Source organism: Burkholderia sp. WSM2232, from assembly GCF_000472545.1.
In the GTDB taxonomy this organism is placed as follows: Bacteria; Pseudomonadota; Gammaproteobacteria; order Burkholderiales; family Burkholderiaceae; genus Paraburkholderia.
In genome coordinates, this window is record NZ_AWZV01000007.1 from 173015 (window position 1) to 230685 (window position 57671).

Genomic DNA, 57671 nt, shown 5'->3' on the forward strand with positions numbered 1-57671 from the left:
AGCTGTTGCAGGTGTACTTTTCGGTGATTCACGACCCGACCCAACTGGACCGTCAAGGGCCAGACAGCGGTCCGCAATATCGGTCGGCGGTGTTCCCCCTGAACGACACACAGCGGCGCGTCGCGCAGAGCTATATCGCACAGCTCGACAAAGCGCGTGCCTATCCGGCGCCTATCGTGACGAAGGTGGAAGCGTTCAAGGGCTTTTATCCGGCCGAGTTTTATCACCAGAATTACCTGACGCAGCATCCCAACTCCGCCTACATTGCGCTCAATGACCTGCCCAAGGTCGCCAACCTGAAGCGGCTCTTCCCCAATCTGTACCGCGACAAGCCGGTGCTCGTTCCGCTCGCGCAGTGAATTCGCCCGGTTGTTACCGCTATCGCCTTTGAGCCTCGCCCGTACCGCACGGCGAGGGACGCTTCGCTGCCCTATGAGGCTACACAGGACCATGGAGGCAAGCCTCAGCGCGCCAGGCCCATATCTTGCACTAGCAGCTCCGTCGGCGAAATCTGCTTTTCTTATATTCCGACGAATACCGCTGTGCATGGCCTGGTGCATTGCCGCAAGCCAACGGGGAGCAGCTAGCGCTTTGCCGTGCAACGCATGTCGTTGCTGAAAAACTTACATGCTGCGCGTAGTAACGCGGCGCTCGCCCGACTCTTACGCGAGGCGCCGGAAGCACGCGAAAAACGTAACCCTCATCGCGATACGCGAGATCGGAGGCATTGGTGTTGAACAGCCGTAGAAAGTGGATCGGGAAGATCCGCAATAAACAAACAGGCATCGCGGCGACTTCCTTGACGGCGCTCGCTGTTGGCGGCATCGCCGCTCTACCGGGGACGGCGCTCGCGCAAACCCCTTCGCCGTTGGGCGAATGGCAGTACTCGGTCGGCATCCCGCTGCAGAAGATCTGGCAGCCGTCCATTCCCGACTGGCAGTTGCGCATTGGCGCTGCCACATCGTTCCAACCGCGCTATGAGGGCTCCGACCGCTATCACCTGATGGCGGGACCGAGCATCGACGTGCGCTATAAAGATCTGTTCTTCTTCTCGAGCGGCGAAGGTCTAGGGGTCAACTTCGCACAAGGGCAGAACTGGCGCGCGAGCCTCGCAGCGGTCTACGACCTGGGTCGGCGCGGCCACGACGATCCGCAGGAACTGAACGGGCTTGGCAACATCAATCCTGCGCCGGGCCTCAAGCTTTCAGGCGAATACGTGATATCGAAAGACTTCCCGCTGGTATTGCGCGCGGACGTACGACGCTATTTCGGCGGCTCCAACGGATGGATCGGCGATTTTGGCGCGTATATGCCCATGCCCGGCAGCTCGAAGAAGTTCTTCTGGTTCGCGGGCCCCAACGTAACGCTCGCCGACTCCACTTATATGAACAGCTGGTTCGGCGTCAACCAGAACCAGGCGGCGCGTTCCGGATATCGGCAATATCACGCAAGCGCAGGCGTCAAGTCGGTAGGCTTTGGCATCAGCGCCGTGTGGCTGTTCGACAAGCACTGGTTTGCCACTGCCGACGGCGCGTTCCAGCAGCTCGTCGGCAGTGCGGGGAATAGTCCGATCACACACCGCAAGGCCAACGGCGTGGCAGACATATCGATCAACTACCGGTTCTGAGGCGGGCATCACGCGAGGCGCAATCGCGTCGGTTACGCAAAGAGTGCGCAGCGCTTGCGTAAGCGCCGCGATTACGGATTCACACGCATGCCTTGCAGCCGGTGCGTGTTTTTCGGGGCGGCTACGGCAGCCGCTGCAGCCGCCGAGACGCCCGCTGGGCCTGCGGGAATATCGCTCGGGCGCGAACTGCTGACGGCTTGCGGATAAAGCGCGAGCAACGTGCGCAATACGCCGTTGGTCCAGCCGAATCCGTCCTGCAACGGATATTCCCCGCCGCCCGCGGACACTCCGGGCAACGCGGCATCCACATCGTATTTCTCGACAAGCTTTCCGGTGTGCTGGTAGTAGGAAACGTTGGTTCTGATCCAGCGGGTCGCGATGGTTTGCGCGAGCGCGGGTTCGCTGTAACGGCGCAAGCCGATCACCGCGAGATATTGCAGCGGCGCCCAGCCGTTCGGCGCGTCCCATTGCTGGCCGCTTGCGACCCGCGTGGTTACGAGGCCGCCGGGGCGCAGCAGTTCGCGCTGCAAGGTCGCTGCTACGGCCTTCGCTTGCTGCCGGCTGGCCACACCCGTATACAGCGGATAAACCGTTGCGGCAGTCAGCTTGTGCGTGAGCGTGCGGTGCACGAAGTCGTAGTCGCCAAAGGCCTGCAATTGCGGGTCCCACAGCACGCGGCGGATGGTGTCTGCGCGCGTCGCGGCACGCTGCGCCATGTTCTCTGCATGCGTGACGTCGCCGCGCATGCGGTACGCCCTGGCGAGCGCGCGCTCCAGATCCACCAGCAGGCAATTCAGATCCACGGGCGCGAGCGATGTCACGTCGACGCTGGCGAGCGTCTTGCCGTCTGCGAACCAGCGCGAGCTGAAATCCCAGCCCGTTTCGCCGCCCGCGCGCAGATTGCGCCACAGGTCTTCGGGGTTGCGTTGCGGCGTTTGCTGCGAGCTGGCGACGTCTTCACGGTACGACTCGTCCCGTGGCGTCGCTCGCTCGTCCCAGTAGCGGTTGAGTAGCGTGCCGTCCGCGAGGCGCACGACATGGCGGCTCGCGTGGCCGGCGGCAAGGCCTTCGCTGCCGTTCATCCAGTATGCGTATTCGCGCCGCAACTGGGGCAGGTATTGGGCATACACGGCGTCGCCGTCCTTCTCGGCCACGAGCCGCACCATCTGCGCAAAGAACGGCGGCTGTGAGCGGCTCAGGTAGTAGGTGCGGTTGCCGTTGGGGATATGGCCATAACGATCGATCAGGGCTGCGAAGTTCTTCAGGGCGTCGACCACCATGGCGTGGCGCCCGCTCGCTTCGAGTCCGAGCATGATGAAGTACGAGTCCCAGTAGTAAATTTCGTCGAAGCGGTCGCCCGGCACGATGTACGGATCGGGCAGCGGCAGCAGCGACGACCAGCGGCTGGCAGTGGAGTCGGGCTCGCGCCGCAGCACGGTCCACAGCGTGTCGATATGGCTCGCTACGTCCTGGTCGGGATCGGACACATAGCTCTTCGATGCCCTTGCAGGCAGCGCAAAGTTGCGCTTGACGAATTCGCCGAGATCGAAGCCCGGCTGCTGCTTCGCGCCCGTGTAACTCGCGGCGATCTGCGATGGCGGCGCGAGCGGCAACATATCGGCGAAAGTCTTGCTGTCAGGAAAAAGGTGGGCGAGCTCCACGTCGCGATAGAGCTCGGGGTATTGCTCGGAGGGCGGCACGGGTACAACCGGGGACGCCAGCTCAGGCGGTTCCACATGCAGCGCGACATGGGTGACGACGCTGCTAGTGCTGGTTGCAATGCCATTCTGCGGCTGAGTGTCAGGGGCATGGGCCGTGGAAGCGGCGCTCGCGAAAGACGCATGCAGCACGACCGCGGCAACGAGCGCATTGCAAAGCCGCAGAGGGCGCAGAGGGCGCAGGGGGCGCAGATGGGTGACAGCGTAGGCGTGATCGTTCATCGGTTGAACAGGTCGAGAAGGGCTGAATGGCATGCGTTGTCCGGATGATTGACCGCAGCCGGTCCGCCAAAGTTGCGTGTGTGCTTCGCGCCTTGTGCAGTGAGGCAAAACGGCGCTCGTATGCGCCATAACCAGGACCCGTCAGGTATGATTAAGCGCTTGCCTAAAGCACGCGAGAACCCACGCGGGATCCTCGAAAAATATTCCGGATCGCAACGACCCGTCTTGCTGAATATAGAAAAAATGACCGCATCCCAGGTTGTCGACGAACGCTACTTTCGCGGCATCATCCGCCGCAACATTGCATTGCCGTTATTGGTCGGCCTCATCACGATAGCCGTATTCGTGGGGCTGATTGCCTACCTCGTTTCCACGACGAATCTCGCCGAGCACTCGGAGCGGGTAATCGGCAAGGCCAATCAGATGCTGCGTCTGGCGGTGGAGCGCGAATCGTCAATGCGCGGTTTTCTCATTACGGGTGACGAAAGCTTTCTCGGCCAATACGAAAACGGCGGCCCGCTGTTCAAAACGCAAATGGAGGAACTGCAGGCTCTCGTCTCCGACAACCCGATGCAGGTCGAAAAACTCAAGCAGATCGCTACGATTCAGGAGCGCTGGAACCGCTTTGCCGAAAACATGATCGACTCGCGCCGCAGAATGCAGGACGTGGCGAGTATCGTGTCGAGCGGCCGCGGAAAGATGGAATTCGACGCCATACGAAAGGAGTTCGACGACTTCCTCGACGTGGAATTAAGCCTGCGCCAGGAACGCAGCGAGGCGTCGCGGCGCCTCACAGGCGTGCTGGTGACGGTGTTTCTACTCTTTAGCATCGTCATAAACAGCCTGCTTGCATGGATGGGCCGGCGGGAATTGCTGAATCTGGCCGGTGCGTACGACAAGGCGCTGCGTCAGCAGGCGGAACAGACGCAGGCTCTGGAGCGGCAGGTGTGGCTGCGCTCGGGGCAGCGCATGCTCGCCGAGCGCGTGGTCGGGCAGGCCACGCCGCAACTGGTCGGCAGTGCAATGCTGGATTGCCTCGCGCAGTACCTGGACGCGGTGGTTGCCGCTCTGTACGTGCGCGACAAGCGGCACGGCACGCTGCGCCGCATCGCGACCTACGGGTTTAGCCGCGAGGGCGAGCAGGCCGCCGCGCGCGACCTTGGCCAGGCGGACACGCTGGTCGGCCAGGCGGCCGCCTCGCGCCGCATGGTCGTGATGCGCGACGTACCCGACAATTACATCCAGGTTGTTTCCGCAACGGGCAAAAGCGCGCCGAAGAACCTGATCATCATGCCCGTTGCAAGCGAAGGCGAAATCAATGGCGTGGTGGAACTCGGCTTCATGCGTCCACTCGCGCCGCGTGACGAAGAGTTCATCGAGCTCGTCAGCAACAGCATGGGCGACTTTATCGAAGCGGCGATTTATCGCGAGCGCTTGCAGGACGCGCTGATCGAAACCCAGCAGTTGAACGAAGAGTTGCAGGTGCAGCAGGAAGAACTGCGCGTTTCCAACGAAGGTCTGGAGGAACGCGGCCGCGCGCTGCTCGACACGCAAACGCGGCTACAGGCGCAGCAGGCGGAGCTCGAGCAGACCAACGTGCAGCTCGAAGAGTATGCGCACCGGCTGGAGCGGCAGAAAGCAGACCTGCTGCGCGCGCAGGACGACCTTGCCGCGAATGCCGAGCGTCTTGAGCAATCGAGCCGCTACAAGTCCGAGTTTCTCGCGAACATGTCGCATGAACTGCGCACGCCGCTCAACAGTTCGCTGATTCTCGCCAAGCTTCTGCAACAGAACCGCACTGGCAATCTCACCGAAGAGCAGGTGCGTTACGCGGAAACCATTCACGCATCGAATAGCGATCTGCTGGTGTTGATCAACGACATCCTCGATCTTTCCAAGGTCGAGGCGGGGCAGGTGAGCGTCGAACTTGAAACCGTTTCGATCGACGCTACGTTGCAGTCGCTCGAGGAGCTGTTCAAGCCGATGGCGGGCGCCAAGCATCTGAGCCTGGTATTCGACCGTTCACCCGGTGCGCCCGAGACTATTGTTAGCGACGGGCAGCGTGTCACGCAGATTCTGCGCAATCTGCTGTCGAACGCGTTGAAATTTACGGAGCGCGGCGAGGTTGCGCTCTCGGTCGCCCCGGCGGACGACGGCATGCTGCGCATCGACGTGCGCGATTCCGGCATCGGCATTGCGGCCGACAAGCTGGAAATGATTTTCGAAGCGTTCCAGCAGGCGGACGGGTCGACGAGTCGCCAGTACGGCGGCAGCGGCCTTGGCTTGTCCATTTCGCGCGAATTCGCCCGCTTGCTGGGCGGTCGTATCACCGTTGCGAGCGAACCCGGCAAGGGCAGTGTATTCACGCTATGGCTGCCGCTCGACGCGCGCGCGGCGCTGGCCGCGGGCGGCGAAAGCGCAATTGCGGCCTCGCAGCAGCCCACGCCCGCGAGTCCAACCGCCACGAACGGCAGTGCGGATCAGGCACTGGTCGCGCCTGTGTCGTGGAGCGATGCGTCACCGGCGGTCATCACTCCGGCCAACGGTTTGCTGACGGCGAGGCCCGCTTCTGCCGAGGGGGCGCGCAGTGCCGTGCAGGCTGGCGGCGCGCAGGAGGGCGGCCCGGCGGCCATTGCGGATGACCGCGAGCACCGCACCCGCGCCGGCCGTCTTATCGTGGCGGTCGAAGACGACCTCGCGTTTGCCGAGATCCTGCGAGACCTGGTGCATGAGCTCGACTTCGACTTTGTGCATGCGAGCAACGCGGCCAGCGGGCTCGCGCTCGTGCGCGACATGCGTCCGGCTGCCGTGCTTCTCGACGTGGGCTTGCCGGACCGCTCGGGCCTCACCGTGCTCGAGTGGCTGAAGAACGACCCGCTCACGCGCCACATTCCGATTCATATCGTGTCGGCCACGGACCACGCCGACAAGGCGCTGCATCTCGGCGCCATTGGCTATACGCTCAAGCCAACCGCGCGCTCCACGATGGAAGCCGCGATCCGCCGTCTTGAAGCGCGCCTGCAACAGCGTCTGAAGCGCGTGCTGGTGATCGAAGACGACACGCCGATGCGCGAAAGTATTCGCGCGCTGCTGCAAAGCGAAAACACCGAGATCGTTGCGGTCGCAACGTTATCGGAGGCGCTCGAGCACCTTGAGAAGCTGTCCTTCGATTGCGTCGTGACCGACCTCGCGCTGCCGGACGGCACAGGCTACGGCCTGCTCGAGCGCCTCGCGGGCAACCCGGAACATGCCGCGTTGCCGGTGATCGTCTACACCGGCCGCATGCTGTCCGACGAAGAAGAGCACCGTCTGCGCCGCTATTCGAAGTCGATCATCATCAAGGGTGCGAAGTCTCCGGAGCGCCTGCTCGACGAAGTAACGCTCTTTCTGCACAGCGTGGAGTCGTCGCTTGCGCCCGAGCAGCAGCGCATGCTGCGCACCGTACGGCAGCGCGACAATGCATTCGAGGGCCGCACGATCCTGCTCGCCGAAGACGACGTGCGCAACATCTTCGCGCTTTCGCATGTGATCGAGCCGCTCGGCGCAAAGCTGCAGATCGCGCGCAATGGCCGCGAAGCGCTGGAGGCGCTGGAAAACGGCCCCGAAGTCGATCTGATCCTGATGGACATCATGATGCCGGAAATGGACGGTCTGACTGCAATGGGCGAGATCCGGCGCAATCCGCGTTTCGCGCATTTGCCGATCATTGCGTTGACGGCGAAGGCCATGGCGAACGACCGTCTGCGTTGCCTCGAAGCGGGCGCGGACGATTACGTGTCCAAGCCCATCGACGTGGACAAACTGGTTGCGCTGTGCCGTGTCTGGCTGCGCCAGCGATAACGACGAACACAACGCAGGTGACGCAGTGGTGCAAGCTGGCGATACGGGCAACGCAATGAGCCAATCCGAACTGGATGCACGGCAACGCATGAGCGATTTCGACATCGAGTTGAAATTGCTGCTGGAGGCTATCTACCTCAAGTACCAGCACGATTTTCGTCACTACGCGATGTCGTCGCTGCGCCGCCGCCTGTCGCAGGCGCTTGAAGAATTCGGCCTCGGTACGTTGTCGCAATTGCAGGACCGCATCATGCGCAATGGCGACGAATTCTCGCGGCTGTTTCAGTATCTCACCGTGCAGGTCAGCGACATGTTTCGCGATCCTGCCTATTTCCTCGCGCTGCGCGAACATGTGTTGCCGCGCCTTCGCACGTATCCGTCCATCAAGGTGTGGGTGGCCGGTTGCAGTACCGGCGAAGAACTGTGGTCGCTGAAAATACTGTTCGACGAAGAAGGCTTGACCGAACGCACGCTGTTTTACGCCACCGACATCAATCCCGACGCACTGGCGCGCGCCGAGGCCGGCATTTATGCGCTGGACCGGATTCAGGGCTTCACGCAAAACTACCTCGCGGCGGGCGGCACGCGCTCGCTCTCCGATTATTATCACGCGGCATATAACGGCGCGCGTTTCGCGGGCTCCCTCAAGGGCCGCGTGGTGTTCGCCGACCACAGTCTTTCTACCGACGAGGTCTTTCTCGAAGCGCACCTCGTGTCGTGCCGCAATGTGCTGATCTATTTCGACCGCGGCTTGCAGGATCGCGCGCTGGGGCTGTTCGAAAACGCGCTGGTGCGGCGCGGCTTTCTCGGCCTCGGCAGCAAGGAAACGCTGCGTTTTTCGCGTCATTACGAAGCCTTCGACGAATTCCGTCCGGGCGAACGCATCTACCAGAAGCGTTGATACCAACGTGACCACGCGCTCAATCACTCAGCCCGACGCCCGTGCAACGCGCAGCGCGCAGGATGCGCGCGCCTGCGAGCTTGTGGTGATCGGCGGTTCGGCGGGCGGCATGGAGGTCATCAATCTGCTGCTCGACGCGTTACCCGCCACCTTCGCCCCAGCCGTGATGATCGTAATGCATCTGCCGCCCGATCCGCCGAGCTATCTCGTGCACGCGTTGGCGCACCGTTGCGTCCTGCCTGTAGTCGAACCGGACGCCGGCGAGCAGATCACGCCTGGGCGCGTGCATGTCGCCCCGCCTGGCTATCACATGCTGGTCGAGGTGGACCGCACCGTTGCGCTTTCAACCGATGCGGCCGTGCGCTTTTCGCGGCCCTCTATCGACGTGCTGTTCGAGTCCGCGGCCACGGTGTATCGCGAGCATCTGCTGGCGTTGCTGCTGTCCGGCGCGAACGACGACGGCGCGCAAGGCCTGCAGCGCGTGCGTGCATTGGGCGGCGTGACATGGGTGCAGGACCCGGGCACCGCCTCTTCGCCCGACATGCCGCGTACCGCAATAGAACGCGGTGCGGCCGATTTCATCTATTCTCCCGAAACCATGGCCCGGCGGCTCGCAGCATGGCCGGCCTCTCTTTGACCCGATGCCATGTCGAACCCACCCGTAAACATTCTTATCGTCGACGACATCGCTCACAACATCACCGCGCTCAAGGCATTGCTGACGCGTCCCGATGTTGCCGTGCTGGTGGCCGATTCGGGCACGGCCGCGCTCGATCTGCTGCTCAAGCACGAAGTGGCTCTCGCCATTCTCGACGTCAACATGCCCGGCATGAACGGTTTCGAGCTGGCAGCTCTGATGAGAGGCAGTCCGCGCACGTCGCATGTCCCCATCATTTTTCTGACCGCTACCGCTCAGGATGCGTCGCGCACATTTCGCGGCTACGAAGCGGGCGCGGTTGATTTCCTCTACAAGCCGTTCGATCCGCGCATTCTGCAATCGAAAGTGGACGTGTTCGTTCAGCTCGAGCAGCAGAAGCGCCAGCTCGCCGCGCAACTCGTCACCACCCAGCAGATGCTGGAAGCGAACGAGATGCTGATGGCCGTGCTTAGCCACGACCTGCGCACGCCGCTCGGCGCGGTGCTTGCGTCCGCCGAATATCTGATGCGCACCGCCGCCGACCAGCAGTCCGCGACAGTGGCCGCACGCGTGAAAAACAGCTCGCTGCGCATGGCGCGCATGGTCGACCAGCTGCTCAATCTCGCGCGCCTGCAAGGTGGACGTCTGCCGTTGCAGCCGCGCTCAATCGAACTGGCGTCGCTGTGCCGCTCGGTGATCGACGAATTCACTTCGCGCGAGAACGGCAAGCGCATTGTGTTCACGAGCCACGGCAATACTGCGGGAGCATGGGATACGGATCTGGTGTGGCAGGCAGTGTCCAACCTTGTCAGCAATGCGCTGCACCACGGCGCAGAGGGCGGCGACGTCAGTGTGGAAGTAGATGGCACAGCGGACGATTACGTGCGGCTGAAGGTGGCCAACCGCGGCGTGATTCCGCCGGAAGTGTTCCCGCATCTCTTCAAGGCATTTGGGCCCAATAACGGCGGCTCGCGCTCGCGCCAGGGGCTTGGCCTCGGCCTGCACATCGTGCACGAAATCGCGCGCATGCACGCAGGCAGTGTCAGCGTGAAATCCGACGAATCCACCGGCACTGTCTTCACTATCGAACTGCCGCGAATGGTCACTCTGCAACGCGGCTCGTTTTCCGGCAAGTGAGCGCGGCAATCCGTGTAGCGGCCCGGCCGTATTCTAGCCGCGTGTTGCTCGCGTATGCGCCTGCATGTCTCGATCCCAGCGCTTGAGCCACGGCAGCAGGAAGTCTGCGAAGCCGGCAGCGGGCGGTGACAACGCGCGCTCAGTGGAGCGATAAAGACACACCTCGCGGATCGTCTCCGGCTCGACGATCCGTTTCATCACCAGCCCGAAAGTGCGCGCGAGCGGCGCCACGTAAGCCGGGGCGAGCGTCACTGCAAGACCGCGTGAGGCGATACCGAAAGCGGTGGTGACGTTGTCCACGACATCGACGGGAACGATGCGCGCCTCGACGGGTAGAACCGCGAGCATCTGATCGACCGCGCGTTCGTGGTCGCGCCCTGTCGCGACGATAGGGATATTGCGCAACTGCTGCCACTGCACGCGCCTGCGCTCGCCGAGCGGATGCGAAGGCGCACACCACATGACCCACGGACTCGCGAACGCCGTGTCCCGCTGCACGCGCGTACCACTTGGGCGGTCGGGTCCAATGGCGAGATCGAGGTCCGCGCTTTCCACGCGCTCCACCAGTTGCTCCACCACGGTATCGCAAATGCGCACGACTACCTTGGGCTTGTCGCGCGCATAGTCGGCAATCGCAGCGGGCAGCGCGGTGGACGCGAGCACCAGCGGCGCGCCGATGCGAACGATGCCGGCGGCGCGGTTGCGAATATCGTCGGCGGATTGAGCCGCAGCGCGCACATGGCGCAGCACCGATTCGGCCGAGGCGAGGAAGTCCTGCCCCGCGCTCGACAGATTCACGCGCCGTGTGGTCCTGTCGAACAGGCGAAAGCCAAGTTCCGCTTCGAGTTCGGCGAGCAGTTGACTGACCGCGGACGAAGTGAGCCCGAGCCGCGCGGCCGCTGCGCCGATGCTCTGAAGATCGACAATGGCGAGAAACGCCTCGAACTGACGAATGGTGACGCGGGTAAGAGCCATCCGGCGATTATAAAGAGCAACTTACGAATCGTGAAAAATCGGTTGATTGTGAATTGTCACCTGCTGATCGACACTTGTCCCAATCGACGCGAGTCCGCAAAGGCGCTTAGACTTTCCGTCTCGCCCCGCGGTGTGACGCAATGCAGAGCTCGGCGGGCTCCAATCAAGGAAATGCCATGTTTGAACATATCCCCGCCTATCCAGGCGACCCCATTCTCAGCCTGAACGAAGACTTCCAGCTCGATCCGCGCCCGAACAAAGTCAATCTGAGCATTGGCATCTATTTCGACGACGCAGGCAAGCTGCCCGTCATGGACGCCGTGCGCCGCGCGGAAACGGCCTTGCTCGATGCAATCGGTCCGCGTTCCTATCTGCCTATGGCGGGCCTGCCGCTCTACCGCGAAACGGCGCAGACGCTCGTCTTCGGCGCGCACAGCGAAGCCCGCGCAGAGGGCCGCATTGCGACATTGCAGACCATCGGTGGCTCGGGCGCGCTGAAGGTCGGGGCGGATTTTCTGCGGCGCTATTTTCCCGCTTCGCAAATCTGGATCAGCGACCCGAGCTGGGAGAATCACCGCGTCGTGTTCGAAGGCGCGGGTCTGACCGTCAATACCTATCCTTACTACGACGAGGCGACAGGCGGGCTGCGTTTCGCCGATATGATCGACGCGATCGACCGGCTGCCCGAGCGCAGCGTCGTGCTGTTGCACGCCTGCTGCCACAACCCGACGGGCGTCGATCTGAGCGCCGCGCAATGGGCTGAGCTCGTGCCGGTACTGCAGCGTCGCAAGCTGATCGCGTTCGTCGATATGGCTTATCAAGGTTTCGGCGCGGGCCTCGAGGAAGACGCCGCTTGCGTGCGCATGCTGGCAGAGGCCGGCATTGCGCTCATGGCAGCCAATTCGTTTTCGAAGAATTTCTCGCTGTACGGCGAGCGTTGCGGTGCGCTCAGCGTCGTGTGCAACAACGCGGACGAAGCGGGCCGTGTGCTCGGCCAGTTGATGTCCACGGTGCGCGCGAACTACAGCAATCCGCCCACGCATGGCGCGCGGCTCGTTGCAAACGTGTTGTCGGATGCGTCGTTGCGCGCTTCGTGGGAGGCGGAGCTGGCCACCATGCGCGAGCGCATTCTCGCGATGCGCGGCACGATTCACGCGGGACTCGCCGGGCGTGTCGACGAAGTCATGCGCGCGCGTTACGTCGCGCAACGCGGCATGTTCACCTATACGGGCCTGAGCGAAAGCCAGGTCGAGCGGCTGCGCAATGAACACGCGGTGTATGTGCTGCGCTCGGGCCGCATGTGCGTGGCGGGCCTGAATGCGCGCAACGCGGACTATGTGGCGTCGTCGATTGCAGCAGTGGTGGCAAACGCATAGCGGCGTTGCGACGCGAGCCGCTCCCGCCCACGTGCATAGCGGCAGGCCGGGCGTAGCGCACAGCCACGAGATAACCCTGGAGACGTCGATGACGACACTTGATATCGCACCGGCGAGTGCGCCGAAAAACGCCCATATGCATCCCGACGAACGGCGGGCGCGCGTGCAACTGGCTGCCTGTTACCGCATTTTCGACATGCTCGGCTGGACCGAGATGATCTACAACCACATCACGTTGCGCGTGCCTGACAGCGTGAGCGGCGGTGAGCGGCAGTTCCTCATCAACCCATTCGGCTTGCACTACAGCGAGGTGACGGCAAGCAATCTGGTGAAAATCGACGCACAGGGGCGCGTGCTCGACGGCTCGCACTATCCGGTGAATCCCGCTGGTTTTGTCGTGCACGCGGCGATCCATCAGGGCGTGCCGGGCGCGCATTGCGTGATGCACACGCACACCACGGCGGGCGTGGCGGTGGCCTGTCTGGAAGAGGGCTTGCAGCAAACCAACTTCTACAGCGCGCAGTTGCACGACCGCATTGCGTATCACGACTTCGAGGGCATCACCGTGCATGCGGAAGAAGGGCCGCGGCTCGTCGAACATATCGGCGACAGACAAGCGGTGATTCTGCGCAATCACGGCCTGCTTGCATGGGGCGCCACCTTACCGCAGACTTTCGCGATTCTATGGACGTTGAACCGCGCGTGCGAGATCCAGATGGCGACATTCTCGATGGGCCGGGCCCGACCGGTGCCGGAAGATGTGGCGATCCGCTGCTCGCGCGACGCGCTCCAGTTCGATCCCCGTCACGGTGCGGGGCAGGACGTGTTCGATGCACTCGTGCGGCGTGTCGAGCGTATCGACGCCAGTTACAAGGACTGAATTCATGAAGGCAGCAATTTACGGCGCAGGCGCCATTGGCGGTTGGATGGGCGTGAAGCTCGCGCGAGCGGGTCACGAGGTTGGCGTGGTTGCGCGCGGCGCGACCCTTGCCGCTGTGCGTGAACACGGCTTGCGCCTGATCGAAGGCGGCAACGCGCATGCAGTAAATGTGCGAGCCGAGGAACAGCCAGCCGCGCTCGGTGTGCAGGATCTGGTGGTGATCGCGGTCAAGGGGCCTGCCATGGCATCGGTAGCCGCGCAGATCGCGCCGCTGCTCGGCCCGCAAACCATCGTGCTGACCGCCATGAACGGCGTGCCGTGGTGGTTTTGCGAGGGACTCGGCGGCGCTTTCGCGGGCAAGCGGCTCAAAACCATCGACCCCGACGGCGCCATCGCCGCCGCGATTCCCGCTCAGCAGACAGTAGGCTGCGTGGTGCATGCCAGTTGCCTCGTCGAGGCGCCTGGCGTGATCCGGCATCATCAGGGCAATGGGCTGATTATCGGCGAGGCGGCGGGGCGTTCCGGCGAACGGGTGAAGGCGCTAACAGGCATGCTGGCCGCGGCGGGTTTCAGTGCGTCGATGTCGGAGCAGATTCAGCGCGAGGTCTGGTACAAGCTGTGGGGCAACATGACGATGAACCCGATCAGCGCGATCACCGGCGCCACCACGGACCGCATTCTCAGCGACGAACTGGCGCGCGGCTTTGTCACGAGCATCATGCTGGAGGCCAAGGAGATCGGCGCGCGTTTTGGCATTCCGATCGATCAGCATCCCGAAGACCGTCATGCGGTCACGCTCAAGCTCGGCGCGATGAAAACGTCGATGCTTCAGGATGTGCAGGCCGGCAAGGCGGTGGAACTCGACGCATTGGTGAGCGCGGTCCGCGAGCTCGGGCAACTGACCGGCGTCAACACCCCATACACCGATGCGCTGCTGGGTCTCGCGCGTCTGCATGCACGCACGCTGGGTCTGTATTGAGGGCGGTGTGCCGGCCAGCAGTGAGCCATCCCGCTACTCCGCAGCGCCGGCGACATGTGAATGCTCGCGCGTGTGCAATACGGACGCCGCCACTTGGCATTCCTCGATCATCACGCGAAACGTCGGCGCGCAATGCGCAGCGGCGGTCGCGCCCATTGCCGCGTCGTGCCCGTTTTCCGCGGTGCCGCCCACGCCGACCACGAGCGTCGCCCGCGGCCGCCATTCGCGCGTACGCCGCAGCATGTTGCGCAGATAGGGCGGCGACTCCGGAGCGTCCAGCGTCACGATGCAGATGATCGGCGCATTCCTGAAGCCCGGTTCGTCGGCGCGCGCGCTGCGGTAGCCGGAGTGCGTCGCCATAATCGGTGCGAAGCCGAGGCGGCCGAGCAGTTGCACCGCGATGGCGGTCGTCACTTCGTCGAACGCGCCGCGTCCGGGCACGCACAACACCGCGGTTCTCTCGCCGTCATTGGGTGAGGACGGATGAGCGCGCGCATGAGTGGCGTTTCGCTCCGACAGATCCGCCGACGTAGCCGCGTGCAGCGCCAGCGCGTCGTGCGGTTCCGGGCGCGCGAGGCGGTCCGGCAAACCCTCCGCAATCTCGAGGTTTTCGACGATGTCCACCAGTGCTTCGTTCACGCGCGCCAACTGGTCGGGCATCAGCACCCCGCGCATTGCATCGTTGCGTGCGAGTTTGAGCCCTTCGAGCGCGACCTTGTCGTAGTAGTCGATCAGCGACATCTCGCGCAACAGGCGCTCGGCCTGCACGATCGCTTCGTGCGGATCGTCGGCCAGCAACCGTTGATAGAAAGTTTGCGCGGGTGTGAGCGCCGGCTGGTCGCCGAGCAGCACCGTTAGAAAGTTCAGGCGGTCGGCGTAACGCCCGAGCGTTACCAGGCACAGAGTGAGCGGCGTGGAAAGCACGAGGCCAATCGGCCCCCACAGCCAGCTCCAGAAAATGGCGGCCACCACTACCGCAAGCGGCGAGAGTCCCGAGCGGTGTCCATACAGCAGCGGCTCCGCAATCTGCCCGGCCACCACATCCACGACGATAAACAGGATCAGCGTGTACACCGCCATCGTCCATTGCGGCTGGATCGCGGCGGCGAGGAATACCGCGAGAATCGCCGCGATCCAGATGCCGATATATGGCACGAAGCGCAGCAGTGCCGCGATCACGCCGAACAGCAGCGCACCCGGCACGCCGATAATCGCGAGACCAATCGCGATCACGCCGCCCGCGCTCAGATTCACGCCCAGTTGCGCGACGAAGTAGCGGCTCAAACGCACGGCCGCGTCGTTGATCGCGGTAGTCGTGCGATGCAAGTCGCGCGAGCCGAACAGGCTGATCAGGCGGTCGCGCAAGTCCTCGCGTTGCAGCAGGATGAAGATCGTGACCACCAGCACGATGAACGTGGTTTCAATCGGGGCAATGGCCGGCGACAGTGCGCGCTGCGCGAGCTGCAGCGGCGTGGGCGACGGCTCGTGCACTTCGACGGGCGTGGGCACGGCCGGCGCATTGCGCGCCGCGCGGCCGGTAGGCCGTGGCGGCGGCGGCTTCGAGGGCGCGACGCGTTGCAGCGTGGCGGCCGCTCGGGTCATCAACGAATCGGCGCGGCCGATCGTCTTCTCCTGCACGGTCTCGATCTTCTGCTCGATGGCCACTTGATACTGCGGCAAGTCGCTCGCGAGTTGCACAAGCTGCGCGCCGATCAGCGCGCCGACCGCAAGCAGCGCGGCAAGGGCGAACAGCACGGCGATGAAAATAGACGGCAATTGCCCCATATGCAGGCGCCTTAGCATCTGCACGAGCGGCGCGAGCAGAAAGCTCAGCAACACCGAGAGTGTGATGGGAATCAGCACCGCACGGCCGAAGTAGAGCGCGCAAACCACCACGACGCCGGTGATAACCGAGGCAAGGCCATGCAAGCCGGGCGCGCCGGGAGGATAAACGCGACTTGGGCGCCCGTGCGGCGGTAGGGATATTTTCATGAGCACATTGTCCGATTGAGCGGCGCGGTCGCTTTGAGGTCCTGCACGCGAAGAACACGGCGGGGGATCGGGCCATGGGGCCTCGGGGCCATAGGGCCACTGCGACGGAGCAAACCTTATGCCCGGATTGTAGGCGTTCTGGGCTGCGATGCGATACAGGCGCGCTAGCCGAACTGCAGGCGCAGCAACTCGAATAGTTGCGAACTCACATAAAGCAGCAAGCCGATAAAGCCGCCCACCACCGTACCGTTGATGCGGATATATTGCAGATCGCGGCCGATGTTCAGCTCGATTTGCCGCGACATGTCCTCTGCGTTCCAGTTCTTCACGGTATCGCTGATATGTCGTGTGAGGAAACGCGCAAACTCCGGTGCCATTGCGCGTGCGGCTTCTTCCAGGTGGTCGTTGAGCGACTGGCGCAGCGCCGCGTCGTTCGCGAGCTCGCGGCCAACCCATTGTCCGGCCGCGACGACTCGCGCGTGCAATGCCGAGTCGCTGCTCAGCAGATCGCGTTTGAGCCACGCGCGCAATTCGCCCCACATGTCCTTCACATAGGAGGCAAGTGCTTCGCCCTCCACCAGATAACGCTTCAGTTCCTCGCCTTTTTGCAGGAACGCGGGATCGCTTTTGAGCTTGACGATCAGCTTGTGGGCGGCGTCATCGAATTTCTGGCGCAACTGGTGTGTGGGGTTTTCGCTGATCTGTTCGAGCATCCGGTTCACGGCGCTGGCGATGGCCTCGGCACCTTTCTCGCCGAGCCACGCGGACGGCAGAATCTTCTCCATCTTCGGATACTCGCTCTTCACCCAATCGACGATACGTTCCGCGATAAACTCGCGCGCCTCGGCCTGGCGCAGCAGCGCAAGAACCTGTTCGATACCGGCGTCGAGCAGTTCCTGATGGCGGCCGTCCTTCGTGAGCGTGTCGAGAATCGAGCCCATCGACTGCGAAAGGTCGACTTTGCCGAGCACGTCGCGCAGCGCGTCCTTGATGAACGCCTGAATGCGCACGTCGTCAGTGAGATCGAGCATGCCGCCCGTCACCTTCACCACGTAGTCGGCAATACGTGCGCTGTTGGCAGGCGCCGAGAGCCAGCGCGTAATGCTCTGCGCCGGGTCGTGCTTCTTGATCAGACCGACGAGCGACGGCACGTCGAGAAACTTGTCCTGCACGAAGACGGCCAGGTTGTCGGCAATCTTGTGCTTGTTGCGCGGAATGATCGCCGTGTGCGCGGAGACAATCGGAATCGGCACGCGCCTGAAGAGCGCGGCGACGGCGAACCAGTCGGCGAGCGCGCCCACCATAGCCGCCTCGGCCACTGCCTTGATACCGTCGATCCACACGCCGCGCGGGAGCAACGCCGTCGCGACAAAGACGCAGGCCGCGGCGGCGAGCAGCAGCAAGGGCGTGCGTTTGGCTTTCTTCAGTTCGAGTGCTTTGTTCATCGGCGCGAGAGCCCAGGTCTGGAACCGCGAGTTTAGCGCCGTGCGCGGCACCGGGTGAACGCATCCGCCCGGAAGCGGGCGACGCACGGCTCGCTTTGCCGCTTTTTGCCGCTTGCGCGCGGTAACATGTACGGTTGAACTGCCGCGACGGTGGCTGCCCGGCCAGCCAGACCAGGTGGCGCACGTCGCAAGGCAACGCAAATTGAATGCGGGCAAATGCAATGCAATGGAGGCACAGTGATCAGGTTTCTGCACACGGCGGACTGGCAGATCGGCACGCAGTTCGGCCAGTTCGAGCCGGACGAGGCGGCGCATCTCGGTGAGGCGCGTTTCGACACGGTGCGCCGCATCGCCGAAGAAGCCGCCGCGCGCAAGGTCGACGCGGTGCTCGTGGCCGGCGACGTCTTCGATCTGCAAACGGTGTCCGACACGGTGATCCGGCGTCTCTTTGCCGCGCTGCAAGCGTTTACGGGTCCGTGGATCATGCTGCCGGGCAATCACGATGCGGCGCTTGTCGAAAGCGTATGGACGCGCGCGCAGCGCTTGAATTGCGTGCCGCCGAACGTGCGCGTCGTGCTCGAGCCGGGCGTCGTATTGCTCGACGCATGCCGCTTGGCGCTGCTGTGCGCGCCGCTCACGCAACGCATCACTTATGACGACACCACCGGCTTCTTCGACACCGCCGAAACGCCGCTCGGCTACTACCGTGTCGGCCTCGCACATGGCAGCGTGAGCGGCATCCTGCAGGAAGGCATCGACTCGTCCAATCCGATTGCGCCGACGCGCGCAGCAAGCGCGCGTCTGGACTATCTCGCGCTCGGCGACTGGCATGGCCACCTGCGCGTCGACGACCGCACGTGGTACGCCGGCACGCACGAGCAGGACCGTTTCCGCGCGAACGATCCGGGCTTCGTGCTCGAAGTGAGCCTGAGCGAGCCCGGCGCGGTGCCGGTGGTGCAGCCGCTGCGCGTCGGTCAATACCAATGGCACCGCTGGGATGAAACGATTGCTGTGCCGACCGACGTGGACACACTGAGAACACGCCTTGCCGCCTTGAGCCGCAACGACGTGCTGCGCCTCACGGTGAGCGGCGCCGCAGCGCTGGCCGAGGCCGAAGCGCTGCGCGTCGCGGTCGAGGAAGCGCGCGCCCGCATGCGCGCCTTGCGCGTCGACCTGAGCGCGCTTCACGTGCTGCCCACCACCGAAGACCTGGCCGAACTCGGCGCGCAAAGCGGCTATCTGGCGAAAGTCGTCGCGCGTCTGCGCGCGATGCAGGAGGACCCGCAGTCCGATCCGCAACAGGTCAAACGCGCCGCCGAAGCATTGCTGCTGCTGGCGCGTTTTCAACGTGAACTGCCGCGTGAGGCGAGGTCCGCATGAAGCTTCAGAGCATTGCGATACAGGAATTCAAGCAGTTCACCGGGCGGCTGTTCATTGACGGCCTGCAGCCCGGACTTAACCTTTTCGTCGGGCCGAACGAAGCCGGCAAGAGCACGATCGCCGAGGCGGTGCGCGCGGTGTTCCTCGAACGCTACAAGGCTTCGCATCTGAAAGATCTGCTCCCGTGGGGCAAGGCAAGCGGGCAGCCCTCGGTGGAAGTGAGCTTCGATCTCGACGGCGTGGCCTGCCGCCTGTCGAAGCAGTTCGTCACGCGTCAGCGCTGCGAATTGAAGATTGGCCAGAACGTGTTCGGCGAGGACGAAGCGGAAGACCGGCTCGCCNCCTTGCTCGGTTTCTCGCGCCCCGCGCGCGGACCGCTGAAGGCGGAGAACGCGGGGGTGCCCGGCCTGCTGTGGGTGCAGCAGGGCGGCACCCAGGACATGCGCGATTCCACGGGCCATGCGGCGCAGTATCTGCGCGATGCGTTGTCGCAACTGTCGGGCAGCCGTGAGTCGGCGGGAGAGGACGCGTTGATCGCCGTTGTGCAGCGTGAGCTGCGGCAACTGCTGACCGCGCGCACGCAGAAATCCACGGGAGCGCTTGCGGAAGCGGAAGCGGCGCTGACCGCGTTAAGCGCCGAGCGCGAGGACCTCGTGCGGCAGCGCGAGCAGTTCGACGAGAACATCGCGCGACTCGCCTCGCAGCAGGAAGCATTCGACGACGCCGAACGCAAGCGCCCCTGGTCGCTGCACGAAGAGAAGGCCGCGCTCGCACAACAGCGCGCGGAGGCGGCCGCCGACCTCGAGCGCAACGTCGAGGGGCTCGTGCAGGCGCTGAAAGTCAGCGAAGCGGAACTCGCGCTGTCGTTGCAGCGAGAACATGCCGCAGTGGAACTGGAAACGGCCGTCGCTCGCGAGCGCCAGCAGTTCGAGGCGGCGCGCGCCAATGTGTCGGCAGCCGAAACCGACCATGCGCAAGCCGCAAGCCGCGTCGCGCAACTGGAGCAGGCCGCCGCCGACGCCAATCGCGCGCTCGAACTCGCCAACGCAGCGGTGAGCGCAGCGGATTTGCGCAGCCAGATAGGCATGCATCGCGCGGAACTCGAACGGCTGCAAGCGGCGATTGGCGCCGCGAGCGAAGCGCATGACGCGCTCGTCGAGGCCACGCGCGCTGCGGCCTCGCTCGAAATCGACGAGGCGAAGCTGAAGCAGCTCGCGGCGCTGGACGCGTCGTTGACCGTGCTGCGCGCGCGCACCGAAGCGGCGATGACGCGCGTCGAATATCGGCTGAACGGCGCTATCACGGTGGATGACCTGCCGGTCAGCGGCGCGGGCGTGCTGCGTGTGGACGAAGAAAAGCGCATCGGGCTTGGCGAGCTTGGCGAACTGCGCGTGGTGCCGGGCGTTTCCGATTTGCCCGCGCGTCTGTCCGAACTCGCCGCGCTCAAAGCGCAGCACGCGCAGTTGTTGCAGGCGCTCGGCGTGGCCTCGGTCGCCGAAGCCGAATTCAGGCGCGAGCAATGGAGAGCGCTGCTCGCGCAACAGAAGAGCCACGCGAACCTGCTGCAAGCGCATGCGCCGCAAGGCATCGACGCGCTGCGCGCCGCGTCCGCTTCGGCCAGTGCCCGTTTGCAGGCTGCCAGCGAACGGCTGACCGGCTTACCCGACGTGTCCGCCGCGCTGCCGCTCGACGAAGCGCGACGCCGCGCCGACCTCGCGCACGCCGCGCTGGAAAGCGCGCGCAAGCTGTTGAGCGACGCAGCGGAGAAACGCTCGACCGGCATCGCCACAGCCGAATCGCTCGCGCTCCAGTTGCAGCGCAAGGAAGCGCAGTTAAGCGACGCGGCGTTCTGCCGCGAGCGCGCGCAGTGGCAGGCAAAGATCGTCGAACAGCGGGTGCAGGTCGAGGCGCTCGCCAGGCAGCGCGAAGGCCGCGAGCGCGAACTGCGAGCCGTGCGTCTGGACGATCCGGCGGCCGAGGCCAGGCGCTACCGGGCGTCGGCGGAACTGGCGCGTCAGGAGCAGCATGAACGGCAGGTCCGCATTGCGCATTTGCGCAGCCAACTGGAGACGGTGGGCGCGTCGGGGCTGGGCGAGCGGCTCGCCACGCTCGAAGCGAAGATCGAGCAGGCGACGCGCCGCAAGGAAGAACTGAGTTTGCGCGCGGGTGCTTTGAGCCTGCTGGACGAAGTGCTCGTCGCTGAGCGCGATGCGGCCGTGGCGCAATTGCGCGCGCCGCTGACCGAGCGCCTCGGCCACTATCTGAAACGGATTTTCCCGCAATCCACGCTTGCGCTCGGCGACGACCTGAGCCCCGCGACGCTCGACCGCTATGGCCGCGCCGACACGCTGGAGGCGCTCAGCTTCGGCACGCGCGAGCAGCTTGGCATTCTCACGCGGCTCGCCTACGCGGATCTGCTGAAGGCGTCGGGCCGGCCCACCTTGCTGATGCTCGACGATGCCGCGGTGCATACCGACGCGACACGGCGCGACGCGATCAAGCGGGCGCTGCTCGACGCCGCCACCCGGCATCAGATACTCGTGTTCACCTGCCACCCGGAACTGTGGGACGACCTGGGCGTGAGGCAGCGCGCCATCGACGATATCAAGGCAGCGGCCTGAGCGTTCGCGCTCTACGCGCCGCGCTTCATGTGTACCAGCGCGGCGTGTAGACCCATTGCGCGCCTTTGGTGAACTGCCGCGTGGTCGACGAACCCACGATCACCATCGTGCGCATGTCCACGTCGGTTGAACGCAGTTCGGCGAGCGTCACTGTGCGCAGCGTGGCGCCCGGCCTGCCGATGTCGCGCCCGAGCACCACCTGAGTGGTGGGCGCGCGGTACTCGCGCACGATGTCGAGCGCCTTGTCGAGTTGCCACGGACGCGCGCGCGAGATCGGGTTGTAAAACGCCATGACGAGGTCCGCTTGCGCCGCATGCCGCAGGCGTTGTTCGATGATGCTCCACGGCTTCAGATTGTCCGACAGCGAGAGCATGCAGAAGTCGTGGCCGAGCGGCGCGCCGGCTTGCGCGGCGGTGGCCATCGCCGCGGAGACGCCGGGCAGGATGCGCAGGTCCACGGCGGCCCACGCGCTGTCGCCGGAAGTGTCGAGCGCTTCGAGCACGGCCGAAGCCATCGCGAACACGCCGGGGTCGCCGGACGACACCATGACCACCGAGCGTCCTTCGCTCGCGAGTTCGAACGCGTGGCGTGCGCGCTGCATCTCCTCGCGGTTGTCCGTGCCGTGCACACGCTGATCGGCGCGCAGCGGCCCGGCCATTTTCACGTAGGTCTCGTAGCCGAGAATGTCGGTGGCTTCGTCGAGCGCGCGGCGCGCGGCGGGCACCATCAGGTCGGCGCTGCCGGGGCCGAGGCCGATCACGGTCAGCCGGCCCCGTGCGCGGCCTATCGTGTTGGCGTCGATCGCAAGAGGCGAAAGGGCGAGCGCGACGCCCTTGTCGTGCTCGTCATCCCCGCCGGCCAGCGTTTCGTAAGGGATGCGCAGCGCGGCTTGCAGCAGGCTTGTTGGTGAACTGCTGTGTTCCGTATGAGCCTGAGCGGCCCTGCTTTCGGCCTTGCTTTCGGCTTCGCTTTGGGCCTCGCTTTCGGCCCGTGCTTCGGCCTCGCTTTCCTCCCGGCCGTCGGCAAACCGTCCGGCGAAGCGCAGCGGCACGCCCAGACTTTCAGCCGCGTCGGCGAGCGCAGCGTTCGCCATTTCTTCCGGCGCTGCCAGCAACGCGGCGAGCGACTGCGTGGCAAGGCCGTGTGCGTCCAGTGATGCGCGCACGCGGCCCGCGATTGCAGAAGCGCTGCCCGCCTCTCCGGTTTGCAGGACCACCGCTGCAACCACGCTGCGCGGGTGAATCACGAGCTCGTCCTCGCGCCCGTCCCACACGCGCGGCGTCACGCGAATCGCGAGCCGTGCGCCGGCCGAGCGGGGCAGTTGCGCGTCGTCGAGCCAGGGCGCGTCGCCTTCTATACGCGTGCTCGCGCCCGCCAGCAGGTCCGAAACGAAGCGCTTGCCCTGGCCGATGTCCGCCAGCGCGTAGCCCGGCGGCGGATTGAGCACACAGGTGCCGAACCTGAGCTCACCGCTCGTCGTAATGGCCGGTGCGACAGCCAGCGCGGCCGCAATGTCGCGTGCCATCACGTTCACGCCAGCGAGGCCGCCGAGCAGCGGTACCACGGCACTGCCGTCTTCGGCGACGGCCAGCACAGGCGGTTCCGCGCCCTTGTTCGACAGCAGCGGCGCGACGCAGCGGATCACGATACCGGCCGCGCACAACGCGACGATCGGCGTGCCGCGCGCATACAGCTCGCGCAACTGCGCGCCCAGTTCGCTATAGGCGACGTCGACCATGTCGGCCTGCACGCGCCCGCGCAATGCGTGGACCTGCGAGCCTGGATACAGAGCCTGAATACGCCGCGCGGTAGCGAGCGCGCCCGCGCCCAGAATCACGACGGCGGGCGCCATCATCCTTGCCATTTTTCCCCCGGCACCACGAGCAGCGAGAAATACGGCGATGCCATCGGGTCGACTTCGGCAAGCGGCACGATGCGTTGATTGCCCATCGTCGCGCGCTCTACATACAGCGCGCGGTGTGCGAGGCCAAGCTCGACGAGCACGCGCCGCACCTTGTCGAAATTGCGGCCGAGCTTCATGACGACGGCGGCGTCGGCATCGGCGAGACGGCGTCGCAGTTCGTCTTCGGGCAGCACGCCTGACAACACCGAGAGGCTCTGGTTGCGATACACGAGAGGCGCGCCCAGCACGGCCGCGCCGCCGAGCATCGAGCACACGCCCGGCACCACTTCGCTGTCGTAACGCGCGGCGAGCCGGTCGTGCAGATACATATACGAGCCGTAGAAGAACGGGTCGCCCTCGCAGATCACAGCCACGTCGCGGCCCGCGTTCAGATGTCCGCCGACGATCTGCGCCGCGGTGTCGTAGAAGTCCGCGATGATCGCTTCGTACGAGAGTGGCGGCTCGAGCGCCTCGGTCGTCACGGGGTAGACGAGCGGCAGGCGCTCCTGGCCGTCGTGCAAATGCGCCTCGATAATGCTGAACGCGTTGCCCTTCTTGCCTTTCGCGACGAAGTACGCGACCACCGGCGCAGCCTTCAGCAGACGCAGCGCCTTGAGGGTGATGAGTTCCGGATCGCCGGGACCAACGCCGAGTCCGAAGAGACGCCCGCCGGGTTGCCGTGCGCCTGTCATTCGACCTCCGTCGCGAGTGCGTTGACCGCTGCCGCAGCCATCGCGCTGCCGCCGCGCCGGCCGTGCACGACGACATACGGCACGCCGCGGCTGTCGGCTGCGAGCATCGCTTTCGATTCCGCCGCGCCGACGAATCCCACCGGAAAGCCGAGAATCAGCGCGGGCTTCGGCGCGCCCGCATCGAGCATGTCGAGCAGATGAAACAGCGCCGTTGGCGCATTGCCTATTACGACGACGCTGCCCGCAAGGCGCGGGCGCCACAATTCGAGCGCGGCAGCCGAGCGCGTATTGCCGAGCTTGCGAGCCAGTTCAGGAACCCGCTCGTCGGTGAGCGTGCAGATCACGTCGTTGTTCGCCGGTAGCCGCGCGCGCGTGATGCCTTGCGCGACCATGCCGGCGTCGCAGAAAATCGGCGCGCCGTGGACAAGCGCCAGGCGGCCCGCTGTGCCGGCCTGCGTCGAGAACGCGAGATCGTCGATCACGTCGACCATTCCGCATGCGTGGATCACACGCACGGCGAGCTTTTCGAGGTCGGCGGGGATGCGCGACAGGTCTGCTTCGGCGCGGATCGTCGCGAAAGACTGGCGGTAGATCTCCTCGCCGTCGCGAATGTAGTCAAGCATTGGTGTTACTCATCTGGGTCATGCCTCGGTTCACTGCTGGCGAGCGGCGCGAGCGCGTCGGCGGCCTGCTCGATAGTCAGTTGGCGCGCGACGCATTCGCCGAAGCCCGGCTGTGCGTCGCGTCGATATAGGTCGTAGATGCCTCGCGCCACCGCCAGCAGCGTGAAGGGCGCCCGATGCGCGGCAGCGCAGGAGCGCGGGCAGCCGCTCAGGTGCACCTGAGCGCCGGCGGGCAGGCGCCTCGCAAGCGCGAGCGCATCGGTCTTGGTGTCGGCGAGGCTTCTCGCGCAACCGCTCGAACCGGCACACGCGATAAGCCGTGTGGCCGGGTCGCGGGCATCGCAAGCGAAGCCCAGTGTTGTCAGTGCGGCAAGCACGGCAGGCACTGCGTGAGTGCCGATGTCGGGCAGCAGCACGCTTTGCCAAGGCGTGACGTGCAGCGTCGCGTTGCCGTATTGCCGCGCGAGCGCAGCGAGGCGCCGCAGCGTGCTTGCGTGGATGCGGCCGAGAAACGGCTGGCCGCCCACATGCCAGGTGCCCGCGTCGCGTTGTGCATGGGCGCCGACGCGCAACGCGGGCTCGGCGGTTGTGCTGCGTTGCCAGTGTGCGAGGGCGGCGTCACGCTGCAAAGGGAAGTCGACGTAGCTTTGCGCATGCTGCAAGACGGCGTCGACGCAATGCGTGGCGAGAAGATGCCGCATGCGTGTGGTGTCGGCGGCAGCAAGGTCGAGGAACGTGTGCAGCAGCGCGCGCACGAGCGCCGGAACCTGCGCAGGCCGCACCGAAGACAACGCGGCTGCCGGGCGGGTTGCGCTGACGGGCGGGCAACCCGCGAGGCCGAACACGAAGCGGATCTCGCCGCAAGCATCCTGCGATGCCGCGAGCCACACATCATGCGGATGATCGAGCCGCGCAAGACGTTCACCGCCGTCCACGAGCAGCGCGAATTTCGGCGACAGCGCCGCGAACCGCGCGTCGCTTTGCAGCAGCGCGAGCAACGCCGCGCAAAGCGGTCTGGTGTCGAAAAGGGCGAACGGGTCGCGGCCCGCCGTGGGGCTGATCATCACGTTGCGGATGTCGTCGGCGGCGCTGGCGCTGAGAGCGGTGGGGGCGGTTGGGGAGCTCGGGGTGCTCGCAACACCCGCAGCACCCGCAGCACTCACGGCGCCCGAATCGGGCAACCAGGCGGCCTCAGCATCGGCGCGCCCGTCGAAACCGGCAGTGGCCATCGGCCCGAGACCCGCCTCGACCAACGCCGCAGTCAGCGCCGCTTCCTCGCCGCCGCGAACGCCGCGCAGTTGCAGATTCGCCCGATTTGTCAGCTCGATCACACCCGCCGCATGCCGCTCGCTCGCGTGCGCAATCGCCTCTGCCTGCGCCGCGCCCAGTTCGCCGCCCGGCAGCTTGATCCGGCAGATGCCGCCGTCGCGCGCGGCGACGATCCGCACGAGCCCCGGGCATGCCGAGGGCCGCAGCGCAAGGGCCGCGTCGGGCGGAACAGCAGAGGAGCAGGCTGGATTCAAGACGGACACCGCGGTTAGCGTCGCGCGACGGCCCGAGCAAGCCATGAAGCGGCCTGGCTGCGGCATCGGTACACCCCGCCCGATGTTGGCTGGCACGAACAGTCTCGCCGGCAGGTCTCCTGGCTCGCAGGTCTTCGTCCGTCGCGGCCTTCCCGGTTAAACCAGTGGCGTGGAGCGCAGGCGGACTCGCTGCATACAGTTGCGGGGGCAGCCACAGCGCAATCTGTTCCGCGCTGTGTTCCCTGTTAGGCCCCGAAGGGCACCGGCGGCTGTATTATGCCTTTTTTCGGATGGCACAACGAGGCTGGGCGCTTTGACCGGCGTGGCGCAGCGCATTGTTTGAGATACCACATGAGGAAGGATGCATGCCGGCGTGGCTGACGGTAGTGGGCATAGGCGACGACGGCTTCGCCGGTTTGGGGCGGCCCGCGCGGCGTGCGTTGCTCGAAGCGTCGGTGATTTACGGCGGCGAGCGTCATCTGTCGATGCTGCCGGCGCGGCTTGCCGCACGCCGCGCCGCGTGGCCGCGGCCGTTCGATCTCGCTCCGCTGCTTGCACAGCGGGGCCGCCCGGTGTGCGTGCTCGCAAGCGGCGATCCGATGCTGTTCGGCGTCGGCGCAACGCTCACGCGGCAGTTGCCGGCTGACGAACTGCGCGTGCTGCCGGCGCCTTCGTCGCTGTCGCTCGCCGCTGCGCGCCTCGGCTGGCCGTTACAGGAGGTGGCCACGGTGTCGCTCGTCGGCCGGCCTTTATCGGCTGTGAATGCTCAGTTGCACCACGGCGCCCGCATGTTCGTATTGAGCGCGGACGGCGGCACGCCGGCGGCCCTTGCGGCCTTGCTGAGCGCGCGCGGCTTCGGCGCGACGCGCATGACCGTGCTGGAGCATCTGGGCGGCGACGCCGAGCGGCGCATCGACGGCCGCGCGGATCAATGGTCCGCAGGCCAGATCGCCACGCTGAATCTGATCGCGCTCGAATGCCGCGCCACCGAAGGCGCGCCGCGTCTGCCGCTCACCTGCGGCTTACCCGACGACGCCTTTCGCCACGACGGCCAGTTGACCAAACGGGACGTGCGCGCCATCACGCTCGCGCGTCTCGCCCCGGCGCCCGGCGAATTGCTGTGGGACGTGGGCGCGGGCAGCGGCTCCATCGGCATCGAATGGATGCGCGCGCATCCGGCCTGCCGCGCGATTGCCGTGGAAGCACATGCGGAGCGGCAGCGCTTCATCGAACACAACCGCGACGCGTTGGGCGTGCCCGGTCTGCAACTCGTCGCGGGCCGCGCGCCGCAAGCACTGGCAGGGCTGCCCGCGCCGGACGCGATTTTCATCGGCGGCGGCGCGACGGCGCCCGGTGTGCTCGACGCATGCTGGGCGAGTCTGCGCGACGGCGGCCGGCTGGTGGCGAATGCGGTCACGTTGCAGGGCGAGGCCGCGCTCGCCGCCTGGCGCGAGCGCCACGGCGGCACGCTCACGCGCATCGCGCTGGCCGACGCGCAACCGCTTGGCGGATTCGATACGTGGCGGCAGGCGTTGCCGATCACCTTGCTGGAGGTGGTGAAGCGTCGCGACGCTGCCGGTGCGGCGAGCGACCTATCGAGCAATCCATCAAGCAACCCCTGCGCGTAACTGCGATGCGCGACGAGACTCCCGAACAACCCGCGCCGCTGCGCAGCGGCTACACGACCGGCAGTTGCGCCACCGCGACGTCGCTGGCGGCGGCGCGTCTGCTGCTCGCGGGCGTCGCGAGCGAGGTCGCCGAAATCGTGCTGCCGAAGGGGCAGCACGTACCCATGCCGCTCGTGTTCTGCCGCCTGACAGACGACGGCGCGGAAGCCGGCACGATCAAGGACGCTGGCGACGACCCCGACGTCACGCACGGCGCGGTGGTGTTTGCGCGCGTTCGGCTCGTTGCCGGGCCGGGCGTGGTGTTTCGCGCGGGGCCGGGCGTCGGCACGGTGACGCGCGCGGGCCTCACGCTCGCGGTCGGCGAGCCGGCCATCAACCCGGTGCCGCGCAAGATGATGACCGAGCACCTCGCGGAACTTGCAGCCGAGCACGGGTATAGCGGCGGTTTCGAAGTGACGATCGGCGTGGACGGCGGCGAAGCGCTCGCGCAGAAAACCATGAACCCGCGGCTCGGCATTCTCGGCGGGCTCTCGATACTGGGCACGACGGGTATCGTGCGGCCGTTTTCGTGCTCGGCCTATATCGCGTCGATTCATCAGGGTATCGACGTCGCGCGCGCCAACGGCTATATGCATGTCGCCGCCTGCACCGGCAACGCGAGCGAAGACGCAATGCGCGCGCACTACGGCTTGCCTGACATAGCGCTGATCGAAATGGGCGATTTTGTCGGCGCGGTGTTAAAGCACATGAAACGCGCGCCGGTCGAGCGCCTCAGTATTTGCGGCGGCTTCGGCAAGCTCAGCAAGCTCGCGGCCGGGCATCTGGACCTGCATAGCCGCAGTTCGAGCATCGACCTCGCGTGCCTCGCGAGCTGGGCCGCCGAACACGGCGCCGACGCGACGTTGCAAGCCGCCATCCGCGCGGCCAATACCAGTCAGCAGGCCGTAGCGCTCGCACATGCGCAGCAGGTGCCGCTCGCCGACATCGTCTGTGAGCATGCGCTGCGGGTGGCGCGCGAAATCGTGCCGCCGCAGGTGCATGTCGAAACGTTCGCCATCGACCGGCAAGGCAATCTGATCGGAGCCGCGCGATGACGCGGGTTCTGCTGCTGGGCGGCACCGGCGACGCATTGCGGATCGCACGGCACTTATCTGCCCGCGACGTGTACAGTCTCGCCGGGCTCGGCAAGGTGCCCGACGATCTGCGCTGTGCGGTGCGCGTGGGCGGCTTTGGCGGCAGCGACGGTCTGCAGCGCTACATCGAACAGGAAGCGATTGGCCTTGTGATCGACGCCACGCATCCGTACGCGGCGCAAATGAGCGCGAACGCGGCGTTGGCGGCACGCTCCGCTCGCGTGCCCTGCTGGGCTTTGCGCCGGCCCGCATGGCAGCCGCAACCCGGCGACGACTGGCGCATGGTCGACAACTGGAACGAACTCACGGCGGCACTGGCTGCGTTCAGACGTCCGCTCTTCACGCTCGGGCGCGAGCCGCTCGCACATCTGGACGAGATTCCCGCGCATCAGTTCTGGTTCGTGCGCTGCCTCGACTCGCATGCCGATACGCCGCGTGCGCGCATTCTCACCGCGCGCGGACCCTTCACGCTGGAAGGCGAGCGCGCGCTCTTCGCGCTGCAGGGCTTTGACGTGCTGGTCAGCAAGAATAGCGGCGGCAGCGCGACTGAAGCGAAGCTCGAAGTTGCACGCGAGCGCGGCTTGCCCGTCGTGATGCTGCGTCGGCCTGCTTTGCCCGCGGTGGAGCGCGAATTCGCCAGCACAACGGATCTGCTCGCAGCGCTGCGTCTGCCGGACTGAATCGTCCGCATCAATCATGGAGTCTTGAATGACGGTGTTTTTTATCGGCGCGGGTCCTGGGGATCCGGAACTTATTACGGTGAAGGGGCAGCGCCTCGTGCGCAGCTGTCCGGTGATTCTCTATGCGGGTTCTCTGGTGCCGGCAGCGGTGCTCGAAGGACATTCGGCGCTACAAGTGGTGAACACCGCCGAACTCGACCTCGATCAGATCGTGGCCTTGCTCGAGCGCGCGCACGGCAAAGGCCAGGACGTGGCGCGCGTGCATTCCGGCGACCCGTCGCTGTATGGCGCGATCGGCGAACAGATTCGCAGACTGCGCGAACTCGCAATACCGTATGAGATTGTGCCGGGCGTAACCGCCACGGCTGCATGCGCGGCGACGCTCCGCTGCGAGCTCACGTTGCCCGGCATTTCGCAAACGCTCATTCTCACGCGTTACGCGACCCGAACCGCCATGCCCGAAGGCGAGCAACTCGCCGACCTCGCGCGGCATCGGGCGACAATGGCGATTCACCTCGGCGTGCGGCACCTCGCGCGTATCGTCGACGAATTGCGCCCGCACTACGGCGGCGCGTGCCCCGTTGCGGTGGTTTATCGCGCGAGCTGGCCGGACGAGGAAAAGATCACCGGCACGCTCGACGATATTCTCGGCAAGATTCAGTCGACGCAGATCGAGCGCACGGCGTTGATTCTCGTTGGAGACGTGCTGGCCGCCGAGGGCTTTGCCAACTCCACGCTGTACGCCAAAAGCTGAACGGGTTGACGCAGCGCCCGCAACTCGCTCACGCATTCACGGCGGCGGCCACGGCGCGGGCGTTTGAACGGTTCAGTCTTCGAGCGGCGCGAGCGCTTCGAGCGGCATCTTTTTCTCGCCGCCGATGTTGATGGCCGGCACCAGCGCGAGCAGCACGACCACGAAAATCGCAATCGCGAACAGCGACACGAAGGTGAGGTGCAGCGACTGATGCAGCACCGTGCGCACGGCCTCGCTGCCGGCGAAGCTCGCCGCCTGGTTCTGCAGCAGGCTTTTCAGTTGATCGGACGTCACTACCGCGCTGCCTTGCGAATGGCTTAGACCGAAGTTCAGCACGGCGCCGAACAGCGTCGCGCCGAGCGTGCTGCCGAGGTTGCGCGAGAACAGGTTCGACGCGGTCGCACTGCCGCGTTCGTCCATCTTCACGATCTCCTGGATCAACATGAGGCAACTGACGCTCGCAATGCCCATGCCGAAGCCCATGACGAGCGAACCCAGGCCCGCGACCACCGGCGAGCCGCCCGGTGCGAGAAGGAGCAGCAGCACCGCGCCCACGGGAATGAAGGCACTGCCGCCTATCAGCATGCGGCGCAAGCCGATACGGTGAAACGCCTTCGCCGCAAGTGTTGCGCCGGTCGGCCAGCCGACCATCATCATCGTGAGTGCGAGGCCGGCGATCACGGGCGAGCGGTTCAGCACGCCTTGCACGTACATCGGCAGGAACGTGGTCGAGCCCATCAGGATCATGCCGGAGAGCAACGTGGCGCCGTTGCACGCGGCGATCGGGCGGCGGCTCCACAGTGCGAACGAGATCATCGGCTCGCTCGCGCGGCGCTCCTGCAGCACGAACAGCAGCAGACACACGACGAATGCGCCCGCAGCCATCGATGCATGCGCGAGGTCGTCGTCGCCCGCGTAGGTGAGCGCGGTCATCAACGCGGCGATGGCGGCCATGAAGAGCGCGGCGCCCGCGAAGTCGATGGACGGGCGCGCGTGCCGCTCGGATTCGCGCAGGAACGCAACGAAGCCTGCCGCCGATGCGAGGCCGATCGGCACGTTCATCCAGAAGATCCACGCCCACGACATGTTGTGGATGATGAAGCCGCCGACCATCGGCCCGATAACCGCCGCAATCGCCCAGACGCTCGCGAGATAGCCCTGCACCTTGCCGCGTTCGCGTGCCGGGTATAGGTCCGCGACGATGGTCAGCGTGACCGGCTGGATCGCGCCTGCGCCAATGCCCTGAATCAGACGGAACGCGATCATGGCCGGCATGGACCAGGCGAAGCCCGCGAGCACCGAGCCGAGCAGAAAGATCCCTATGCCGGCCAGGGCGATCGGCTTGCGGCCATACAGGTCGGCGAGCTTGCCGAACACCACGGTCATTGCCGTTTGAGCGAGCAGAAACGACGAGAAGACCCAGCTATACAGATGCAGATCGCCGAGTTGCGCGACGATCTGCGGCATGGCGGTGGAGACAATGGTGGCTTCAATGGCGACCATCGCCATGGATGCCATTACAGCGGCAATGACCAGAGGGCGTGACGATTGCGGATTGCGGGACATGGGGCGAAGTTGGTATCAGAATAGTGGGTGCGCGTGCCGTGCGGTGCATCGGCCGCGGCCGACTCCGAGTATGCACCTTGCGGGCAATCCGCGCAGTCTGTCGCACGCGGAGGCCGGCGTGGCACGGCGATTGCAACTTACGACATTCTTTCGACACATGGAGGGTCATTATGAGGATCGAATTCACCGGACGCCGTGAAGTGGTGGCGGCCGCGCGCGTCGCCTTCGAAGCCAATGTCGATGGAAAGGACGTCTGGTGCAGCGTCTCGCTCGACGCGCTGAACGACCATTTCGGCAACGGCGGGCCGTCGGCTCACAACCTGGTCGGCACTTTCGAGGCCAACCGCGCGCAGATCGAAAAGGCCGCAACGCGCGTGCTCGAAAAAAACGGCGGGCAATCCGTGGAACTGGAAACGCGCGACTTCGACAAGACGGGCCCTTGACGACGGGTCTTGCCGGTCCGGCATGCCGCCGGGCCACGTGCGGACCTGACCTACACATCAGACACGCGGCGGGATGAGCGGCGCGCCTGAGCCGAAGGCGGCAACGCGGTATAGTCGCGCGAACCGCTCGCGGCCGCTGCAGGCGCTAACACGCCGAACCGCGCCGAACCGCGCCGAACCAGGCTGAACCAGGCGCGCCGCGTAACTTCGACTATCTGGAGAACATCTTGCAGGAAATCATCGAGGGCTTGATCCGCTTTCAACGCGAAGTGTTTCCGCAGCAAAGCGCCTTGTTCAAGCGCCTGTCCACCGCGCAAAGCCCGAGCACGCTTTTCGTGACCTGCTCGGACAGCCGCGTGGTCCCTGAGTTGCTGACGCAGGCGGAGCCGGGCGCGCTTTTCGTGATTCGCAATGCGGGCAACATCGTGCCCTCGTATGGTCCCGAGCCCGGCGGCGTGTCCGCAACGGTCGAATATGCGGTTGCGGTGCTTGGCGTGCGCGACATTGTGATATGCGGGCATTCGAACTGCGGCGCGATGACCGCGATCACCGCCAACACCAACCTGGAACACCTGCCAGCGGTGGCCGGCTGGCTGCGTCACGCGGATGCCGCGAAGGCCATCAACGCGTCGCGCAGCTACGAGTCGCCCGCGCAACGGCTCGACGCGCTGGTCAAGGACAACGTGGTCGCGCAGCTGGCGAACATCCGCACCCATCCTTCCGTTGCGGTCGGGCTCGCCAACAAGACACTGCAACTGCACGGCTGGATTTTCGACATCGAGAGCGGGGTGATGCTCGCACTCGACGGTCGCACCGGTCAATTCGTGCCCTTGCTAGAAAATCCGGACATTTTTGCCGTGTGACCTGGGCGGCACTGCACGGCTACTCGCGCGGACCGTTGTAGCAGCGAAACGCGAGGCTGATGCGCGGCCCGACGCTTTCCGCGAGCTTGGGAATGCCGTGGTCGTGCGTGAATTGCGACGCGTAGCTCATGACAAGGCAACTGCCCGGCTCCAGTTCGACATGCACCGCGCGGCCGGGGCCTTTTTTCGGGCGGATTGTCATGCGGCGCGCGGCGCCGAGCGAGACGATCGCAATCGGCGCGCCGCGCACCAGGTTGGCGGTTTTGTCGTTGTGCGGCGCGACGCTGTCATGTTCGTCCCGGTACAGGTTCAGCCCCACGCGGTTAAACGGCGCGCCGACGAGCGAGCGCACCGCCTCGAATGCGGCGCCAAGCGGCGCGGGCAGATCCGCCGATTCGCGCAGGAACGTGGCGATCAGGCGGGGCACGGCCACTTCGCGCTCATACATCATGCGCTGATGGCTGCTCCAGCCAATGCTGTCCAGCAACTCGACAAACCACTGTTGCGCCAGATCTGGCGCGATGGACTCGGGCAGATAACGGATACCGCCTTCGCGGTCGCGGAACAGACTGACCGGTTCCGGGGCAAACAGAGCTTGCTGGCACGCCATGATCGAACGCCGGGCGGATACTGACCCGCCGGGAAATGACTGGTTCATGCAGGTCATTATACTGTGTTTTTATACAGTATTGCAGGCACTTGCCCGGGCTCGCCTTGCTCTGGCCGTGGTCTCCTCGTGCCATGCGAGCCCGCGCGGCGCTCGCCTTCAGGCTTACTCGCCCGGACTGTACAGGTCGAGCAGTTTCAGCGTCACGCCATTGGTCCAGCCAAAGCCGTCCTGAAGCGGATATTCGCCGCCGCCGCCACCGCCCGTGCCTGCGCCTTCCACGACGTACTTCTCCACCAGCTTCTTCTCAGACGCATAAACGCCTTTCACGTCGGCGAGAAAACGCGTGCCGATCTGTTGCGCGAGCGCGTCCTGACCATAGCGCTTCAAGCCCTGAATGGCGACCCAGTGCAGCGGCGCCCAGCCGTTCGGCGCGTCCCACTGTTGCGTGGTGTTGTAGGTCGTCGTGACGAGGCCGCCCGGTTGCAGCAACGTCGATTGCACCTGCTGCGCGGTCTTTTTCGCGCGATCCGGCCATGCAGCGCCGACGAACAGCGGAAACACCATGGCCGCCGTCTTGTTGTCGCGTGGTTTGCCGAGCTGCCAGTCGTAGTCGCCGTAGTAGCCGTTCGAATTCCACAGGTAGCGGTTGATCCCGAGCGCGCGCTTCGCCGCGCGTGCCGTGAATTCGCCGACACAGCGGAAATCGCGCGTCTCGCCGCAGCCTTTCGCAATGCTGATCTCGAGGTGAAACATCAGGCTGTTCAGATCGACCGGAATGATCGACGTGGTGCGCACCGTCGCGAGCGTCATGTTGTCGCCGAACCAGCGCGAGCTGAAGTCCCAACCGCTTTCGGCGGTGGCGCGAAGTTCGCGGTACACGTCATTCGGATTGCGGCCGGTCGCCTTTTGCGCGGTCTGTATGTCCTCCAGATACGATTCGTCGCGCGGCGTGTCCAGCTCGTCCCAATAGCGGTTCAGGACGGTGCGGTCAGGCATCACCACCACGTTGCGCGTGGCCGAGCCGGCGGGCGTGGAGCTCTCGCCCTGCATCCAGTAGCCGTATTCCTTGCGCAGCGCGGGCAGGTACTTCTGATAGACGCCGTGGCCTTCCACTTTGGCCGCGAGCTCCACCATGTGCGAGAAGAAGGGCGGCTGTGAGCGGTCGAGGTAATACGTGCGATTGCCGTTCGGAATATGGCCGAATTTGTCGATCATGTACGCGAAGTTGTCGAGCATGTTGTCGACCAGGTCTTCGCGGCCCGCTTCCTGCAAGCCGAGCATCGTGAAGTAGGTGTCCCAGTAGTAGCCTTCGCGAAAGCGTCCGCCGGGCACTACGTAGGGCTTCGGCAACGGAATCAGCGAACTGTTAGGCGGCGCGCTCGTGGTCGTGCGCGTGAGAGCGGGCCATAGCCAGTTGATGTGCTCGCGCAGCGTCTGGTTCGCGGGCGGCGTGATCACCGGCTCGCTCGGCGGCGTGAAATACTGGTTCACGAAGTTCGCGAGCGAAAACCCCGGATTGTTCTTCTGCTGCTGATAAAGCTGCACGATGACGGCGGGGGCCGCGTTAGGCGTTGCGTCGACGAAGGTCTTCTGGTCCGGATAGATCTGTGCCGTTTGCACGGCAACGAACAGCTCCCCATAAAGTATGTCCGGTGCGGGCGGCAACGTGCCGCCGACCTGCGTGTCCGCATGACAGAGCGATGAAAGACCAAAGAGGAAGGCAAAGCCCGAAACGGCGGCCGCGCGCTGCAGATACTTCAGGCGGGCGCCGGGAGGCAAAGGCTGCAGTAAACCGTTGGGACAGCCAGGCATGCCGGGCGCGCGGCCGGCACAGTGAATGCTGCGCGCTTGCAATGACACAATCATGTCTCCTCCTGAAGGAATGGACAACAGGATTGGTCTGCCTCTCACACCCTCTCGTTCGATGACCTGCCGTGACCTGCGTTCGGGGCGTGGCTAGCATCGCATAAAAGCGGGCTCGCTTCAAACTATGCTGCGTGAATCGCCAGAGCCTGGCGGGCCTGGCTCTGGCGACGGAGTGCCACAGAGCGGTCCCGTCGAAAAACAATTAATTCGGATGGCGAAGCATTGTGGAAGCGGCGCCGTGGATTGCCGATCTCTGCTGCGACCACGGTGGCCCGCCGCGCACGTACGCAACGCCCCTGTCCTGCGCGACGCGCACGCGCGCTGTTCTTGTGTGCAGGCGAAACTGCGGCCACCGCTCAGATGCCCAGCCAGCGCGCCATCACAGGCATCAGCACCGGAACCACAAAAGCGGTGAACACGCCATTGAGCCCCATGCCAAGCCCGGCGAATGCACCCATCTGCTCGCTCACCTGAAACGCGCGCGCCGTGCCGATGCCATGCGACGCAACGCCGAGTGCGAAGCCGCGCACTTCGGGCTCGGTAATTCGCAACACGTTGAGAATGGCGCGCGCGAACACGGCGCCGAACACGCCCGTCGATATGACGAGCACCGCGGTCAGCGAGGGAATGCCGCCGATTTGCGACGCGACCGCCATCGCAATCGGCGTAGTCGCGGATTTGGGAGCGAGCGACGCGAGCGTCTGATGCGATGCGCCGAACAGCGCCGCCACGCCGATGGCCGAGACGATCGCCGTCAACGAGCCGGCGACCAGCCCGCCCATGAGCGGCAACGCATAGCGGCGCAGCTTCGGCCACTGACGGTAAAGCGGCAACGCGAGTGCAACCGTCGCCGGACCGAGCAGGAAGTGGACGAACTGCGCGCCTTCGAAATACGTTGCGTAGGGCGTGCCGGTGATTTCGAGCACTGCGACCAGCAGCGCGACCGCGATCAGCACCGGATTGGCAAGCGGATTGAAACGCGCCTTCGCATACAGGGCCTGTGCGATCAGATACGCTATCAACGTGATGGTGAGACCGAGCAGCGGACTCGCCGCCAGATAGACCCAGATCGCTCCGAGCTTCGGCAAAGCGGTCATTGTGCGGCCTCCGTGTCGGCGCGATTGTCCGGTCCCCGGTGCTGCTGCCGGCGCATCAACGCACGCGTGACGAGCGCGGCAACGGCAATGGCCAGTGTGGTGCTGACGGCGATCGAAACGATCACGGCAACCGCATCGCCGCGAATGCGGCTCGCCGAGACCATGATGCCGACGCCCGCGGGCACGAAGAGCAACGATAGATGCCGCAGCAATTCGAGCGCGGTGGGCTCGATTGCGTCCGCTGTTTGCGGGCGCATCATCACAAAGCCGAACAGCAGCAGCATGCCGATCACCGGGCCAGGCACCGGTAAGCGGAACACGTAAGACACGCCTTCTCCAAGGCATTGAAAGGTGAGCAGGGCGGCCAGCGCTCCCAGCATGTCGATCTCCAGCACACGAAACGGAACAGCGCGCATTGTGTACCATGCCGGTAGTTTTGTGGATCACGCGAGCCGGTTGCCGCGAACGTCGCGGCGCAAAATGCGCTCGATCGACTACTCCACCGTGGACGACGCCCATGCAAATCCAGCCGTTTCATATCGCCGTGCCTGAGCACGACATCGACGATCTGCGTAGACGGATTCTCGCAACGCGCTGGGCGCCCGCGACGCCGTCGCCCGCATGGCAACAGGGCATGGACGCAGCATGGCTGCGCGAGCTCGCCGCCTATTGGGCCGGGCAGTTCGACTGGCGCGCCGCCGAGCAACGCCTGAACCGGCTGCCGCAGTTCATGGCCGACGTAGAGGGACAGCGCGTGCATTTCGTGCATCGGCGCGGCGTGGGCCCGGCGCCTTATCCGCTTGTCGTCACTCATGGCTGGCCGGGTTCGTTCGTTGAGTTTGAGGCTCTGCTGGAACGGCTGTGCGACCCCGCCGCGTTCGGCGGCGAACCTGCGGATTCGTTCGACGTGGTCGTGCCTTCGCTGCCCGGCTTCGCGTTTTCCGAGGCGCCCGCGCGGCCCGGCATGTCGGCGTTTCAGGTCGCGGATTTATGGGCGTCGCTGATGAACGGCCTCGGTTACCGGCGCTTCGGGTCGCAAGGCGGCGACCTCGGCGCGGGCGTCTCGATTGCACTGGCGGCGCGGCATCCCGAGGTGGTTGAGGGCATTCATTTGAACTTCCTGCCGGGCTCCTACGAGCCCGCCATCGGCGCGACGCAACAAGCGTTGAGCGCGGAAGAAGAGCGCTTTTTGCGCGACAGGAACGAGTGGGCCGCGCTCGAAGGCGGCTACTCGCATCTGCACATGACCAAGCCGCTCACGCTTGCAGCGTCGCTGAACGATTCGCCAGTGGGGCTCGCCGCATGGATCGCTGAAAAATTCCGTGCGTGGAGCGATTGCGATGGCGACGTGGAGCGCGTCTTTTCAAAGGACGAATTGCTGACCAACATCTCGCTTTACTGGTACACGCAGTGCATCGGGCCGGCCATGCAGATGTACTGGGAAAACCGTCTTCAGCCAATGTGTTTCGCCGGAGCGCAACGGGTCGTGCCGCCCGTCGGCTTTGCGCGTTTTCCGAAAGAGATCAGCCATCCGCCGCGCAGTTGGCTCGAACGAACCTTCAATGTGGCGCAGTGGACGGACATGCCAGGCGGTGGCCACTTCGCCGCAATGGAAAAGCCCGACCTGCTGGCGGCCGAGATTCGCAGCTTCTTCAGACCGCTGCGCACGTGACGTGTCTGTCCTGGTGCGTCAGATCGTGCCGCACAGCGCGCGCGGACGACTTTTCAGCGTGCCTGCCAGCAAGGGTAAAGCACTCACGAGCTGCCCGCAGCTCGCCGCACATGCGAGGTTGATCCGCACGCCGTGCTCGATCTCCCAGCGATCCACCGCGAATGCCGACGAGGGCGCCCATGATGCGGCGCGCGGTGTCGTCCTCGATCCATACAGAGGCGATCAGCATCGACATCGGCGCGGGTACCCAGGCCGTCGTGCGCACGGCTTCTGCGCATTCACGCCGATTCACAACATGGGGATTTGTCGACAAGTCCCGCTCGACTCAACCGGTAGCACGACAACGGTCGCCGATTTGCAATCGGCGGTCTTCTTTCGACCTATCACATCCGGCAACAGAAAAATAAAAATTTTTCCGTAGTGAGGCCGGGAAAATCCCATATTTAGAGTATTAACTCGACCAACGAGTTACCTTATTCGAGTTGCATATACAGCGTGGTCGATTAAGAAAGTTTGTGAAAGGAAGTTGACACGATAACGTTTGCCAAACTAGGCTACGCACTGTCGCCAAAACTGATTTCCGTTTATCGCGCTTCCCGAAGAAGCGCGCTGCATGCGCTTTCCCATGGAATCGGCGCGGCGTCGTAAATGCCTTTTCTGAAAGCTTTGTAATACTAGGATCTGCAACTTCAAAAATCAGCCGTTAGTGCTGAGGGTGTAACACGTCCATATATTCTCGCTAGCAGATCGGTGCTGGTGCGGGAGACCTTTTTCGCTGAAAAAAGAGAAACACGGCTGAAGTGACTCAACGCACCTTGTTTATACCGATATTATCAGTCGAGGATTAAAATGCGCATAAATTTCCGATTGCAGATTCAGTGCCTGGCGTTAGCCGGAATAATGGTCATGGCCGGTTGCGGTGGAGGAGACGGCTCCGCTTCCCTCACGAGCAAATCCGCTCAGGCCCCGGCGAGCGCGTCCGATACGCCAGTCGTGCCGGCGAGCGCGGCGGTCGCGGACACGTCGATCGACAAGACCGTGCAGCCGGTCGAATTGCCCAACACGGTAACGCCCGTCAACTACAAGCTGTGGTTCAGGCCCAACCCGGCGCTGTCGTCGTTCGACGGCCGCGCCGACGTGCAGATCAAGGTGCTCAAGGCCGTTAACGCGATCACGATCGCGGGGCATCGCGTCAAGTTCACCAACGGCACAATCATGCTTCAGCCGGGCAACATCGCGCTGATCGCCACGCCGCAGGACGACGGCGACTTCTACCAGTTGCGGCCCGTCAGCGGTCAGATCGCCGCGGGCAACTACTCGCTGCACATGGAGTGGAGCGGCATCATCAACTTCAAGAGCTACGACGACCCGGTGACGAAAACCGGCGGAAGTTGCGGCGACGATCCGTATCCTGGCTGTTCGGCGGCGGAGGGCGTATTCCGCGTCGACCTGAAGGCGACCGACGGTTCGACGAGCGGCGCGATTCTTACCCAGGGCGAGTCGAATCTCGCGCGGCAGTGGTTCCCCGGCTGGGACGAGCCGGCATTCCGGCCGACCTATGAGGTGAGCGCCGAAGTGCCGCAAAACTGGAACGTCGTGTCGAACGCAGCCGAAAAGCCGGCCGTGAACGTTGGCGGCGGCTACAAGCTGGTGTCGTTCGAAAAGACCCCGCCTATGCCTTCGTACCTGCTGTTCTTCGGCGGCGGTCAGTTCGACATTCTCGAAGACGACTTCACGAGTCCGCTGCCCGACGGCAAAGGCCTGCATCTGCGCATTTTCACGCCGCCCGGCATGCGTGACTGGGCCAAGCCCGCCATGCAGCAGACCAAGCAGGCACTCGATTACTACTATCGCTACACGGGCATCCCGTTGCCGCTCACCAAGTTCGACACGATTGCCGCGAACGACGCGTTCAAGGAACAGAAGGACCTGAACTTCGGCGGCATGGAGAACTGGGGCGCGATTCTGGAATTCGCCGACGATATTCTGCCGGCGCCAGGCACGAGCATGTCGGACTATGGCGTGACGGTGCTCACGCACGAGGCGGCGCATCAATGGTTCGGCGATCTCGTTACGCTCGACTGGTGGGACGACGTTTGGCTGAACGAATCGTTTGCCACGTTCTTCGAGAACAAGACGAAAGTGCGCTTCTTCCCGGACCGCTTCAACTGGGTCGACGACGTGAAGAACAAGTACGCGGTCATCAACGCGGACCTGAAGTCCACGGCGTTCCCGGTGCAGCCGAACTTCAATGGCTGGGCGTCCAACGACTTCGTGCTGAGCGCGAGCGCCTTCACGTATGATAAGGGCGGTCACGTGTTGAAGATGCTGGAGAACTATCTCGGCGAAGAGACGATGCGCAAGGGTCTGCAGCAGTATCTGGCGGACTATGCGCTTGGCAACGTCACGCCCAAGCGTCTATGGGACGAGCTCACGAAGGCGAGCGGTCAGCAGATGGGCGCGATTGGCGACAGCTTCGTGCGGCAAACCGGTGTGCCGCTTATCTCGCTCGACACCCAATGCGATCTGACCACGAATCAGACCATCGTGACGCTCAAACAGGCGCCGTTCCCGAACCAGAACCAGTATCCCGGAACGCAATGGACGATTCCGCTCACGCTTGCTTATGGCGACGGACTCACTTCACGCAAGACGGTCGCGATGAAGGACCTGCAAACGCAGGTGCGGCTGAACGGCTGTTCCGCGGTGCTCGCCGATCCGAGCGGCCTTGACTACTACGTGACGAACTACAGCAACAACGCGTGGAGCCAGTTGCTCGCACAAAGCAATGCGCTGACCGACCCGGTTCTGCTGACGAGCCTGCAACTCGAGGCAAAACTGCTGGTTGCTCATGGACTCGCCGACCCGTCGCGTGAAACGAGCATCGGCTCGCTCACCTCGGCCAACACCATGGTGGCCCGTCAACTGCTGAAAGCCCCGGCACCGACGACGCAGTCGCTGCGTCCGACCATCCGCTATCAGGGCAAGCTCCGGCAGAAGGCGCAGACGCAGTAAGACCATTCAGGGACTGGCCGGCGACGGTTGCACGTTGCCGGCCACTCTGGATTTGCGCTGCAAGCAGTAACCTGCGGCCGCTGGGAATAAGAGCCCCGCGGCCGCAGTCATGCCTCACGCACCGTACTAAAGAACGCTGGATGGACCGCCGCTCTGCCGGTGTCCGCCCAGCGCTACGCGAACCTGCGACTGTGGCCCCGCGTTCGGCTTTCGCGATCGCACTTTTGTGCCGAAACCTCTGCGAAATGCGCCAATTATGGCCGCGCCTCGCGACCCCCCGCGGGCGCGAATTGAATTGCTTCGGCCAGCACATTCCTTCTTTTCGTTGCGCGCGCCGCCGCGCGAAATTTGCTCAATCTGGTGGATCACGCAACCAGTTCCTGCGGCCATACCTGCGTTTCAAGCACCCGCCCACCAACACTGTCCAGATCCGCCACGCAGGCGCGCTTATTGCGTAGATTTAGGCCCCTCGCACGTGCGAGGCCTCGTCGCTACACGCGGCGGGCCTTTGCAGCGGGGCTCGCCGACTCGACGCGCCACGAGTTTGTCGCACATGCATGGCCGCCTTGAAGGTTTTACCTGCTTTTGCGGGCTCAAATGCGATCTGCCGAACAGACGTTTGAAGCAGAGCCGGTCGTGTTGTGGCTATCGGATGAGAGAGTTACATTCTTCGGGCAGCGTTTGCATCGACCGTGCAGACTGTGTGAACCGGGCCTGATGGAGCGTCAGACGGAAGAGACGGAAGAATTGCGGAGCGGATGACGATGTACAACGATCCTGACTTGCCTCATGTTGGCGCGGACCGCGACGATGCGGGCCTCGACCTGGGAACTGCGCAGGCAACCGACATGACGCCCCGCTTCGGGCGACTGGCGCTTTGCGTGGCGGCGGCGAGCGCGCTTGCGTTCGGCGTGGTCGGCACCGTCGCTTACGGCGTGTGGTTCAACAGCGATCAGCAGACGTACGCGGAAGCCATTGCCCGCGCGCGCCAGGCGTTGCGCATGCCCGCGCCGAACCATACGGCGGCGATGCTGGCGACCTCGTCGGAGGCAACCAGCAGTTCGCCTGCTACGACCGCGCAGACAGTGCCGGCCACTGCCGCGGCAACTACAGGACCGCTCGTGATGCCGGCGCCCGGTCCTCTCGCACGCAGTCCTGCCGTCGCCACGACTTCACCCGCCGACGCAATCGCGCTGCTCGACTTGCCGGCAATTCCGGCGCAATCGTCGGCGACGACGGTGGACGAGCGGCGCAAGCCATCTACATGGTCCGGTGAGATCTCGCGTCCTCAGGAGGAAGCGGTGCTCGCGGACGACGCCGCCGACGCGCCCTCGAGCGTGGCCGTCGCGCCCGCAATCGCGCCTCGCGCGGCGCAAGCCGCCGCAGGCGCTGCCCCAGCCGCGATGCCTCAGCTTGCATCGACGCGCCCCGCGCGGGAAGCGAAATCCGCCCAGCAGGAGCGGCGTGCGTCGGCCAGCAGTGCGCGGCGCAAAGGCAATCTTTTCACGCGCATGGGTTCCTTCTTTCGACGAGTCAGCTATCGACAACATGGCAGCGGAAGCCAGCAAGACCTCTACTCGCATCCCTGAGCCGCTCTTCGCGTGGCGCCCGGGGCCGCTGCGCGCCAACGGCTGGCGGCTCACGCCCGGACCCGCCACGCTCGCCGTGGCTTCGCTGCTGTGTCTGCTAATCGGCCTGCTGTACCTCGCCTTGCAGATCAGAACGGTATTCTCCGATCAGGTCAAACAGGAATACGCGAGCCTCGTGCTGGAGGCCGTCGAGCAAGCCGGGACGGCACGCGCGCGGGTGGGCGCCTGGGACCAGGTGCCGGGCGCGCACGACGCTGCCGCGAACGGCTATCGCGACGCGCGTGCCGAACTGACGCGCCGCCTCGCGTCGCTCGCGGCGCTGGTGAATGCCAGCCCCGCCGGCGCGCCGCGCATGTCTTCGTCCGTGTTGTTGCCCGATGCCACGCTCGCGGAAATGGACGCGCTGCTCGCCAACGCGTCGTCCTACTGGCATGCGCAGCGCGATGCGCAGAGTGCCGACATCCGCAAACGCATCACGCTTGTCTCGCGCATGCTGATCGCGCTCGCCGCGCTGCTGTTCTGCATGCTCATCACGGCGCTCGGCCTGTACGCCAAGCGCAACCGTCAACTGGCCGGCCAGTCGCACGAATTCGAGCACGCTGCGCTGCACGATCCGATGACCGGCCTCGCGAACCGGCGCAAGCTCGTGACCGAGTTGCACGAGGCGGCAATCCAGGCGTCAGCGGACGCGGGCGCGCGGAAAATGGCGGTGTTGTACGTCGATCTGGACGGCTTCAAGCAGGTCAACGATTCACTTGGTCATCGGGTAGGCGACGAGTTTCTGATCGAAGTCTCGAAGCGCTTTCGCGAATCGGTGCGCAAAGACGACGTGGTTGCACGAATCGGAGGCGATGAATTCGCCGTGCTGGTTCGTCAGTTTTCCGCCCAGGAGGAACTGCGTCACATCGCGCAGCGCCTGATTGGCTGCGTGGCGCGCACCGATAAACAGATGGGGATGGGCATGGTTCGCGCGAGCATCGGCATTGCGAGCTACCCCGATCTGGTGGCTGATTATCGCCGGCTCGTCGCCGCCGCGGACGAAGCAATGTATGAGGTCAAGCGCGGCGGCAAGGACGGCTACGCGTTCGCATCGCCCGCACGGTGAACGGCCGATACGCCGAGTGGCTGGATTATTACGCGCTCCGAACCATTTCCCCGGCTCCCGCGCCGAACGCTTCATCGCGGTGAACCTGGCGCGCTGCCGCGGTGCCCGCGGTTCTCGCACGGCCTGGCGTTTTGCGAACGCGCGTGTCGCGCTGTGCGGGGCGTGCATCGACGAGATCCGCGTACAACGCGAGATAGCTCGAAGTGGACGCTTCCCAGCTCGAATCGCGGCTCATCGCATTGCGCTGCAACGCATGCCACGACGACGGCCGCATAAAAGCGGCCAACGCGCGGCCCAGTGCCTGCACCACATCATAGGTATCTTCGCCGTCGAAAAGGAAACCGGTCGCGCAATCTTCGCCGCGCGCGCAATCCGGCGCATAGTCGACGATGGTGTCCGCAAGGCCGCCGACGCGTGAGGCCACCGGAATCGTGCCGTAACGCATTGCATACAACTGCGTGAGTCCGCACGGCTCGAAGCGGCTGCCGTGCAGCAGAATATCCGCGCCCGCGTGCAGCATGTGTGCCCGCCGTTCGTCGTAACCGATCTGCACGCCGACGCGGCCGGGCCACGCTGCAGCCAGTTCCTGCATCGCATGTTCGAGCGCCCGCTCGCCCTGGCCGAGAATCGCGAACTGCAAACGCGGATGTTGCTCGAGCAATACCGGAAGCGCGCGTATCACCACGTCCGCGAGCTTCTGTTCCGTCAGGCGGCTGCCAATGGCGACAAGCGGCGCAAACGGGTCGCGCGACAAGCCGCACGCCTGTTGCAGTTCGCGCTTGCAGGCCTGCTTGCCCGCCGTGTCGTCGACGGAATAGGGGCGGGCGAGATAGGCGTCGGTGGCCGGATTCCATGCAGACGTGTCGATTCCGTTGACGATGCCCGAGAGCTTCGCCGCCTGCGCTTGCAGCACGCCTTCCATGCCGTGGCCGAAGCGCGGCGTCAGGATTTCGCGTGCATAGCGCTGACTGACAGTCGTCACGCGGTCCGCGTGCACGATCCCCGCCTTCATCATGCTGAGCGATCCGTAGAACTCGATGCTGCGTTCGTCGGTCAGCGCGGGCACCAGCAATTCGGAGGGCACGCCGATCCAGCCGCCCATTGCCAGCGGATGATTGCCCTGGAAGGCAAGATTGTGGATCGTAAATACGCTTTTTGCGGCCACGCCGGCAAGCCGCATATAAAGCGGCGTGAGCCCTGCATGCCAATCGTGCGCGTGCACGATGTCGGGGCGCTTCAGGTTGCGAACGCCGCGCGCCACCCGCGTGGCCGCTGCGGCGAGCGACGCAAAGCGCGTGAGGTTGTCCAGGTAGTCGCGTCCCTGCGGGTCGCGGTACAAACCTTCGCGGGCGAACAGGTGGTCCATTTGCAGCAGCAGCACCGTCACGCCGCTGTCTGGCATGCGCCCGCGCAGCAAGCGCGCGTCGCCGCCCGGCAAGCCGGTCATGCGGGCAACGGGTGCGACGTCGACCGCTTTCTCCAGCGCGGCCGGATAGGCGGGCATCAGGATGGAAACGTCGACGCTTGCATCGCGCAAGGCGCCGGCATAGGCGCTGACCATGTCGCCGAGTCCGCCAGATTTGGCGAGAGGAAGGGCTTCGGAAGCGACAAGTAGAACGTTAAGCGGCAAGATGGCCCCCAGAGGACGTGTTTTGCACTTGTGCAGTGCGGCGGAAACACAGGGCCTAAAAACAGCAAACGGTATGCCTGAGACACAGCTTGCGACCGGCTTGGCGTAAATCGACGTGTTTCAGCGGTAACCATGAGTTACTGCGTCGCGCTTGGGTTTTGGCCGGCAGGCGTTTTTGCACTTGCATGTAGTTTTGACGCGCTGTGTGCGCGCGCGGCAAAGAAAAAGCCGTCGCATTGCGACGGCTTTCAAGCGGCGCGCGCGGCGCTCAAGGCGCCGACGCTTGTGCCTGCTGGACGCGCCCGCCCTGGGTCATCGCACTGACGATCACGAAGACGATCACGTTCACGGCCAGCGCAATAAAGCCGATGTTCACGTCTTTGAGCGCATCGGGCAGGAACGGCATTAATTGCCCGATCGTCAGATGCATCGTGGTGGTAATCGCCACCACCGCTACGCCTGCAAGAATCCCGCAAAACGCGCCTTGCCTCGTCGCCCGATTGTGCGGAAAGAGGCTGCACACCACCGCGGGAAAGAGCTGCGTGACAAAGCTGTAGCCCATCAATAGCAACGCGACGATGGTTTCTCCGCCATGCAGCGTGAACGCCACTGCAACGAGGGCGACAACGGGCACGAGAATGCGCGCGAGGTTCGCGACTGACGCGTCCGATGCATTGCGGTTCACCATGCCGCGGTAGACGTCGTTGGCGAGCAGCGTGGAGGCCGAGGTGAGGATCATCGAGCCCGGCACCAGCGCGGTCAGAATGCCGGCCGCGCCGATCACGCCGACGAACCACGGGTCGAAGGTCTGCAACGACAGGCGGAACAGCGACAGGTCGATATCGCCGCCTTTGAGCCCCGGCACCTTGAGCGTCGCCGCGAAGCCCACGAAGAACACGAACAGCAGGATCAACTGGTAGAGCGGCAGCACGATCGCATTACGGCGGAAAATGCGTTCGTCTTTCGCCGTGAAGATCGAGCCGAACGTATGCGGCCACATGAAAAAGCCAAGCGCCGTGAGCAGCACCGTGGACTGGAACCAGGTCACGCTGGAGCCTTTCGCCGGGAACGTGAGGAAGCCGGGGCGGGCGGCGTCGATCGCACGGAACATCTCGCCGAGGCTGCCGTAGTAATGCAGCGGCAGATAGATGCCGAGGAACAGCACGATCGCGAGAATCAGCAGGTCTTTGACAACCGAGTTCCACGCCGAGCCGCGCACGCCCGACACGATCACATAGGCTGTGACCACAGCGGCGCCGATCCAGATTGCGGCGGTCGACGAAATTGCGCCATACGAAGCCGTGGCTACGATAATGCCCAGTCCCTTCAACTGCAGAACCAGGTAGGGAATGAGCGCCGCGACGCCGACCAGCGCGACGAGCGTACCGAGCGCGGGGCTGTCGTATTTGCGGGTGAAGAAGTGCGGCTGGGACACGAGACGCTGCTGCTTGGCAAAACGCCAGATGGGCGGCAGCATCCAGTACGACAGAATGTAGGCGAGCGTGCCATACGCGAGAATGTAATAGACGGGTGCGCCTTTGCCATATGCAAAACCGCTGCCGCCGAGGAACGTGAACGTGGTGTAGATTTCGCCGGCCATCAGCAGGAACACGAAGGCAGTGCCGAAACTGCGGCCGCCTACGGTCCATTGTTCGAGGCTCATGTCGTGGCCGCGCCTTGCCCGTACGCCCAGGAAAAGCGCAAACAGCGTAATCGCTGCAATGATGACGAGCGCGCTCATGGGCGGACCTCCTCGCTGTCGGCGGCAATCTGCCGGTTCGACGGATCAAGGCGGTAGACAATCGCCATGATGACCGAACTCAGCACCACCCACGCGACAATCCAGCCCAGCACGAACGGCATGCCGAGCACGAGCGGCTCGACGCGGTTCACAAACGGAACGCCAAGCAGAATGCCGATGAACGGCAGCGCGGCGAGTACACGAAGCAACATGGGGCAACTCCTCGAACTGTGAGTACGTCTCGTTGAAAGTGCAGCTTCGCTGGCGACTGTATGCCTGATGCTTGCGTTCCGTAAAGCAGTTCAAAAAACTGTAGGCTGGTTGAAAGTTGCGTGCGCATCGATCGGCGCTCTTTTCTGCCTGCGCCTGTTGCATTGCAATCCGCGAGCTCGACGCCCGGCGCGCGCAGCACCTGTTGAGCGGCCCGGTCCCTTTTTACGGCTTTATATCGCGCCGCGATATGATTCTGGCCAGGCGGGGCGCGCAGGCTGGGAACACGCGGCGCCTCCAGTTCAACTACACGGCGCGGCGCGCTCACCGCATGGCAGTCGGCTTGCCGGAGCGCCGCCCGACACGGATCGCATATGGTCGAAAGTCTGATCGCAGACATTCTGTTTGGCTTCACGGGACTGATCAGCATCATCAACCCGATTGGCGTTGCTTTTGTTTTTCTTGACCGTACCGCTTCTTTGACGACCGAAGAGCGCACGGCCCTCGCGCGGAAGATCGCGATCAATGTCGTCTGCGTGCTGCTGGTGGCGTTTTTCATCGGAACGCCGATTCTGCATTTCTTCGGCATTTCAATGGAGGCGTTGCGAATCGGCGGCGGGCTGGCCGTCGCGGTGGGCGGCTGGCAGATGCTGAATGCGCCCGACACGCAGCCCGCCGAACAGCCGGGCGTCAAGCGTGTGGACGCGGAAAACGCGAAGTCAAGGGCGTTCTTCCCGCTGACCATTCCATTGACTACCGGGCCGGGTTCGATCGCCACCGCCGTTGCGCTGACCGCCAACCGTACCCATAAGCTCTCGGAGTTCGTACTGTCGGGCATTGCGTCGGTCGTGATCTCGCTCGCGGTGGCGCTGACCGTCTACCTGGTCTATAGCCGCTCGGTCGTGTTTGCGCGATACCTCGGCGCAGAAGGCACCAAAGTCGCCATGCGGGTCTCGTCGTTTCTGCTGCTGTGCATTGGCGTGCAGATCATGCTGACCGGCTTCTCCGAATTTCTGATTCCCATCGCGACGATGCAGCCCGCGTCAGGCCGGTGAAGTGCGGCTCGCGCGTCGGGCTGAAGCGCGTGCGCACCTCGCAAGAATCTATTGCGCGAAACGGATAGTGGGTGGGCGGCGCATCGCCTATAGTTCGGCGGCAATGCGTGGAGTTCACCTGCGCCTGCTGTGCCCATACCGCGCCCGAAGAATGCGCATAACAAACGTCACAAGAACGGATGGCGAGACAATGAGACGACATACAAAACTGGTGGCCGCGCTCGCGTTGGCGAGCCCCCTGGCCTATGGCCAAACGAGCGTGACGCTCTATGGCCGCCTCGATGCCGGCATCGAATACATGAATCATATCGACAACGGCACGGGCGCAAGCTCGAGCCGCTGGCGCGCCGAAGGCGGCGACTGGGGCACGAGCATGCTCGGCCTGAAGGGCACCGAGGACCTGGGCGGCGGCCTGAAGGCAATCTTCAACCTGGAAACCGGCTTGCAGGTAATGGACGGCACCACGAGCGGCGGACGGCTCTGGTCACGCCGCGCGTTCGTCGGCCTCAGCAGCCAGCAATGGGGCACGCTGCAAGCGGGCCGCAATCTGTTTATCGACAGCGACGGCGTGTGGGAATTCGACCCGTTCGTGCAGCAGGCGTTTTCCTCGGCGTCGCTTGTGCGCGGGCGGAACTGGCAGCAGACCAGCAACAACGTCGAATATCACAGCCCGGTGTTCTGGGGCTTCGACGTGCAGGCGCAATACGCATTCGGCAACCAGCCCGGTGCCTTCAACAGCGGCGCGAGCGGCGAGTTCGGCCGTTCGGACGGCATCATGCTGACCTATCATTCGCAGCTCTTCGACGTACGCGGCATTTACGACGAACTGCGCGACAGCAATGGGCGTTTCTCGAACATCTTCCAGAGCTCGCGTGAATACTTTGTGGGCGCGAACGTGCATTTCGATGCGGTGAAAATTCAGGGCGCCTATACCCATTACTCCGCGCCGGACTCACCGGCTGGCGTTGCCGATACCGCGGACCACTACTGGCTCGGCGCCACCTACACTGTCCAGCCGCGCTGGGCCGTGACCGCTGGCGGCTACTACGTGAAGGTCGGCGACGGCGCGGGCGACACCGCGCATGACCCTTCCGGTCACGCGATGATGTACGTGCTCGGCACCACTTATAACCTCTCGAAGCGCACCTTCGTTTACGGCACCGTCGGCTACGTGCGCAACAGCGGCAACGCCAATTTCTCACTGCAGGCGTCGCCGCGCGATGCGACGAACAACACGAACCCGCTGGTGGGCGAGTCGCAGACCGGCGCTTACGTCGGCATGCTGCATCAGTTCTGATTCGCGCGGCGCGGATTCACGCGGCGATTGCAACTGCATCCGATCGCGATTGCATCAGATCGGAATTGAGACCGCCGTGTGCGCGCCGACCGTGTATCGCTCCGCTCGAGTTTCGCGCGGGTTGCGCTTCAGTGCCGCGCACGCTGCAGCGCATGCACTGGCGGCGGGGTTGCGGGCGGGTCGCCTTCGGGCGCACCAGGCGGCGCGCCGCCTGGGTCGTCGTCGGGAGCGGGCGGCGGATCCGGATCGATGTTCGGGGCCGGCGGCGCTTCAGGGTCAATCTCCGGTGGCGTCGGCGTGTGCATCACATGCGCCGCTGCGCCGCAAGTGTTTGACAGGGTCATCGTAATCTCCACTTTTTGTGTTCCTGCTGGGTTCTCCTGCGCGCAATGCGCATGCCCTTTGATCCCTCTTTGATCCCTCCATCGCCTTTCGCGTAGCGGCATTCCCATGTGGAACGGCCGTTGCTCCGTTCGATCACGCGCAATGCACATGGCATGGCACGGAAGAGCGTGGGGTGCTTGGTCGAGCACCGGAAATACAGGCACAGGGAAACACGAAATGGCGCGACACAAGGCCGACGTTGCTGACGACGAGTTCGAGATTTTCGCCAGCTATCACGGAACAGGCGACGGCCGTTATGTAGGTGGACTGAAGGTCCTCCGCAAAGCGGACAGGAGGATTCTTTTTCCATTCGACGGTGCGCCGGAGATCGGCCCCTATGAGACCGCCGATGAAGCGCGGCGCGCCGCCATCGAGTACGGCAAGCAGATCGTGGCGGCCGACCGCGCTTCGCCGGAGAAGTGACTGCGGCGCGCGCTCAGCATTGCGAGGCGGCGCGCTCGTGCAGCAACGAGGAACCTCGCTTTGCGCTCAGGGCATACCGCCGAGCGAGGGAGAAATCGTGCTGCCGCGATTGGGATCGTCGGGGTGCTCGTCGGGCACCGTGGGCCGTGCCGACAGAGGCGGATGGTTGCGATAGCAGGCGTCGATGGAATCGTTCACTACGCACTGCGCGAATGCGTCCGCATCGCTCTTTTGCGCGAACGTGTAAAGGGTTCGTTCGACCTGAACTTCCGTATCGGACACGCGAATGGTCGTGACTGACATGAGGCGCTCCTTTTTACAAAGATGAATCCGAAGCTTCAGCGTTGAGCACGCAATGGACGTGCCCAATGAATGTCCGATGCGTGCGGGCAGCACGCTCCTTGAATGCGCGAATGCATGCGTCGTTCATGGATGAAGCAGCTTGTAGGGCGGCGAAGCATGGGTAGTTGTAGGCGTGAACGCGGCTGCTGCCAGACCGCAAAGCGCTGTTAGCCATGGGAGTCGACCGTTGGGGTCCGTATGTTGCTGCGACACAGGCGTAGCCGATAAAAGGAGAGAACCATGCAGCCCGGAATGCAGCCCGAATCGCACGCTGATACAAAGCCCGACACGCGCCCCGATGCACAGCGCGACACCCAAGCGGACTCGCAGTCCGCCACTACCCGCGCGAATAGCAGCGCTGCCGAACCGACCGCTGAAGTGAAGGCGCGCAACCGGCCGAGCGGCACCCATTACGTCGAACCGAGCCCGCTCGGCATCGAGCCGGTCGTGCAGACCGGCGTCGATCAACAGACGAACCCGCCGCGCTCGAACCAGCATCCCGAGCAGACCGCCGAGGTTCCGCTAGGTACAGGCGCGCATGGCGAGCCCGCGGGCGGTGGTGGCCGTGCGTCGCACAAGAACTGACTACGTCGAAACGAACGGAGAGACACATGCAACAGGACAACGAACCCCTGAACCCGGGCGATGAAGCGCCCCCCGACGCACCCGGCGTTGGTGAAGACATTTGCCGCGCCTGCCACGGCACCGGCAAGGTGGAGGGAAAGCAGTGCACCGTGTGCGGCGGCACCGGCAAAGTGCTGCAGGGCATAGGCGGCGGCTGAGCGTTTCGCGTATGCGCGAGCGGTGGCGTGCCTGCGCGGCGCGACGCCCCGCAGCGGGCCTGGTTGCTCTCCAGGAGGGCGCCAGCGTGGCCACTAGCGCGGTCACCGGCGAAGCGACCCGTGCGGCCACAAGCGGTCACCTGCAGGGCCACCAGTCGGGCCTTCAGCGGGGCCGCCAGCGCCGCCGCCAGCCGGGCGGGCGCGCTTTATGCGGCAGTGCAAGATCGCCGGTTGCCGTTTCACGCATGCGGCAGGGCGCCCCACGCACAGGAGCCAGACATGCAGCAGGAATCGAAGCACGCATTCGACGCGATGCAGACCGAGTACGAAGCCTTCATGCTCGAACCGCACGACTGGGTACCGAACAATCGCAAGCTGCCGGTCGTGATTTACCGGCAGGCTGTCGACCCCGCCATCGGCGACGTGGCGGCCGCGTTCGAAGTGCTGTTCGCGCGCAACCAATGGCCGCCGCAATGGCGCGACGGCATTTTCGACTATCACCATTTCCATTCGACTGCGCACGAGGTGCTCGGCGTGAGCGAGGGGTCCGCGGAAGTGATCGTTGGCGGTCCGGGCGGCAAGGTGGTGAGCATCTCCGCTGGGGACGTGCTGCTTTTGCCCGCCGGCACAGGCCATTGCCTGCAATCGTTCCAGGGCCGCTTTCGCGTGGTGGCCGGCTATCCGGCGGGCCAGCAGTGGGACATTCGCCGCGAAGCGCTCACGCCGCAGGAACTCGCGACCATGCAAGCCTTGCCGTTTCCGCGAATGGACCCGGTCGACGGCGAGCACGGCCCGCTATGCGAGCACTGGCTGAACGCGGCCTAGTACCGCGCCCCTTTTGCTGGCATTTCGCTCGACCCCCACACGATGTCACGCTGCGTGCAGAGTTGCGCGCATCGGCGCATTATCGTGAAGGCTTGTCGGGTTGTTCATCTGTTGTGTCCCGCGCACACCGTCTGAATACCGTTGAATACCGTTTTGAGCAGAGCCCTCGCGGCATCGCGCGCGGGCAATGTGGCTGACGGCCGAACAAGGAGTGTCCCATGCAAAACGATCCCGCCCTCGATCAGTTGTGCATCAATACGATCCGCACACTGTCGATGGACGCTGTTCAGAAGGCCAATTCCGGCCACCCAGGCACGCCGATGGCGCTCGCGCCGGTTGCCTACCATCTATGGCAGAACCATCTGCGCTACGACCCCGACGAGCCGCTGTGGCCCAATCGCGACCGCTTCGTGCTGTCGGTCGGGCACGCGTCGATGCTGCTGTATTCGCTGCTGCATCTGGCGAACGTGAAGGTTGTCGACGAAGACGGCAAGCCCACCGGCCAGCCGGCGGTGTCGCTCGCGGATATCGAGCGCTTCCGCCAGATCGACAGCAAGACGCCTGGCCACCCGGAGTACCGGATGACGACGGGTGTCGAAACCACCACGGGCCCGCTCGGCCAGGGCCTCGGCAACAGTGTCGGCATGGCGATGGCGGCGCGCTGGTACGAGAACCGCTTCAACAAGCCGGATGCGCCCCTCTTCGACTATCGCGTCTATGCGCTGTGCGGCGACGGCGACATGATGGAAGGCATCTCGCACGAAGCCGCCTCGCTTGCGGGGCATCTGAAGCTCTCGAACCTGATCTGGATCTACGACAGCAATCGCGTGACCATCGAAGGGCACACGGATCTCGCCTATAGCGACGACGTGGAGAGCCGCTTTCGCGGCTACCGCTGGCACACGCTGCATGTAGACGACGCGAACGACGCGGCCGCGCTCGAAGCAGCGCTGGTCGAGGCTAAGAGCGTGACGGACAGGCCGACGCTGATCGTCGTCAACAGCATCATCGGCTGGGGTGCGCCGAACAAGCAGGACACCGCCGCAGCACACGGCGAAGCGCTCGGTGTGGAGGAAGTGGCGCTCACCAAGAAGTTCTACGGCTGGCCCGAAGACAAATTTTTCTACGTGCCCGACGGCGTGCACGAGCGCTTTGCCGCCGGCATCGGCGCGCGCGGCAAGGCGGCCCGCGAAGAATGGCAGGCCAGGTACGACGCCTATAGCAAGCAGTATCCGGAACTGTCGCGCGAATTCGCGCTGATTGAAGCGCACGACTTGCCGGTGGGCTGGGACAACGACATTCCCACTTTCGACGCGGACCCGAAAGGCATGGCCTCGCGCGACTCGTCGGGCAAGGTGCTGAACGCCATTGCCGCGCGCGTGCCCTGGATAATCGGCGGCGCGGCGGATCTCGCACCGTCCACGAAAACGAACCTGAAATTCGAGGGCGCGGGCAGCTTCGAATACGACAACTACGGTGGCCGCAATCTGCATTTCGGCATTCGCGAACACGGCATGGGTGCGGTGGTCAACGGTCTCGCGTTGTCGAACCTGCGGCCCTTCGGCTCGACGTTCCTGATTTTCAGCGACTACATGAAGCCACCCATTCGTCTGTCGGCGATCATGGAGGTCGAGGCGATCTACGTGTTCACGCACGATTCGATCGGTGTCGGCGAAGACGGGCCGACGCATCAGCCGATCGAGCAGCTCGCGTCGCTGCGCGGTGTGCCCGGGCTCACGGTGCTGCGTCCGGGCGATGCGAACGAGGTGGCGCAAGCATGGCGCGTCGCGCTCACGCAAAAGCGCCGTCCTGCGTGCATCGTCGTGTCGCGGCAGCCGCTGCCTACGTTGGACCGCAGCCGCTATGCATCCGCCGAAGGCGTGAAGAAGGGCGCCTATGTGCTCGCCGACGCACCCGACGGACAGAAGCCGCAAGTCATTCTGCTCGCCACCGGCAGCGAGCTTTCGATCTGCGTCGACGCGTACGAGAAGCTGAAGGCCGAAGGCATTGCGGCGCGCGTGGTGTCCATGCCTTCATGGGATCTGTTCGAACGGCAGGACGAAGCGTATCGCGACACCGTGTTGCCGCCCGACATCGACGCGCGCGTGGCCGTCGAACAGGCCGCGTCGCTCGGCTGGGACCGCTACGTCGGCAGGCAAGGCGCCCAGGTGGTAATGCACACGTTCGGCGCTTCCGCGCCGCTTGCCGATCTGCAGAAGAAATTCGGCTTCACGCCCGAGCACGTGTACGAAGCAGCGAAGCAGCAGATTGCGCGTGTGCAGGCCAAGGGCGCCGGCCAGTAAGGCGCCCCGTGCCACATTGATCGCGTCGTTCAGTTCGCCGGGATCGTCACGACAGGTGCCTTGTTGCTCGTGTCGGCCTCGGCGAGCGCCATCAGGTTCTGCACGACCGTGAATGCGTATTTCGAGTCGAAGTCGTTGCGCTCCACCCAGTAGGCCGACGCTCCATACGGAATCGTCACGTACGCATTGTCGGGCGCCGTCTTGCCGGAGTGAACGATGATGGTCGGCCTCGTCTCGCCGCCGATCAGGCCCACGGTCGGCTTCGTCGAACCGTCGCTGATACGTTCGGTCGGCACCTGCACCTGCGCGCCGAGATCGGTCAGAATGCCGAGCACCGAGCGCGTCACCATCGGTATCTTGTCGGCCTTGTGCCACGCGGACGAAGGCCCGTACACGATTTCGTAGCTGCGCGTGTTCGATGAAAGATGCAGCAGCTTGCGCACGCGCGCGACATCGGCGCTGATTTGCGGCGAGTCGCCGCTGGTGGTGGCGCCCATGACGAGAAACACGCTCATCTGGTCGTTTTTCTCGCCCACCTTGCGCGACTCCACGTTCAGCTCGCCCGCGAGTTGCAAGCGCCGCAATGCGCGCAGCAATTCGAAAAAGCCCGGGGCGCCGGCGCTGTTTTCTCCGCCGAGCGCGTTGCCGTTCTGCAAGCCGCCCACGGATTGCGCGGTAATGCGCAGCAGCAGGTCGATCGGAATGCCGCCCTCGGCGAGCGGCAGCACGAGCGCGGGCGCGAGCGGCCGGATATAGGCGGAGGCGAACGCTTCGCCGGTAGTCGGCGTGAAAGTAAAGGTGGGATGGTTCGAATACGACACGCTGCCGGTGGCAAGCGCATAGTTGGGCTGGCTGCCGGAGCCTGCGTTGGCGGTCGCGCCGCCGCTCGCATCGAACGTATAGGCCGCAATGATGTTGCTGACGGTCAGAAAGGCGGGCGCATCGCCATAGCGCAGGCCTACCACGGCTGCGAGAATCTCGCGCTTTTTCGCGTCGCCGAGTGCGCGAGCGTAATCGACCTGATCGGCTTTCAGGCGCGAAGGTCCGACATGCACGCAGGCAGAAGAAAGACAGGCCGCGCAGAGCGCGGCGGCGAGCGAAGCGGTTCTGATCATCGTGAAGAGGGCCGGGAGGCTAATCCGCTGAAGATTGAGTCGTCTGCACGGCGGTAGCACGGTGCATTCCCGCTTCAGCGGCGAGTGCGTAGCTCGTGCCAGGTCTCGCGCTTGACTACTCGCGCGAAGTCCCGCTCCCGCTCGGCGCCGACTCGCGGAGCGCATCGTCGAGCGTATTGCGGTACGTGCGCGATTCCATTTCCGCGAGACGGCTCAGTGTCCTCGACAGATCATGCGCACCTTCGAGGCCGCGCAATGCAGCGTGAACCGGCTGATCCGACGCAATGAAGAGCGCACGCTTGCGATCGTAAAGAATATCGACGAGCCACACGAGCCGCTGCAGCGTGTGCGACCGGCTCAGCCACGCGGTGTGCACGTTGTCGACAATGAAGCCGTGCCAGCGCTCGGCGAGGTCCAGGTAGTCCAGATGCGAGCGGCTCTGCACGCACAGCGCTTCGAAGTCGGCCCACAGCATGGCCGCACCCACGGCGCGCGCAATCAGCGGACGGCCCGCGGCGCTGACCTTGGTCGCTTGCAGCGCGCCGCTGCTCTCATGGCGCAGGAAGACGTCACGCAGGGCGTTGCTGGTTGCTGCGTCGAGCGGCGAGAAAAAGCGCGGCGAAGGATGCGCCTCGCCGCCGAAACGATAGTCGCGCGCGCCGTCGAAATGAATCACGCAAAAATGCTGTTTGATCTGCTCGATGGTGGGCACGAAACGCTCATGAAACTCCGGGTCGGAAAGCAGGCTGTCCGGCGCATAGTTCGATGTCAGCATGATGCGCGTGCCGAGTTTGATAGCCGTGTCGAGAAAACGGCCCATCAGAAAAGCATCGGCAATATCATGCACGTGGAATTCGTCGAAGCACAACAGCTCGATACCGTCGAGCCATTGTCTGGACACCGAGCCGAGCCGGTCGTCGCCGCGCGGTTCGTTCACGAGGCGCTGATTCATCTCGCGCAGAAATTCGTGAAAGTGCAGCCGCCGCTTGCGGCCTTCCGCCAGGTCGAACACGGTATCGACCACGAGGCTCTTGCCGCGTCCCGGCAGTCCGTGGCAATAAACGCCCTGATA

At 64.5% G+C, this 57671-nt stretch carries 48 protein-coding genes, 1 pseudogene and 1 riboswitch (2 of these 50 running past the window's edge); of the genes and pseudogenes, 28 read left to right on the forward strand and 21 right to left on the reverse strand.

All coding sequences use genetic code 11. The features are described 5' to 3' along the window. Together msrA and F757_RS0107340 are read left to right on the forward strand one after the other, a co-directional pair. Window positions 1-359, forward strand: the final stretch of a protein-coding gene (msrA, locus tag F757_RS0107335) for a peptide-methionine (S)-S-oxide reductase MsrA (protein WP_027210844.1). Its footprint begins 397 nt before the window's first position; the window shows 359 of its 756 coding nt (coding positions 398-756); the start codon falls outside the window, past its left edge; its stop codon occupies window positions 357-359. 371 nt (window positions 360-730) lie between these two features. Next, window positions 731-1627: a MipA/OmpV family protein gene (locus F757_RS0107340; protein ID WP_027210845.1), complete on the forward strand. Its 897-nt coding sequence runs from the start codon at window positions 731-733 to the stop codon at window positions 1625-1627. Between the two features lie 71 nt (window positions 1628-1698). Here the strand turns inward: F757_RS0107340 and treF are convergent, their stop codons facing one another. Then, on the reverse strand, window positions 1699-3567 hold the full coding sequence (gene treF, locus F757_RS0107345; RefSeq protein ID WP_027210846.1) for an alpha,alpha-trehalase TreF: 1869 nt from the start codon (window positions 3565-3567) through the stop codon (window positions 1699-1701). A 243-nt stretch (window positions 3568-3810) separates the two neighbouring features. Here treF and F757_RS0107350 point away from each other — a divergent pair, with 243 nt between their 5' ends. From F757_RS0107350 to F757_RS0107365, 4 genes are read left to right on the forward strand one after another with little or no spacing between them, the layout of a single operon-like run. Then, a complete protein-coding gene (locus F757_RS0107350; RefSeq protein ID WP_027210847.1) occupies window positions 3811-7407 on the forward strand; it encodes a response regulator in 3597 nt (1198 codons plus the stop codon). 55 nt (window positions 7408-7462) lie between these two features. Then, window positions 7463-8308 carry a CheR family methyltransferase gene (locus F757_RS0107355; protein ID WP_027210848.1) on the forward strand — a complete coding sequence of 282 codons (846 nt, stop codon included), beginning with the start codon at window positions 7463-7465 and terminating at the stop codon, window positions 8306-8308. A 7-nt stretch (window positions 8309-8315) separates the two neighbouring features. After that, window positions 8316-8945 (forward strand): chemotaxis protein CheB, encoded by a 630-nt coding sequence (locus F757_RS0107360; RefSeq protein ID WP_156923551.1) that lies wholly within the window; start codon window positions 8316-8318, stop codon window positions 8943-8945. A 9-nt stretch (window positions 8946-8954) separates the two neighbouring features. Further along, a complete protein-coding gene (locus tag F757_RS0107365; RefSeq protein ID WP_027210850.1) occupies window positions 8955-10082 on the forward strand; it encodes a hybrid sensor histidine kinase/response regulator in 1128 nt (375 codons plus the stop codon). A gap of 33 nt (window positions 10083-10115) precedes the next feature. Here F757_RS0107365 and F757_RS0107370 read toward each other — a convergent pair whose 3' ends face one another. Beyond that, entirely contained in the window at window positions 10116-11057 is a 942-nt protein-coding gene (locus F757_RS0107370) for a LysR family transcriptional regulator (protein WP_027210851.1), read from the reverse strand. Between the two features lie 176 nt (window positions 11058-11233). On the opposite strand from F757_RS0107370, the gene F757_RS0107375 reads away from it, so the two are divergent. The 3 genes from F757_RS0107375 (at window position 11234) to F757_RS0107385 (ending at window position 14292) form a co-directional block, all read left to right on the forward strand. Further along, complete coding sequence (locus tag F757_RS0107375) at window positions 11234-12433, forward strand: amino acid aminotransferase (RefSeq protein ID WP_027210852.1); 1200 nt, start codon at window positions 11234-11236, stop codon at window positions 12431-12433. A gap of 88 nt (window positions 12434-12521) precedes the next feature. Next, window positions 12522-13313, forward strand: a complete 792-nt coding sequence (locus tag F757_RS0107380; RefSeq protein ID WP_027210853.1) for a class II aldolase/adducin family protein — start codon at window positions 12522-12524, stop codon at window positions 13311-13313. 4 nt (window positions 13314-13317) lie between these two features. After that, a complete protein-coding gene (locus F757_RS0107385) occupies window positions 13318-14292 on the forward strand; it encodes a 2-dehydropantoate 2-reductase (protein WP_027210854.1) in 975 nt (324 codons plus the stop codon). Between the two features lie 33 nt (window positions 14293-14325). Here F757_RS0107385 and F757_RS0107390 read toward each other — a convergent pair whose 3' ends face one another. After that, a complete protein-coding gene (locus F757_RS0107390) occupies window positions 14326-16284 on the reverse strand; it encodes an AI-2E family transporter (RefSeq protein WP_027210855.1) in 1959 nt (652 codons plus the stop codon). 164 nt (window positions 16285-16448) lie between these two features. Then, complete coding sequence (locus F757_RS0107395) at window positions 16449-17729, reverse strand: DUF445 domain-containing protein (protein ID WP_027210856.1); 1281 nt, start codon at window positions 17727-17729, stop codon at window positions 16449-16451. 237 nt (window positions 17730-17966) lie between these two features. On the opposite strand from F757_RS0107395, the gene F757_RS0107400 reads away from it, so the two are divergent. Beyond that, complete coding sequence (locus tag F757_RS0107400; protein WP_027210857.1) at window positions 17967-19109, forward strand: metallophosphoesterase family protein; 1143 nt, start codon at window positions 17967-17969, stop codon at window positions 19107-19109. Then, window positions 19106-21730 carry an AAA family ATPase gene (locus tag F757_RS0107405; protein WP_027210858.1) on the forward strand — a complete coding sequence of 875 codons (2625 nt, stop codon included), beginning with the start codon at window positions 19106-19108 and terminating at the stop codon, window positions 21728-21730. The genes F757_RS0107400 and F757_RS0107405 overlap by 4 nt, the downstream gene beginning before the upstream one ends. A 25-nt stretch (window positions 21731-21755) precedes the next feature. Here the strand turns inward: F757_RS0107405 and cobJ are convergent, their stop codons facing one another. Genes cobJ through cobG form a run of 4 tightly spaced genes read right to left on the reverse strand, consistent with a single transcriptional unit; the run spans window position 21756 to window position 26471 of the window. Then, window positions 21756-23585, reverse strand: a complete 1830-nt coding sequence (cobJ, locus tag F757_RS0107410) for a precorrin-3B C(17)-methyltransferase (protein ID WP_027210859.1) — start codon at window positions 23583-23585, stop codon at window positions 21756-21758. Continuing rightward, window positions 23582-24325 (reverse strand): precorrin-2 C(20)-methyltransferase, encoded by a 744-nt coding sequence (locus F757_RS0107415; protein WP_027210860.1) that lies wholly within the window; start codon window positions 24323-24325, stop codon window positions 23582-23584. The genes cobJ and F757_RS0107415 overlap by 4 nt, the downstream gene beginning before the upstream one ends. Next, window positions 24322-24948: a precorrin-8X methylmutase gene (locus F757_RS0107420; protein WP_027210861.1), complete on the reverse strand. Its 627-nt coding sequence runs from the start codon at window positions 24946-24948 to the stop codon at window positions 24322-24324. Before F757_RS0107420 ends, F757_RS0107415 begins: the two co-directional genes overlap by 4 nt. Window positions 24949-24953: 5 nt before the next feature. Continuing rightward, a complete protein-coding gene (cobG, locus tag F757_RS0107425) occupies window positions 24954-26471 on the reverse strand; it encodes a precorrin-3B synthase (protein WP_442856632.1) in 1518 nt (505 codons plus the stop codon). A 92-nt stretch (window positions 26472-26563) separates the two neighbouring features. Continuing rightward, window positions 26564-26753: riboswitch (cobalamin riboswitch) on the reverse strand. 83 nt (window positions 26754-26836) lie between these two features. On the opposite strand from cobG, the gene F757_RS33135 reads away from it, so the two are divergent. From F757_RS33135 to cobM, 4 genes are read left to right on the forward strand one after another with little or no spacing between them, the layout of a single operon-like run. Then, a complete protein-coding gene (locus F757_RS33135) occupies window positions 26837-28099 on the forward strand; it encodes a bifunctional cobalt-precorrin-7 (C(5))-methyltransferase/cobalt-precorrin-6B (C(15))-methyltransferase (protein ID WP_035466454.1) in 1263 nt (420 codons plus the stop codon). A 5-nt stretch (window positions 28100-28104) separates the two neighbouring features. Beyond that, window positions 28105-29193 (forward strand): cobalt-precorrin-5B (C(1))-methyltransferase, encoded by a 1089-nt coding sequence (locus tag F757_RS0107435; protein ID WP_027210863.1) that lies wholly within the window; start codon window positions 28105-28107, stop codon window positions 29191-29193. Beyond that, window positions 29190-29912 (forward strand): cobalt-precorrin-6A reductase, encoded by a 723-nt coding sequence (locus F757_RS0107440; RefSeq protein ID WP_027210864.1) that lies wholly within the window; start codon window positions 29190-29192, stop codon window positions 29910-29912. Before F757_RS0107435 ends, F757_RS0107440 begins: the two co-directional genes overlap by 4 nt. A gap of 28 nt (window positions 29913-29940) precedes the next feature. Beyond that, the gene (gene cobM, locus F757_RS0107445) at window positions 29941-30666 is read left to right on the forward strand and encodes a precorrin-4 C(11)-methyltransferase (protein WP_027210865.1); all 726 of its coding nucleotides are present in this window, start codon (window positions 29941-29943) and stop codon (window positions 30664-30666) included. 72 nt (window positions 30667-30738) lie between these two features. Here the strand turns inward: cobM and F757_RS0107450 are convergent, their stop codons facing one another. Next, window positions 30739-32232 carry an MDR family MFS transporter gene (locus F757_RS0107450; protein WP_027210866.1) on the reverse strand — a complete coding sequence of 498 codons (1494 nt, stop codon included), beginning with the start codon at window positions 32230-32232 and terminating at the stop codon, window positions 30739-30741. A 170-nt stretch (window positions 32233-32402) separates the two neighbouring features. Here F757_RS0107450 and F757_RS0107455 point away from each other — a divergent pair, with 170 nt between their 5' ends. Then, window positions 32403-32675 (forward strand): DUF1488 domain-containing protein, encoded by a 273-nt coding sequence (locus tag F757_RS0107455; protein ID WP_027210867.1) that lies wholly within the window; start codon window positions 32403-32405, stop codon window positions 32673-32675. A gap of 227 nt (window positions 32676-32902) precedes the next feature. Beyond that, the gene (locus tag F757_RS0107460; protein WP_027210868.1) at window positions 32903-33538 is read left to right on the forward strand and encodes a carbonic anhydrase; all 636 of its coding nucleotides are present in this window, start codon (window positions 32903-32905) and stop codon (window positions 33536-33538) included. Between the two features lie 19 nt (window positions 33539-33557). Here the strand turns inward: F757_RS0107460 and F757_RS0107465 are convergent, their stop codons facing one another. The 4 genes from F757_RS0107465 to F757_RS0107480 form a co-directional block, all read right to left on the reverse strand. Further along, complete coding sequence (locus F757_RS0107465) at window positions 33558-34148, reverse strand: alpha-ketoglutarate-dependent dioxygenase AlkB (protein ID WP_232221369.1); 591 nt, start codon at window positions 34146-34148, stop codon at window positions 33558-33560. A gap of 162 nt (window positions 34149-34310) precedes the next feature. After that, entirely contained in the window at window positions 34311-36014 is a 1704-nt protein-coding gene (gene treA / locus F757_RS0107470; protein ID WP_027210870.1) for an alpha,alpha-trehalase TreA, read from the reverse strand. Window positions 36015-36370: 356 nt separating this feature from the next. Then, window positions 36371-37111 (reverse strand): LrgB family protein, encoded by a 741-nt coding sequence (locus F757_RS0107475; RefSeq protein ID WP_027210871.1) that lies wholly within the window; start codon window positions 37109-37111, stop codon window positions 36371-36373. Further along, window positions 37108-37491 carry a CidA/LrgA family protein gene (locus tag F757_RS0107480; RefSeq protein ID WP_027210872.1) on the reverse strand — a complete coding sequence of 128 codons (384 nt, stop codon included), beginning with the start codon at window positions 37489-37491 and terminating at the stop codon, window positions 37108-37110. The genes F757_RS0107475 and F757_RS0107480 overlap by 4 nt, the downstream gene beginning before the upstream one ends. A 137-nt stretch (window positions 37492-37628) precedes the next feature. Here F757_RS0107480 and F757_RS0107485 point away from each other — a divergent pair, with 137 nt between their 5' ends. Further along, window positions 37629-38783 (forward strand): epoxide hydrolase family protein, encoded by a 1155-nt coding sequence (locus F757_RS0107485; RefSeq protein WP_027210873.1) that lies wholly within the window; start codon window positions 37629-37631, stop codon window positions 38781-38783. An 18-nt stretch (window positions 38784-38801) separates the two neighbouring features. Here the strand turns inward: F757_RS0107485 and F757_RS36485 are convergent. Continuing rightward, window positions 38802-39060: pseudogene (locus tag F757_RS36485) on the reverse strand (PLP-dependent aminotransferase family protein); the annotation flags it as partial. Between the two features lie 572 nt (window positions 39061-39632). Here F757_RS36485 and F757_RS0107495 point away from each other — a divergent pair. The 3 genes from F757_RS0107495 to F757_RS0107505 all read left to right on the forward strand — a co-directional run bounded on the left by F757_RS0107495 (window position 39633) and on the right by F757_RS0107505 (window position 44492). Then, the gene (locus tag F757_RS0107495; protein WP_027210874.1) at window positions 39633-41798 is read left to right on the forward strand and encodes a M1 family metallopeptidase; all 2166 of its coding nucleotides are present in this window, start codon (window positions 39633-39635) and stop codon (window positions 41796-41798) included. A gap of 764 nt (window positions 41799-42562) precedes the next feature. Beyond that, window positions 42563-43387, forward strand: a complete 825-nt coding sequence (locus tag F757_RS0107500; protein WP_027210875.1) for a hypothetical protein — start codon at window positions 42563-42565, stop codon at window positions 43385-43387. Then, on the forward strand, window positions 43347-44492 hold the full coding sequence (locus F757_RS0107505; RefSeq protein ID WP_027210876.1) for a GGDEF domain-containing protein: 1146 nt from the start codon (window positions 43347-43349) through the stop codon (window positions 44490-44492). Before F757_RS0107500 ends, F757_RS0107505 begins: the two co-directional genes overlap by 41 nt. Window positions 44493-44520: 28 nt before the next feature. Here F757_RS0107505 and glgA read toward each other — a convergent pair whose 3' ends face one another. The 3 genes from glgA to F757_RS0107520 all read right to left on the reverse strand — a co-directional run bounded on the left by glgA (window position 44521) and on the right by F757_RS0107520 (window position 48075). Continuing rightward, window positions 44521-46122: a glycogen synthase GlgA gene (glgA, locus tag F757_RS0107510; RefSeq protein ID WP_027210877.1), complete on the reverse strand. Its 1602-nt coding sequence runs from the start codon at window positions 46120-46122 to the stop codon at window positions 44521-44523. A 268-nt stretch (window positions 46123-46390) separates the two neighbouring features. Next, entirely contained in the window at window positions 46391-47863 is a 1473-nt protein-coding gene (locus F757_RS0107515) for a sodium:solute symporter family protein (RefSeq protein ID WP_027210878.1), read from the reverse strand. Continuing rightward, window positions 47860-48075 (reverse strand): DUF3311 domain-containing protein, encoded by a 216-nt coding sequence (locus F757_RS0107520; protein WP_027210879.1) that lies wholly within the window; start codon window positions 48073-48075, stop codon window positions 47860-47862. The genes F757_RS0107515 and F757_RS0107520 overlap by 4 nt, the downstream gene beginning before the upstream one ends. Before the next feature lie 372 nt (window positions 48076-48447). On the opposite strand from F757_RS0107520, the gene F757_RS0107525 reads away from it, so the two are divergent. Together F757_RS0107525 and F757_RS0107530 are read left to right on the forward strand one after the other, a co-directional pair. Beyond that, window positions 48448-49128, forward strand: coding sequence for a MarC family protein (locus F757_RS0107525; protein ID WP_027210880.1), 681 nt, complete (start codon window positions 48448-48450; stop codon window positions 49126-49128). 190 nt (window positions 49129-49318) lie between these two features. Next, a complete protein-coding gene (locus F757_RS0107530) occupies window positions 49319-50425 on the forward strand; it encodes a porin (protein ID WP_035466458.1) in 1107 nt (368 codons plus the stop codon). 128 nt (window positions 50426-50553) lie between these two features. Here F757_RS0107530 and F757_RS0107535 read toward each other — a convergent pair whose 3' ends face one another. Then, a complete protein-coding gene (locus tag F757_RS0107535; protein WP_027210882.1) occupies window positions 50554-50769 on the reverse strand; it encodes a hypothetical protein in 216 nt (71 codons plus the stop codon). 217 nt (window positions 50770-50986) lie between these two features. On the opposite strand from F757_RS0107535, the gene F757_RS0107540 reads away from it, so the two are divergent. Then, the gene (locus tag F757_RS0107540) at window positions 50987-51232 is read left to right on the forward strand and encodes a DUF6723 family protein (protein WP_013341193.1); all 246 of its coding nucleotides are present in this window, start codon (window positions 50987-50989) and stop codon (window positions 51230-51232) included. A 66-nt stretch (window positions 51233-51298) separates the two neighbouring features. On the opposite strand, the gene F757_RS0107545 is transcribed toward F757_RS0107540, so the two are convergent. Continuing rightward, window positions 51299-51535: a hypothetical protein gene (locus F757_RS0107545; protein ID WP_027210883.1), complete on the reverse strand. Its 237-nt coding sequence runs from the start codon at window positions 51533-51535 to the stop codon at window positions 51299-51301. Window positions 51536-51814: 279 nt separating this feature from the next. Here F757_RS0107545 and F757_RS0107550 point away from each other — a divergent pair, with 279 nt between their 5' ends. The 4 genes from F757_RS0107550 (at window position 51815) to tkt (ending at window position 55484) form a co-directional block, all read left to right on the forward strand. Continuing rightward, window positions 51815-52159, forward strand: a complete 345-nt coding sequence (locus F757_RS0107550) for a hypothetical protein (protein WP_156923553.1) — start codon at window positions 51815-51817, stop codon at window positions 52157-52159. A gap of 26 nt (window positions 52160-52185) precedes the next feature. After that, window positions 52186-52356: a hypothetical protein gene (locus tag F757_RS36095; RefSeq protein WP_006047046.1), complete on the forward strand. Its 171-nt coding sequence runs from the start codon at window positions 52186-52188 to the stop codon at window positions 52354-52356. 279 nt (window positions 52357-52635) lie between these two features. Then, the gene (locus tag F757_RS0107560; RefSeq protein ID WP_027210885.1) at window positions 52636-53181 is read left to right on the forward strand and encodes a cupin domain-containing protein; all 546 of its coding nucleotides are present in this window, start codon (window positions 52636-52638) and stop codon (window positions 53179-53181) included. Between the two features lie 218 nt (window positions 53182-53399). Next, window positions 53400-55484: a transketolase gene (gene tkt, locus F757_RS0107565; protein ID WP_027210886.1), complete on the forward strand. Its 2085-nt coding sequence runs from the start codon at window positions 53400-53402 to the stop codon at window positions 55482-55484. 29 nt (window positions 55485-55513) lie between these two features. On the opposite strand, the gene F757_RS0107570 is transcribed toward tkt, so the two are convergent. Together F757_RS0107570 and zapE are read right to left on the reverse strand one after the other, a co-directional pair. Then, on the reverse strand, window positions 55514-56599 hold the full coding sequence (locus tag F757_RS0107570; RefSeq protein WP_027210887.1) for a hypothetical protein: 1086 nt from the start codon (window positions 56597-56599) through the stop codon (window positions 55514-55516). Window positions 56600-56714: 115 nt separating this feature from the next. Further along, window positions 56715-57671 carry the 3' portion of a cell division protein ZapE gene (gene zapE, locus F757_RS0107575; RefSeq protein ID WP_027210888.1) on the reverse strand. Its footprint extends 138 nt past the window's final position, so the window shows 957 of its 1095 coding nt (coding positions 139-1095); the start codon falls outside the window, past its right edge; it ends in the stop codon at window positions 56715-56717.

Excerpts from the sequence above, each read along its gene's own strand:
- F757_RS0107545 (WP_027210883.1), bottom strand. The coding sequence starts at position 51,535 with ATGTCAGTCACGACCATTCGCGTGTCCGATACGGAAGTTCAGGTCGAA.
- F757_RS0107550 (WP_156923553.1), top strand. The coding sequence starts at position 51,815 with ATGCAGCCCGGAATGCAGCCCGAATCGCACGCTGATACAAAGCCCGAC.
- cobM (WP_027210865.1), top strand. The coding sequence starts at position 29,941 with ATGACGGTGTTTTTTATCGGCGCGGGTCCTGGGGATCCGGAACTTATT.
- F757_RS0107375 (WP_027210852.1), top strand. The coding sequence starts at position 11,234 with ATGTTTGAACATATCCCCGCCTATCCAGGCGACCCCATTCTCAGCCTG.
- F757_RS0107395 (WP_027210856.1), bottom strand. The coding sequence starts at position 17,729 with ATGAACAAAGCACTCGAACTGAAGAAAGCCAAACGCACGCCCTTGCTG.
- F757_RS0107450 (WP_027210866.1), bottom strand. The coding sequence starts at position 32,232 with ATGTCCCGCAATCCGCAATCGTCACGCCCTCTGGTCATTGCCGCTGTA.
- F757_RS0107560 (WP_027210885.1), top strand. The coding sequence starts at position 52,636 with ATGCAGCAGGAATCGAAGCACGCATTCGACGCGATGCAGACCGAGTAC.
- F757_RS36095 (WP_006047046.1), top strand. The coding sequence starts at position 52,186 with ATGCAACAGGACAACGAACCCCTGAACCCGGGCGATGAAGCGCCCCCC.
- F757_RS0107350 (WP_027210847.1), top strand. The coding sequence starts at position 3,811 with ATGACCGCATCCCAGGTTGTCGACGAACGCTACTTTCGCGGCATCATC.
- treA (WP_027210870.1), bottom strand. The coding sequence starts at position 36,014 with ATGATTGTGTCATTGCAAGCGCGCAGCATTCACTGTGCCGGCCGCGCG.
- F757_RS0107420 (WP_027210861.1), bottom strand. The coding sequence starts at position 24,948 with ATGCTTGACTACATTCGCGACGGCGAGGAGATCTACCGCCAGTCTTTC.
- F757_RS0107530 (WP_035466458.1), top strand. The coding sequence starts at position 49,319 with ATGAGACGACATACAAAACTGGTGGCCGCGCTCGCGTTGGCGAGCCCC.
- F757_RS0107480 (WP_027210872.1), bottom strand. The coding sequence starts at position 37,491 with ATGCTGGGAGCGCTGGCCGCCCTGCTCACCTTTCAATGCCTTGGAGAA.
- cobJ (WP_027210859.1), bottom strand. The coding sequence starts at position 23,585 with ATGATGGCGCCCGCCGTCGTGATTCTGGGCGCGGGCGCGCTCGCTACC.
- F757_RS0107535 (WP_027210882.1), bottom strand. The coding sequence starts at position 50,769 with ATGACCCTGTCAAACACTTGCGGCGCAGCGGCGCATGTGATGCACACG.
- F757_RS0107500 (WP_027210875.1), top strand. The coding sequence starts at position 42,563 with ATGTACAACGATCCTGACTTGCCTCATGTTGGCGCGGACCGCGACGAT.
- F757_RS0107485 (WP_027210873.1), top strand. The coding sequence starts at position 37,629 with ATGCAAATCCAGCCGTTTCATATCGCCGTGCCTGAGCACGACATCGAC.
- F757_RS0107365 (WP_027210850.1), top strand. The coding sequence starts at position 8,955 with ATGTCGAACCCACCCGTAAACATTCTTATCGTCGACGACATCGCTCAC.
- F757_RS0107465 (WP_232221369.1), bottom strand. The coding sequence starts at position 34,148 with ATGGCGTGCCAGCAAGCTCTGTTTGCCCCGGAACCGGTCAGTCTGTTC.
- F757_RS0107520 (WP_027210879.1), bottom strand. The coding sequence starts at position 48,075 with ATGTTGCTTCGTGTACTCGCCGCGCTGCCGTTCATCGGCATTCTGCTT.
- F757_RS0107435 (WP_027210863.1), top strand. The coding sequence starts at position 28,105 with ATGCGCGACGAGACTCCCGAACAACCCGCGCCGCTGCGCAGCGGCTAC.
- F757_RS0107385 (WP_027210854.1), top strand. The coding sequence starts at position 13,318 with ATGAAGGCAGCAATTTACGGCGCAGGCGCCATTGGCGGTTGGATGGGC.
- F757_RS0107355 (WP_027210848.1), top strand. The coding sequence starts at position 7,463 with ATGAGCCAATCCGAACTGGATGCACGGCAACGCATGAGCGATTTCGAC.
- treF (WP_027210846.1), bottom strand. The coding sequence starts at position 3,567 with ATGAACGATCACGCCTACGCTGTCACCCATCTGCGCCCCCTGCGCCCT.
- F757_RS0107570 (WP_027210887.1), bottom strand. The coding sequence starts at position 56,599 with ATGATCAGAACCGCTTCGCTCGCCGCCGCGCTCTGCGCGGCCTGTCTT.
- F757_RS0107370 (WP_027210851.1), bottom strand. The coding sequence starts at position 11,057 with ATGGCTCTTACCCGCGTCACCATTCGTCAGTTCGAGGCGTTTCTCGCC.
- F757_RS0107390 (WP_027210855.1), bottom strand. The coding sequence starts at position 16,284 with ATGAAAATATCCCTACCGCCGCACGGGCGCCCAAGTCGCGTTTATCCT.
- F757_RS0107540 (WP_013341193.1), top strand. The coding sequence starts at position 50,987 with ATGGCGCGACACAAGGCCGACGTTGCTGACGACGAGTTCGAGATTTTC.
- F757_RS0107455 (WP_027210867.1), top strand. The coding sequence starts at position 32,403 with ATGAGGATCGAATTCACCGGACGCCGTGAAGTGGTGGCGGCCGCGCGC.
- F757_RS33135 (WP_035466454.1), top strand. The coding sequence starts at position 26,837 with ATGCCGGCGTGGCTGACGGTAGTGGGCATAGGCGACGACGGCTTCGCC.
- F757_RS0107495 (WP_027210874.1), top strand. The coding sequence starts at position 39,633 with ATGCGCATAAATTTCCGATTGCAGATTCAGTGCCTGGCGTTAGCCGGA.
- F757_RS0107475 (WP_027210871.1), bottom strand. The coding sequence starts at position 37,111 with ATGACCGCTTTGCCGAAGCTCGGAGCGATCTGGGTCTATCTGGCGGCG.
- F757_RS0107505 (WP_027210876.1), top strand. The coding sequence starts at position 43,347 with ATGGCAGCGGAAGCCAGCAAGACCTCTACTCGCATCCCTGAGCCGCTC.
- F757_RS0107525 (WP_027210880.1), top strand. The coding sequence starts at position 48,448 with ATGGTCGAAAGTCTGATCGCAGACATTCTGTTTGGCTTCACGGGACTG.
- F757_RS0107380 (WP_027210853.1), top strand. The coding sequence starts at position 12,522 with ATGACGACACTTGATATCGCACCGGCGAGTGCGCCGAAAAACGCCCAT.
- F757_RS0107415 (WP_027210860.1), bottom strand. The coding sequence starts at position 24,325 with ATGACAGGCGCACGGCAACCCGGCGGGCGTCTCTTCGGACTCGGCGTT.
- F757_RS0107440 (WP_027210864.1), top strand. The coding sequence starts at position 29,190 with ATGACGCGGGTTCTGCTGCTGGGCGGCACCGGCGACGCATTGCGGATC.
- tkt (WP_027210886.1), top strand. The coding sequence starts at position 53,400 with ATGCAAAACGATCCCGCCCTCGATCAGTTGTGCATCAATACGATCCGC.
- F757_RS0107515 (WP_027210878.1), bottom strand. The coding sequence starts at position 47,863 with ATGAGCGCGCTCGTCATCATTGCAGCGATTACGCTGTTTGCGCTTTTC.